The following is a 54,840-nucleotide window of genomic DNA, read 5'->3' on the forward strand; positions in this document are numbered from 1 at the left end:
CGCGTACACGAAAGGAAGTCCGTGATCGGCATCATCCTTCTTTGTCAACGCCTACGTCACGCTACCACTTCAACGTGCAAAGCTGAGTGATAAAGATATTTGCAGTAACATTTAAATATAGATTGGTTGACAGCATAGTTGTAGCTTAGATAATGTTCAGAAACAATCAGGATGGTTCGATTTCCGAGCGGCGTAGCTTCTTGAAAACGGTCGGTGCCGCTGGCCTCGCATGTCTCGCTGGCTGTAGTGGAGACGGCGGTAACGGCGCTGGTGGTGACGGGAATAGTGGCGGCGACGACAGTGGTGGAGACAGCGGTGGCAGCGACGGCAGTGGCAGCAGTACAAATTGGACAATTGGAACGTCGGGGCCGGAGACGGCGACTCACGCGTCAGGGGTGGCGATGGCACAGCTAATCTCCGAAAAGTCCGACAGCATCAGCATGAGCGCCCAGACAACCGGTGGGACCGCCGCAAATCCTCGGTTGATAGCGCAGGGGGACATCGACATCGCCCAGAGCACCGACTGGGCAGTCGCGCGCTCGAACAGCGGGGGAGACCCGTACGGGGAACCGGTCGGGAAGACGATGACGCAGGTGTTACCGTTCATGACCCTGGAGTACTACCTCGTCAGGCGGACCGGCGACGCACTCGAAGGCATCGAGTCGGTATCAGACATTCCCCAGGACGGGTCGGTCTCGATGGCGTTCGGTCAGCGCGGCGGGACGAACTACTTCGCGGGCCTCGACGGGTTCCGACTATCCGGCATCGACAACGTCGAGGACAAGTACGACCTCCAGTCGATGAGTTGGGGAGATCAGGGGGCGCAGTTCGCTGACGGCCGTCTCGATATGATGATGGTCTACGGAGTCAGCCGCGAGGTACTGACCGGGTGGGCGCAGGAGGCCGGCGCACAGGCCGACGTCGCAGTCGTCAACTGGGAGTTCGACGAGTCAGATTTAGCCAACTCCGATCTGCCCTACACGTACATCGAAACGCCGGCCAGCCTATGGGACGGTCAGGATATTCGAATGGACTCCATTCCCGCAGTCGGTGTCGGCTACGAGACTATCTTCCCGGCCGAGGTATCTGAGGAGTTGGGCTATGAGTTCGTCCGTACCGTCATGGAGGACATCGACGCGGTCCGTGAGGCGAGTTCAGTGCTCTCGCGCGCCGGTCCGGACTTCGCACAGGAATTCTTACTCCCCTCGCCGAACGCACCCGTCCATCCCGGCGCTGAGAAGTATTACAAGGAGCAGGACCTTTGGAAGGACGGACTGACCACACTTGAGGAGTATGAGGGGTAACGCGAGCGACCCGTCTCTCGGCCGGCCACCACATCAACGGCAGCCATGACGGGGGAACACACAACCGGGAGCTGGGTCGACCCGTCCCGGGTACGCATGGCCAAGTACGGGTTCCTGATAGCCTTGGGAGTCGCCTCGACGGTCTATCACCTCTGGTTCACCCAGCTGTTCCCGTTCGAACAGGACCAACACAAGATCGCCCACCTCGGATTCATGCTCGTCGGGGCGGCTGTCCTCGCGTATACCCCCGAACCCGAGACACGCCGGGAGCGGTTCGGAAACTACGCGACGTTACTCGAGGCCGCTCTCTCGGCTGTCGTCGCCGTCTACCTCTTTACGGCCTTCAACCGCATCGTCTACGAGCAACTCGGGATATACACCGACCTCGACTTGTTCATGGGGCTGTTGATCATCCTGCTGTTGTTGGATGTCTGCCGGCGGGTTTACGGTCCGATGCTATCGCTGGTCGGCGTAGCTGGCCTTGTCTATGCGCTGTATGGCCCGTATTTCCCGGGTATTTTGAACCACAATGGAGTTCAGGCCGAACGACTGGTGCAGGGTCTGACAGTTGAGTTCGGCAGCGGCGTCTTCGGCGTCATTGTCGAGGTTTCGGGGACGTTTATTATTATCTTCATGATTCTCGCAGGGCTGTTGGAAGCGTACGGCGCGCTGGAGTATTTCGTCCAGGTCGGAACGCTGATCGGCAAACGGGTCCGGTCCGGATTGGCGCAGATGACGACGGTCGCGAGCATGGGTATGGGGTCGGTCAACGGCAGCGCGGCCGCCAACGCGGCGACGACGGGCGCGTTTACGATCCCGTTGCTCAAGCGTCACGGGCTCGATAGAGATACCGCAGCGGCCTACGAGGCGGTGGCCTCCAGCGGCGGCCAGATTATGCCACCGATCATGGGTGCAGCGGCATTCATAATGGCCGAGATCACCGGGACGAGCTACCTGAAAATCATCGTCGTCGGGTTCCTGCCGGCACTCCTGTTCTACGGAACGGTCGCTATCGGTGTTCATCTGACGACCGTCAAAGAAGGGCTCACGAGCGAGATTGACGAGGAAGAACTGACCGACGTAGAGACGGTCGACAGGGATCGGAAAAACGCACTCGATAGGATCTTCGGCCGAACGACAACCGCTGTTTCCTTCGGTCAGATATCGGTTCGTAACCTGATCGTCGAGGGGCTCGCGCTGTGGGTCCCGCTGGCCGTTCTCCTGTACGCACTGGTCGTTCTCCTGTACGATCCGCTGTACGCAGGGTTCCTCTCGATAATGTCCGCGTTCCCGGCCGCGTTCGTCCAGGGGATCTTTTTTCGCGATGGCTACGGAATCCGCGACTTCCTCGTGGACACTATGGACGGCCTGGGCCGCGGGATGGAAAACGCAGCCCCGATCGCGGTGTCGCTGGGCGTGATGAACATCTTCGTCGGTGTGTTGAACCTCACCGGGTTCACGCAGGTGTTCGCCTCCAGCCTCGTTGAACTCTCGGGAGGCGTGCTCGCGCTGTTGCTCATGTTCGCGATGATCGCGGCGCTTCTCTTTGGTCTCGGGATGCCGACCGTCGCGGCCTACATCACGGCCGTGCTGCTGATCGCACCGGCACTGACCGAGGCCGGTGTCGACCTGCTCGCCGCGCACTTCTTCGTGTTCTACTTCGCGATTCTCTCGGCGCTGACGCCGCCGGTTGCCATCGCCTGCCTCGTCACAGCCAGGGTCGCAGGCGGGAATTTCTGGCGGACCGCCGGAAAGTCGCTCGTGCTCGGGGCACCGCTGTTTGTTCTTCCGTACATCTTCGTCGTCAACGATAGCCTGTTGTTCTGGTCAGTTCCGGCGACACCGATTACGTTCGTCGTCGTGGGAATCGGTCTCGTCGCTACCGCGACAGCGATGGTCAACTATTTCTCTGGCCAACTTCGAATCCCGAATCGCGCTGGATTACTGGTGGCTGCGGCAGCAGCGATGTTCGCTCCGCTGGTGCCGATGACCGTTGCCGTCCAGACCGTTGCAACACTCTCTATCCTAGCATTGCTGTACATAGCGGTGAAATACGACTCCGGAGCGGAAACCGGACAGTCCGAGCAGGCCTCAATCGACGACTGACCTACCCGGCATATCGGGTCTTCCGCTAGGCCCGACACAGTATCAGTCCCAGATGTCAGGGCTTTAGCGGCCACTGGATCTGTCCGTCGCGTCGGCTCAGTTCGTACTTGAGCCAGCGAGTGAGTAGTTCGACGAAGGCCTGTTCGTCCTGTCTGAACTGGCCCGACCGGGAGTCACGAGCAACGAAACAGACCGTCCCGAACAGTTCACCGTCGACTTCGATTTTCGCACCGAGGTAACAGCCGATACCGTACCGCTGGTATGCGGGGTCGTCACCCAGACCCTGCTGCTCGGCGTTGTAGACCGAGAGCAGACCGTCGGATTCGACAGTCCGTCGGCAGTAGGTCTCGGAAAGCGATGTGATGTCGCCGGGGGCAGTGAGAGACGGTTCGCCGCTGGTAGCGATGATTTCATGCGTTCCTGCCTTGGGATCGATTGCGACGAGATGGCCCTGATCGACGGCAAGATACTCGACACCGAGTTCCAGTACGTCGACTAACCGCTGTTCGAACCGTCGGTCTGTATCGTTCGTGACCTCGTAGAGTTTCTCTCGGTAGCGTTCGGCCGTCGCCTGTAGCCGCTCCCGTTCGATCTCCTCCGTGATGTCCTTGACCACTTTCGCAAAGCCACGGGAGTCGCCGTTTTCCCGGAGTTCAGTGATGGTCACATCTGCCCAGAACGTGCTCCCGTCTTTCCGAACCCGGAGCCCGCGGTCGGTGGCCTTGCCGCAGTCCCCGGCTTCTCGCAGCAGTTGCTCGGGAATGCCGTCGGCCACCTGTTTCTCTGTGTGAAACGTCGAGAAATGCTCACCGAGGATATCAGATTCCTCGTACTGCGTGATCTGTTTCGCACCGGCGTTCCACGACTGGATGAGGCCGTCGGGGCCGAGCAGAAACAGCGCATAATTCTCGACCGCATCGACGAGTAGCCGGAACCGCTCGCGCTCGTGTCGCAGTTGCTTGTCGAGTTCTTCGCGGTCAGTTCGGTCACGGACCACGCAGACGGAGCCGTCATTTTCGATACTCGCGACGGTGTGTTCGCCGATGAACTGTGTCCCGTCGGCGCGTTCGAGCAGTGTCTCACCCGTCCACGTCCCGTTCTCGTTGACAGCCGGGAGGATTTCATCATCGACCGTTTTGAGGCTCTCTGCCGAGTGGATTTTCTGCCAGTGTTCGCCCAGAAGCTCGTCGCGCTCGTAGCCGAACGTGGCCGCGTAGGCGTCGTTCAAATAGGTGAACCGACCCTCGTCGTCGAGGGTGCTGATGCCGTCCCAGGCCGCGTTCATTGCGCGGTGACCACGCGTGACTTGCAGTTCGTCTCTGCGGGCTTCGACCGCGTTTTGCACCCTGTTCGCTAGCACCGTGTACTGGGACGTTCCCGGTTCCTTCTGGATATAGTCCGTGACTCCTGCGGAGATTGCTTCGGCCGCGATCTCTTCGCTGCCCTTCCCAGTGTAGAGGATGAACGGAAGCTTCGGTGCGTCCTCGCGAATCCGTTCGAGGAACTCCAGCCCGTTCATGCCAGGCATATCGTAGTCGCTGATAATACAGTCATACGTGTCCTGCGGGCGGTCCGTAATGACCTCGTCGGCCCGCATCGCGGTGTCGACGCTGAATGAATCCATGGCCCGCTCGAGATATACCGCAGTTAGATCGGCAAAGTCCGGTTCGTCATCGATATGTAAGACGCGCACTGAACCAACCATCTGTTTGAATGTTGTGCAAAAACGCTAATAAGACGTTTGTCATTTCAAAGTAATATAACCGATTTAGGTTCTGCTACTGGGTAAAAAGGCGAGGTACGTGGTAAAGTGGTCGTTCGTATATAGCGCCACTGTAAGCCCCCGTTTGAACTGTTTTAGGTTTCACACGATCATCAAGAATACCAGCTCCCTTGCGTGTGCAAGCCAGGCAACTAATCACATGATTTACAAACGTGCTATAGTACGGGCCTGCTGGGGCAGGGGCCGGTCAGAACCCGCTGTTACTGAGGACGCCCGCGGCGGACGAGAGTTCACCACTGAATTTCACGGTGACGTAGAGGCCAGTAAACAGCGTGGCGTTGTACGCGCCGTGGATGAGTGACGGAACGACGATGTTGTCCGTGTACTCGTAGGTTGCACCGAGGATGAGCGACGGAATGAGGAGGGCACACACCCCGACAAGTTTGCCCGTGACCGACCCGCCGCTGAGGGCGGGGTAATGAATGCCGGCGAAGATGACGCTCGCGATGGCGACGCCCGAAATCGGGCCAAAGTAGTCCCGAATGCGGCCCTGGACGACCCCACGGAACAGCAGTTCCTCGCCAGGGCCGATGAGGAGGAACGAGGCGGGAATCAACAGGAGGAGGACATCGGGGTTCTCCATGCCGATCTCCGCGGCCTGATTGGTTGCCGTTTCGATTCCGAACATCGAGACGAGCGTCGTGATGATGACGGCTACTACCACGAGTCCGACCATCGCGCTGGCGTAGCCCAGCACGACGATGGCGGCCTCGCGGAAACTCGGTACAGAAACACCGATAGTGAACGTCCCGGTGTCTGGCGGATACGAGATGAGTTCGCGGAGCTTCGACCTGATTACCGGCCTGAGCTTGATGTATGCGTACGCAATAGCCGGGAAGGCGATGCCCTGAATCGTTACCAGTCCAAGGACCAGCCTCTGTACTTGCGTTATCTGAACACCTGTGCCGAGTGACAGCGAAAAAGCGATGGTGAGGAGCAGGACCGAGCCGAACACAAGTCCTGTCCCACCCAGCCAGAGCGCCGACAAAAGCGTAAACCCGTACTGGAAGGCCTTCAGGGCCATTTGAAAGACTGGATCTTCCCGGGAATCCGTTGCCATACACTGCTTTGGTCGTGGCGATGTGTAAACAATTCGTTTGGTGTTGGTGTCGTGACTGCCGGCAGAGACGCCTCAGTCGATCCGCTCCCCGGCCGTCACCGCAGTGTCGAGCCAGTTCGACTCCGGCGGGAGCGGACAGGAGAAGGTGTCGCTATAGGCACAGAACGGCGAGTACGCGAGGTTGAAATCCAGCGTAATCTCGTCGCCGTCGCTCAGGTCGCGGTCGGGTTCCAGTTCCATGTATCGGCCGCCGTCGTAGCTCTGCTGTCCGGTGGTCTTGTCCCGGAACGGAACAAAGAGCGTCCGGGACTCGTCGGCGGCCTGCCGGAACGCGTGGAGTTCGCGGGACTCGCCGTCGAGGTCGAACGACAGCGTCGCGACGTGGAGATAGCGCACCGTTCGGTCGTCGCTCGTCTCCAGATCGACTGACTCCGGCGTCTCGTGGACCGTAACCGTCGCCTCGACCCGATAGTCGTGGTCCGGGTCGAAGTAGCTGAGTCCGTCGAAGTCGTCGCGGTCTTCCGGCGGAATCGGGGATTGGCGGTGCTCCGCGAAGAACCGGTCTTTCTCGTCCCGATTCGCTTGCAACTGTGTCTCCCAGTCTTTGGTGTCTTCGTCCATACAGAGACGGTGGCGGCCACGCAGTTTCAGTCCGGCGACTCGGCGACAGACGAGCGATATCGCAGCGTGAGGGAGTGGGTACCTTATTATACGCCTAGTCCAACTGGATAAATACACAGGGGTGTGTATGGAAGCGACGTTCTACGGTATTCTGGGGGTGGACCCAGATGCCACCGAGGAGACGATAGTCCGCGCCTACCGGGAACAGACGAAAGCGCATCACCCGGACGTGAGTGACGACCCCGCCGCGGGAGAACGGTTCAAGCGACTCACGCAGGCGAAGAACGTGCTCACGGACGAGGCCGAGCGGGAGCGATACGACCGGCTCGGTCACGACGCATACGTCAACAGGCACGTCGACAGCGGCGCGGACGGCGGAACAGCCACGGGCGGTGTCAGTGACATCGCACAGCAGTACGTCGACCAGCGGGCCGACACAGGGACGACGGGCGGGGCAACGGCGAAAGCGACACAGCGGCCCACCCAGACTCGTGGCGGAAGCACGGGCTACGGGACTGCCGCAGAGTACTACAAGCCCGGCCAGCGAGTCCGGCCGACACAGTCGTCGGGAGTCGAGACGCTGCTCGGTTCACTCCGCCGTGTCGGACCGTGGCTGTTCGTCCATCTGGCACTACTGGTCTGTACTATCATTGCCGCTGTACTGCTCGCAGTCGGTGGCCTCACCGGGGACCTCTCGCCGGTTGTCGCCGGCGTCATGGCCGTCTCGATGGTGACGATATCGCTGGTCGTCTCAACGACCCACATGCTCACACACATTTCAGGCTGACCGAGGAGGTGTGGTTCGAGCGATGGTAGTTTCGGATCGCCGTTTCGGATCGTCGCGAGGCGAGCGACTTGCAGAACAGCCACACTCACGCTAGCGGTCGGAACCAGACAGCAGTGACGAGGACGGCCAACAGGAGATACGACCCGCGAATTAGCAGCATCGTTGCGGTTTCGGGATCGCCTCGCTGGGCGATAGCCGCAACCGTCCCGAAGACGAGCGCAGCCGCCGCGGCGCTCGGCGGAACCCCGGGCAATGCCACGGACAGCCCGACAATTCCGAGGAGGCCCGCGCCGAACAGGCCGAACGCGAGCCGCCGAGCGCGTTGGTGGCCCAGGACGACGGCGACGGTCCGTTTCTGTATCGACCGGTCGTAGTCGTAGTCCTGCTCGTCGTCGATGATCTTGATGCCGGTCAGCAGCAGGAGGAACACGGCCGCGAGACCGAGTGCTCGCGGTGTCAGCGTCGTTACCTGAGCGTAGTAGCCGCCTAGCAACGCCAGCGCGATGCCCGACGGATAGCCCATCGTCGCGCCGACGGGGTTCATATCCAACTGCGGCGCGTGGGTGTAGCCGATGACCCAGGTCGGAAGCGTCAGCAGCGCTGCGCCGGCACCGACCAGCAGCCAGATGGCCGCCGTACAGAGCGCGAAGCCGACGCCGGCACCGACCAGCGCCATGCGACAGCCCGAAGCAGTGAGCGGATGGTCGTCGTCCTCGCCGCGGACGTGGAAATCGACGTAGCCGTCCTTGACGTGAGCCGTATAGACGGCGAAGAACATCGCACCCGCGTGGAGCGCTGCTACCGGTGGCCAGAATCCGCCGGAGAGCAACCCCCCGAACAGCGAGGTCGCAAGCGGTGGCAGCATGAACACCGGGTGAACCTGCGAGGCCAGGGCACTCACGGTCGCGAACGGACCGCTCTCGTGTCGGGCGACTGCCATACGAACTCAAGGCACGGCTGTGGGAAAAATCCCCATCCGCGTTGTTTCGGTACTACCGCCAGTTCGACCGGTCCAGCACGAACCCCGAGATGTGCGAGGCCAGTTCTCTGGCGGCCTGTTCCGTGTCCGCGTGGAGTTCGCCGGACACCGGGCCGGCCTCGCCGCCGACGCCCTCAGTCTCCGATATCGGGTCCGTGGTCGTCGGATACGGTCGACGGGACCGGACACGGTCACGAAGCGCCTGCACGGTGGTGTCCGAGAGTTCGTAGGACAGGTGCTGGAGGTCGTACCGGACGATGAACCCCCGCGTCGCGTCCCTGACGGCGAGGACTGGCTGTCCCCGGTCCCGGCACCGCTCCCAGATCTCGCGCTGGTGTTCCCGCGTGGCGTACACCGGCACGTTCGACGGTGCGAGGTGTTCCATTGCCCGTTCATACGGGCTGGAGGTGTATTATCTTTCGGCAGTGCCCGACTAGCCGGTCTACCCGCGGTAGCCCGGTGCCACGCTGGTGAGTCACTGCGTTTCGCGCCCGCAGGCAGAAATGCCACCAGGAAATGTTTAGGGGAAGGGCTGTGTCCACAGGAGTGCTATGGCAGATATCGAAGTCGAGAGCACATGCGAGGAAGGATACACAGTAGAGAGCATCATCAACGGCGAATGGGAGCTCATCGTCGACGCGCTGAGCGAGAACGGACCGTCGCCGAACGAGGTGCTTGCCGCCGACTACGCCTCTTGTTACATCCCGGCGCTGCGCGTCGCCGCAGACAAGTACGGCCACGAGGACATCGGCAGCGTCGACGTCGAAGTCGCGGCGGGTCTCGACGAGGACGACGACCTGGAGTACATCGACTTCCACGTCGAAGTCGAGGAATCGCTTGCCGACGAAGAGCAGGACATCGTCGAACTCGCCGAGGACATCTGTCACGTCCACTCGGCGCTGCAGGACGATCTGCACGCCGAAATCACCATCGAGTCCGGCGTCTGAGCAGGCAGGAACAGGGGGATAACGTTTATTTTTCGCTGATAGTAGGCTTGTCGTCGTCACTCCGGGAACAGCAGTATGACCGAGGACGTGTTGTGATAGCCAGTGTAATCCTCATCGGCCGAACAGACTTCGCCATAGGTCTCGAAGCCGGCGAAGGGCGCGTCGATAGCGCTGTGAATCGTGTCGACGGCGTCGTCGAAGTCGTCGCCGAGTATCATCGCACGGCAGGCGCAGTCGTACACGAACCCGCCCGCGACGCTTCCCCCGCCGAGTTCGTTTGCGGCGTTGGTCGCGGCGTTCCGGACGGCATACACCTGATCGGATTTATTGCTGTGAGTTACCCGCACTTCCGTCCCCTCGGAGACGGTGACAGCGAAATCCAGCGGCCCCTCGGTGTCGGTTGTATGGCCCGGCCACCGGATGTTGTACCCTTTCGTCGAGATGAGCTTGCTCTCGATGAAGGTCTTGATCCGAGAGGCGAGTCCGTCCGCATCCGCGTCCGGTTCAGACTCGATACCGAGTTCATAGCGGCCGAGCAGCATGACGAGGTCCTCGGACCCTGCTTCCAACTCGTCGACATCGATATCGTACGTCTCCATCGCATCCTCTCGGATCGCGTCCCGCCAGGCCTCGAACGCAGGTCTGCCGTCGAGTTCGTACACGGTGCTGCCCTCTGCTCGGGTCACCGTCATCGCTTCGGAGATCGGTTCGTGGCCGTGGTTGACTGTCACCGGGAGCGGGTCCTCTGAAGCAATGAGCGCGAGGACGACGGCGTCCGTCTCGACCTGGTCGTTCCGGAAGACGTGGGTCTGCTGTAACTGGAGGTCGTCGCCCGCAGACCCCCCGACGACAGGCGTCTCCTCGTCGTCGAGGTACTGCTCGGTGAGTCGGGTGACTTTGTTTCCGATTCCGGCCATGCCGTCGTGAAGGTTGATAAGCGTCCGGTGCGGGTACCCATCGACAGCAGGGTCCTCGCTCGCGGGGAGGTCGTGAACGGCTTCGAACAGACAGCGCTCGGGATCTGCGCTGAGTTCGGTCGAGAGGCTGGAGAAGAACTGCATCGAGTCCGACGAAACGACGCCGACTGTGACAGTTCCGTTCCCAGAACCGGCTTCAGTGAACTCCCCGGAGGACGAACAGCCCACGATTTCGGTATCTGAACCGACAACACTCCGAGCGCCCCACAGCACCGCCTCGTAATCGTATGTCGGGGAGCAGAAAATCTGACAGAAGTCCGGTTCGCTGGCCGAGATGGCGTCCATGGCTTCCCGTATGGCGTCCATAGCTGCGGCATCGCCAGAGTCCCCCGTCGCCTGCCCTGTCCCAAACTCAGTAGTCATTGAGATGCAAGTATATCGTGAGCTAACTTAACATATTGGAACCGTTTTGAAGACAATAAGACGTGGCAGTGGGTCGGCCGGAGACGTAACAGTCTGCCCAGAAACGGTGCTTTTTACCGTAGAACACCGCACGGAGCGGGAAACGCTCATACCGCCGGCCCGCAAACACCAGTCCATGAGCGATTCAAACTGGACCGACCGCATCGCCGGCGAACGGATGGCGGTCGACCAGCGGTTCAACGAACAGGTCAAAGCGTCGTCGTTCTCCAGCCAGCAGTGGGGGCTCGTGATGACTGCAGTCGAGTTCGAGATCGAGAACCCGGGCGACCCTGACGCCGCTCGGATCGTCGCCGATACCTCGAAGCTCTCTAGCGTCATGCCCGAGATGGAGCGGGTCGCCAACCAGGGTCCGATGGGCGGACCGGGCGGTGACCAGTCCGGGAGTTCGGGGGGCGGCCTCCTCTCGGGCGTCAAAGACGCGCTCGGACTGGGTGGGTCCGGCGGCGGCAACAAACAACAGGAGGAAGAAGCAGCACGCCTCGCACAGGCGTACGCTGAGCAGTTGCAGGAGAAACTGGAGTCGAACGGGCGCTGGAAGTCCGTCTGCGAGCAGGCCCAGGGTTAGTACTCGTCGCCGCCGTGGAACAGCGTTAGCTCCTCGGCCTCGTAGATGTTGATGAGTTCCGTCACGATGTCGTCGTACGATTCGTCCTCGACGCGGAGATCGTCGAGGCGGTCCACTGTCTCGGCGTCCAGTTCCACGGATGGCATACCCGAACCTTTCACTGGAACACACTTAATTCCCGCCCTCGCTCAAAAACGAACGCGAACAGTAGTAACAAATCAGAACCGAAAACTGTTAATGGTCGTTCTCGGTAGAAACACGACACATGCGACCACTGGGTGACTCACCGCTCGTACGGAACGACAAGACGCTCGTGCTGGCCCACGACCACGGGCTGGAACACGGTCCCAAGCAGTTCAGCGGCGTCGAGGAGCGCCTCGACCCGCGTGAGGTGTTCGAGATGGCGACCCACGACGCCGTGACGGCGCTGGCCGTCGGCAAGGGCCTCGCCGAGACGTACTACCCGAGCTACGAGGACGACGTGAACCTGCTGGCGAAGCTCAACGGCGGGTCGGACCTCTGGATGGGCGACCCGTACTCGCCACAGAACTGGTCGGTCGACTACGCCGCCGAACTCGGTGCCGACGCCATCGGGTACACCGTCTATCCGGGCGTCAACCGCGAGACCGACATGTTCGAGGACTTCCGCCCGGTCCAGGAGAACGCCCGCGACCACGACCTGCCGATCGCGATGTGGTCGTACCCGCGCGGACAGGCCATCAAGGAGCACCGGAGCCCCTCGACCATCGCCTACGCGGCCCGCATCGGCCTCGAACTCGGCGCGGACTTCACGAAGGTCAAGTATCCGCGTGACAAGGAGGCGATGGCCCACGCCGTCCGCTCGGCGGCTGACAACCGCGTCCTGCTCTCCGGTGGCTCGAAGACCTCCGACCGGGACTTCCTCGAACTCGTCGAGGACTGCATGGACGTCGGCGTCTCCGGCCTCGCCGTCGGCCGCAACGTCTGGCAGCGCGATGACCCCTACGACATCCTGGACAAGCTCGAAGGCGTCATCTTCGAGGACGCGACAGCCGACGACGTCCTGTAGGCCATGGACGAGGAGACGCGCCGAGCCGTCGCCGCGGCGGACGAAGCGTTGCCCGATAGCGACGCGCTTCCCGGTGCTATCGACGCCGGCCGGGTCGTCTTCGGTTTCGACGGCTACCTCGACCGCGTCCGGGAGGTCGTCGCGGACCGCATCGACCCAGAGAGCCACGAGCGCCTCGCCACGCTGGAGGGCTTTGGCGACCGCATCGACCGCTCCGTCGCCGCCGACAGCTCCCTCTCCTTCGAGTGGCTCCAGCAGGGCAGCCGGACCGGCGGCCACACCAGCCACCTCGCGCGGGCCTTCGGCGGCTGGTCGTTCGACCCCGTGATGGTCGGGATGTACGGTGACCCGGTCCACGACGCCTTCAAGGGGGAGTTCGGCGAGTACGACCTCCACTCGCTGGGCGAGCCCGGTGTCACCGACGCCGTCGAGTTCGACGACGGGAAGCTCATGCTCACGGAAATCGGCGACACGATGTCGCTGGACTGGGCCGAACTCGACGCAGCCTTCGGCCACGACCGACTGGCCGGGAAGCTCGACGGCGCAAGCCTGTTAGGGACTGGCTACTGGTCCGAGACGCCGGACCTGCCGACCATCTTCGACGGCCTCCGTGACCTGTGGGGCGACATCGACGACCCGCCCGAAACTGTTCTGGTCGACCCCGGCGACGTGCGAAAGCTCGACGGCGACCGCCTGCGCGCCGGCCGGGAGGCCATCGGTCGGCTAGACGAGGTAACGGACGTGGTGGTCACCTCAAACCGTGCCGAAACGGGGGTCCTCGCGAACGCCTACGCCGGCGAGGCTGAGCGGTCGTTCACCGAGGACGCCGAAGCAGTATTTGCGGCCCTGGAGCCGACCTGGTTCGTCGGCCACGGTGTGGAGCGCTCTGTCGTCGTCTCCCCGGACGGCACCGAGAGCGTCGCCGTTCCCGCCGTTTCAAACCCGGAGCTAACGACCAGCTCAGGCGACCACTTCAACGCCGGGCTGGGGCTCGCACTCATTGCCGGACTCCCGCCGGCGGCCGCCGTCGTCGTCGGCAACGCCGTCGCCGGCTACTTCGTCCGGACCGCGGACCAGCCGTCGCTGACCGACGTGCGCGCGTTCGTCGACGACTACCTCGAAAAGTTCTGAGTTGCAGTCTCCGCTTTCTACGACGCTTTTTCTGCCCGCTACAGTCGTCGAACCGTCACGCCGTCCCGGAGCGAGTCGATGTCGTTCAGGTCGGGAACGGCCGTGCCGGCCCGCTTGACGACCTGCGAGGAGACGGCCACGCCGGTCCGGAGCGCCGTCTCGTCGTCCGCGCCGGCTTCCCAGGCGCTCAGCACGCCCGAGAGGAGCGCGTCGCCAGCCCCGACGGTGTCGACGACGTCGATGTCGAGGGCTTCGGCGTACAGCCGGCCTTCGTCGCCGACGAGGACCGCGCCGTCTGCGCCGAGGGAGGCCAGCACGCGGTCGAAACCCCGCTCCCGGAACGTGTCCGCCGCGTCCGCACACCCCTCGACGGTTGAGACATCGGCCCCAGTCGCATCGCCGAGTTCCGTTCGGTTCGGCTTACAGAGTCCGTACTGGGCATCGAGCTCCCGGAGGACGTCGCCGCCGGTGTCGACGATTGTCTCCCAGTCGCCGCCGCCCGCGATGCGGTCGATGGCATCGGGGGACAGCCCCGGCGGCAGGCTCCCACCGACGAGCACGCGGTCGGGGGACTGCGCTCGCACCCGTTCGAGCAGCGAGTCGACGACCGACTCGCCGACAGTCGGCCCGGCCTGGTTCAGTTTGTACTCCTCCGCGGCCGCGATGGCGGTGGTGTTGAGACGCGTCGTTCCGTCCACGTCGACGAAGGCCGTCTCGACGCCGTCGCCCTGCAGGGTCTCTCTGATGAACGACCCGGTGAACCCGCCCAGCAGTCCCGTCGCGACGCAGGGGCGGTCCATGGCCGTGAGCAACTGCGCGGCGTTGATGCCCTTCCCGCCCGCGTCGAACTGCGCCTCGTCGGCCCGCATCACACGGTCGGGAGCCATCTGCTCGTCGAACTGAATCGTCTGGTCGACGGCGGGGTTGTAGGTGACGGTGACGATCATGTGCTGACCTCCTCGACGGTCACGTCGGCGTCCGCGAGTGCCGTGGCGAGCGCCCCTGACGGGCTGGCGTCAGTGACCAGCAGGTCGACCTGGTCCAGATCGGCGAAGCTGACGAAGCTCCGGTCGCCGAACTTCGACGCGTCGGCGACCAGCACGACCCGGCGGGCGCGCTCGACCATGACTTCCTTGACGGCCGCCTCGTCTTCATTTGGCGTCGACAGCCCGGCGGCGCTGTCGAGGGCGTTCGTCCCCAGAAACAACAGGTCGAAGTTCATTCGCTCGATGGCTCGCTCGGCCATCGGGCCGACGAGCGCCCGGGTCCGCGGTCGGAGACTCCCACCGGTGAGCTTCGCATCGACGTCTCGCTCCGCCACATCAGTGGCGAGTTCCGGCATATTCGTCGCCGCGACGTAGTCGGTGTCCGGAATCGCGCGAGCGACTTCCATCGTCGTCGAGCCCGCATCGAAACAGACCACATGGCCCTCACGGACCTCCTGTGCCGCTCGCTCGCCGATGGCCTGTTTCTCCGCGTAGTGGTCAACCTCGCGCTGGCCGTACGGCCGCTCGGTCCCGGCGGAGGACGCCGGTACTGCGCCGCCGTGGGACCGCTTGATGCGGCCTTGCGACTCCAGGTCCCGGAGGTCACGGCGGATCGTCGCCTTCGAAAACTCGAGTTCCGCGGCCAGTTCCGACACTGAACAGCCGTCTCGCTCTGTCACCAACTGGACGATAGTGCGCTTTCGCTCGGCCGGGAGCATTCTCTCTGCTGTGATTGTTTCGCTTCGGTTTTACCTCTTTCTATCGGACTGTGCTTGTTTCTGCCCAGATAGAGTGCGAGAAAACTGCCTACAGCTCGTCGATAACCGCGGCGGTCACGTCCTCAGTGGATGCGTCGCCGCCCAGATCCGGCGTTCGGGGACCCGAGTCGAGCACGGACTCGACGGCCGACCGGACAGCATCGCCCTGCTCGTCGTATCCGAGGTGGTCGAGCAACATCGCGGCGGAGAGAATCATCGCCGAGGGGTTGGCAACGCCCTCGCCGGCGATGTCAGGCGCGGAGCCGTGGACCGGTTCGAATAGCGCGTTTTCCTCGCCGATGTTGGCCGACGGCAGCAGACCGAGGCCGCCGACGAGGCCGGCGGCGAGGTCCGACAGCATGTCGCCGGCGAGGTTCGGACAGATGACCACGCCGTAGTCCTGCGGGTTCATCACGAGGTGCATCGCGAGCGCGTCCATGAGCGCGGTGTCGTATGACGCGTCCCGGTCCTCGCCGACCGCCGAGGCCGTATCGAGGAACAGGCCGTCCGTGGTGCGCATGACGTTGGCTTTGTGGGCAATCGTCACGTCGTCGTACCCGTTCCCCTTCGCGTAGCTGAAGCCGTACTCGGCGATTTTCTCGGAAGCGTCCTCGGTGATGACCCGGGTGCAGGTGGTGACGCCCTCAGAGATTTCGCTCTCGATGCCCTTGTAGACGCCCTCGGTGTTCTCCCGGATGAACACGATATCGGTGTCGGGCTGGACGGCGTCAAGGCCGGGGTAGGACCGGGCCGGGCGGACGTTGGCAAAGGAGCCGACGACCTGCCGGAGCGGCAGGATAACGTCGGCCGCAGTCTCGCCGGCCGCGCCGAAAAGCGTCGCATCGGCGTCGGCCGCCAGATCGCGGGTCGCCTGCGGGAGCGCCTCGCCGGTTTCAGCCTTCACTGCGTCGCCGGCCGCACCTTCGACGAAGTCGAAGTCGACGGCGTCGATGGCCTCAAGCACTTCGACCGCGGCGGGTGTGACCTCCTGTCCGATCCCGTCGCCGGGAATAACGGCTATCTCGTGTGTCATAGCAGGAGGCACGTAGTCGGCCGGTGAAAGTGGTTCGGTTCGCTGTCTCACACGCAGCGCTCGGGCGGTGGCAGCGTCAGTCGAGCGGGAGTTTCCGGAGCGGATCCGAAGCGGTTGACTCCGGGGTCCGCCATACTCGTGGAACGCGTCAGCGGTGGACCGTCTCGACACGGCGAGCCAGAGGGTGACTCTGGGTCGAGACAGGGATGGCAGCGCGGTGGCACGGCTCCCCAGCGAGCGCATCGAACTGGTGGAGGGCCGAAGCGACGGGAACAGCGCGTCGCCAGGGACCGTGCGCACCCGAGTATTGTGGTGGTTAATATGTATTTACTACCACAATACTATGGAAACTACTGACACCATAGATACTACAGATACAAAAAATACAATCAATACTATCGGTCCAGCAGGGACCACTGCTGTCGAAGCAACGATACCAAGCGCCGGTCACGGCAGAGGGTGGCTTAGCTCAGAGTTTGTGTCGGAAGGCGTGGAGGACGTTCTGCCCGGTTTCGGTCAGTTCGACCTGTTTCGTCCGGCCGACATCGCTGACCGCGATGTACCCGTCTTCGACCAGCGGGTCGACGATGTTGGCGTTCAACAGCGCGAACTTCGCCTTCTCGTTTGCCGGGTCCGCGTCGTCGATGAACGAAAGCCCGGCGTCCTCGGCGAACCCGATGAGGTCTGACTTCTTGGCGGTGTAGGTGTCCGTGTTCGTCCGCTTGAGATAGTCCAGTACTGCGACCTGATCGCGGGAGATGGCTTCGATGGGGTACGACGGGAGGACCTCCGCGCGCTCCATCCCGCGAGTGAGTGGCTCCGCTGAAATCGGCGGGACGTGTTCCTCGGGATGGACGTAGTAGGCCGTCGCCGCCGTCGCCATACACGCGATGGCGCTTCCGATGGCCGCTACTTTCGGCCCGCTGGAGACGTTGACGCGCACGATATCTTCCGGATGGTCGGCGGTCAGCGTCGTCACGACCGCCAGCACGTCGTAGAGGTCATGTAGATCCGCGCAGTGCAGGTCGACACTCACGCCGTTGGCGTCCAGTTCTTCGACGAGCGCCTGCTGGTACGGCGTCAGCCGTGACGGCTCCGTCGTCGCTGTGAGAAGGTACACGTCGTCAGCGTTGTGCTGGTGAATCGGTTCGGCAATCCGGTCGCGTTCGTGCCCCAGCGGCGCGATGTGTATCTCCCGAATCTGGTCCATGCGAGAATGACGCGCCCCGCACAGCTATTGGTCTTGCCATCTCCGGGACAGACCTCTCCTGTGGCACGACCGTCGGATTACCGACCTGGCCGTGAACGGAAAATGATCGCGCTGCGCTCACGGCGCTGCCGTTCGCGCATACCGAGGTCGCGGGGCGACCTCGCGTTAATCGTCCGCTTCTGTGAACCGGACGCTCGCGCCGAGAACACGCAGAGCGGTCCGCTGGCGCTCACGGCTATGCCGTTCGCGCATACCGAGGTCGCGGGGCGACCTCGCGTTAATCGTCCGCTTCGATATCCGACCGCGTCTGATCCAGGTACGGCAACTGCGAGGCCGTCTCCTCGATAGCGTTCTGGTTGGCCTTCATCAGCGCCGTCGTGTCCCAGTTGCCCTCGACGAGGGCCTCACGCTGGGCGCGGTCGACGCTGACGTTGACCTCGTTGTCACCGTAGGTGACCGTCTCCGCCCGCACGTCGACTTCGATTTCGCCGTCGGGGTTGTCGTCAACCCACTGCTGGAGTGCGTTGATCGTCTCGTGGTCGGCGGTGACCGTCGGGATGCCGAGCGCGAGACAGTTCCCGGCGAAGATCTCGGCGAAGGACTCGCCGATGATGGCGTCGATGCCCCAGCGCATGAGCGCCTGCGGCGCGTGTTCGCGGGAGGAGCCACAGCCGAAGTTGTTGTTGACGACCATCACGTTCGAGTCCTGGAACCGCTCCTCGTTGAACGGGTGGTTCTTCTCGTTGTCCTCGTCGTCGAACCGCAGGTCGAAGAAGGCGAACTCGCCCAGACCGTCGAAGGTGACGACCTTCATGAACCGCGCGGGGATGATCTGGTCCGTGTCGATGTCGTTCCCGCGGATCGGGATGCCAGTGCCTTCGACGTAGTCGACCGACGGGATATCCTCGGTGGGGTCGGTCACGCCAGATTCACCTCCTTCAGGTCGCGCACGTCAGAGACCTCGCCAGTGATAGCCGCGGCGGCCACCATCCGTGGGTTCATCAGGACGGTCCGGCCGTCCTTGCTGCCCTGCCGACCGACGAAGTTCCGGTTGGAGGAGGAGGCACAGGCCTCGTCGCCTTCCAGCTGGTCCTCGTTCATGCCCAGACACATCGAACAGCCGGCGTTGCGCCACTCGAAGCCGGCTTCCTCGAAGATGTCTTTCAGGCCTTCTTTTCTGGCTGCCTCCTGAACCCGCTGGCTGCCGGGGACGACGAACGCTCGCACGTCGTCGGCGACTTCGCGGCCCTTGACGATACGGGCCGCGCGGCGCAGGTCAGGCAGTCGAGCGTTGGTACAGGAACCCAGGAAGGCCACGTCGATATCGTACCCTTCCATCGTCTCGCCGGGCTCGACGCGCATGTGGTCCTGAGCGCGGCGAGCGGTGTCGACCTTGTCGTCGGCCAGGTCCTCGGGCTCTGGAATCGGGTCGTCGATGCCGATGCCCTGGCCGGGCGTGGTGCCCCATGTCACGACCGGGTCCAGTTCGCTGGCGTCGATTTCGACGACGTCGTCGTATTCGGCGTCGTCGTCCGAGCGGATGGACTCCCAGTACGGCTTGAGTTCCTCGAACTTCTCGGGGTGCTCCTGGAAGTAGTCCGTCTCTTCGAGCCACTCGTAGGTGGTCTCGTCGGGGTTGACGTAGCCCGCGCGAGCGCCGCCCTCGATGGACATATTACAGATGGACATCCGGCCTTCCATGTCGAGGTTCTCGATGGTCTCGCCGGCGTACTCGTACACGTAGCCGACGCCGCCCTCGGTTCCGAGCCGGCGGATGATTTCGAGGATGATGTCCTTGGCCTCGACGCCCTCGTCGAGTTCGCCGTTGACCTCGATTTTGCGGACCTTCTGTTTCTCCATCGCGATGGTCTGGGTCGCCAGCACGTCCCGAATCTGGCTGGTCCCGATACCGAACGCGAGCGCACCGAACGCACCGTGGGTGGAGGTGTGGCTGTCGCCACAGACGATGGTCTTGCCGGGCTGGGTGATGCCCTGCTCCGGGCCGATGACGTGGACGATCCCCTGATCGCCCGTCGTCGGGTCGGAGAACTGGATGCCGGCGTCGCGGACGTTCTCTTCGAGTTCGGCCATCATCGTCTCGGCCGCGTCGTCGCTGTAGGGCCGGTCCTGGTTCGCGGTCGGCACGATGTGGTCGACCGTCGCGTGGGTCAGGTCCGGGCGCGCGACTTCGAGACCGCGCTCTTTGAGCATCCCGAAGGCCTGCGGGCTGGTGACCTCGTGGATGAGGTGCAGGCCGACGAACAGCTGGTCCTGGCCGTTCGGCAGGGTCGTGACTTTGTGCTGGTCCCATACCTTGTCGTACAGCGTTCCCTGGCTCATACTGTCTCGTCCCGCCCTTCAGTTCCGCGTTCGTACGCGCGAGTGACACCCTCATCGGGTGCTTCGTGGTCGATGTCTTCCATCGTCTCGTCAGTCTCCTCCTCCGCGTCGCGTTCGCCGCCGTCGGCGGCCACGACCGGGCCGCGGCGGAACACCGCGCCGAAGGTCCCGTTCGTCTCGGGGTGGGTGTGCTCGATGCTGCCCATCGTTGTGCGCGATTCGCTCTGCTCGTCGTCCGTCGTATCCGTGTGTTCGTTAGTCATCTGCTGGGGCTTCTGTCTTCTCGGCGTCGGCGTCCTCACCCCACGCGAACAGGTCGCGCAGGTTCTCGCCGACGGCTTCGATCTGGTGGTTCTGTTCTGCGTCGCGGTACTGCTTGTAGGCGGGCCGGTTAGCCTGGTTCTCGTTGATCCACTCGCGGGCGAACTCGCCGTTCTGGACCTCTTCGAGAATCTGCTCCATGCCCTCGCGGTCGATGACCTCTTCACCGCGGGTGAGACCGCCGTACTCGGCGGTATCGGAGACGGAGTTCCACATGCCCATGTGGCCGCCCTCGTACATCAGGTCGACAATGAGCTTCAGCTCGTTCAGACACTCGAAGTAGGCCATCTCCGGCGCGTAGCCGGCGTCGACCAGCGTCTCGAAGCCGGCCTTGACCATCTCGGTGACGCCGCCACAGAGGACAGCCTGCTCGCCGAAGAGGTCCGTCTCGACCTCTTCCTGGAAGGAGGTCTCGATGACGCCGGCGCGGGTGCAGCCGATGCCCTTCGCGTAGGCCAGCGACTCTTGCTTGGCGTTGCCGGTCGCGTCCTGATAGACCGCGATGAGACCGGGCGTCCCCTCGCCGCGCTCGTAGGTCCGGCGCACGAGGTGGCCCGGCGATTTGGGCGCGACCATCGTCACGTCGACGTCTTCCGGCGGTTCGATCTGGCCGTAGTGGATGTTGAAGCCGTGCGCGAACTGGAGCGTGTCGCCGGCGTCCAGTTCGTCCTCGATGGCCTCGTAGACGGCCGGCTGAATCGTGTCAGGCACGAGCATCACGACGCGGTCCGCCTCGCCGGCGGCCACGTCGGGCGTCTCGACGCGGAGGCCAGCGTCCTCGGCGTCGGCCCACGACGACGAGTCCTCGCGGAGGCCGACAATCACGTCGACGCCGGACTCGTGGAGGTTCAGCGCGTGGGCGTGTCCCTGTGAGCCGTAGCCCAGCACGGCTACGGTTTCGTCGTCGATAGTCGATACGTCAGCGTCCTCGTCGTAGTAGACTGTTGTGGTAAGTTCGTCAGACATCTTTCTCTAGTGTTTTCGGGCCGCGTTCCAGTGCGGCGGCCCCGGTTCGCACGATCTCCTGCACATCGAACTGCTTGAACGCCTCGATGGCGGCGTCGATTTTCTGCTTGCTGCCCGTGATTTCGACGGTGACCGAATCGGTCGACGCGTCGACGGCCTGGCCGTCGTACATGTCGGCAACGGCGTTGACGTCGTCTGGCTTCTCGCCGCTGACTTTCACCAGTGCGAGCTCTCGCCGGACGGCCTCGCCTTCGAGTTCCCTGACCGAGATGACGGGCACGAGCTTCCGCAGTTGCTTTTTCGCCTGGTCGATTCCCGGTTCCGGTTCCTCGATGAGAATCGTCATCCGGGCTGTGTCGTCGTCGACCGTTGGCCCGACGGTGAGGCTTTCGATGTTGAACTGGCGTCGGCTGAACAGCGCCGACACCTCCGAAAGCACGCCCGGTCGGTGCTTGACCAGCGCTGACAGCACCGCCTGTCGCGGCTCGTGAGTCACTTCGGCCTCGGGGTCGACGCGGATGCCCTGCATGTTGCGTCGGCCCTTCGGGCGCATCCGTTCGTCCGGCGCGGGGCCTGGCATTCCTCCAGTCATTGTTAGATCATGTCCAGCTGGTCTTCGTTGAGCGCGAACTGGCCGTTGTCACCGCCGCTTGGCACCATCGGGAAGACGTTCTCCCCGGGGTCGATGTGGGCGTCGATGACGCTCGGGCCGTCGTAGTCGCGTGCTTCCTGTATCGTTTCCTCGACGTTCTCGTAGGATTCGAGCGTGAACCCGCGCGCGCCGAAGGCCTCGGCGAGCTTGTCGAACTGCGGAATCCACGGGTACTCGGAGGCCATCCGGCGACCCTCGTAGAAGCCGTCCTGCCACTGGCGGACCATCCCGACCGCCTCGTTGTTCAGGACGACGTAGGTGATGTCCAGTTGCTCCCGAACGGCGACCGAGAGACCCTGGACGGTCATCAGGAACGAGCCGTCGCCGTCGAAGCAGACGACTTCCTGGTCCGGCGCGGCGAGTTTCGCACCGATAGCGGCGGGCACGCCGTAGCCCATCGTCCCGAGGCCGTGGGAGGAGACCCACGTCCGGGGCTCGGTGTACTCCCAGAACTGGGAGGCCCACATCTGGTGCTGGCCGACGCCGGTACAGACGATGGTGTCGTCCGGCGTCATCTCCGAGAACTGCTCGACGACGTACTGGGGCTTCAGCGGCTCGTCGTCGGGCGTATCGTAGTCCATCGGGTACTCGTCTTTCCAGGTCTGGCACTGGTCGCGCCACTCGTCAGCGTCCGGCGCGCGCGGCATCGCGTCGAACAGTTGCCGGAGCACTTCCCGGGCGTCGCCGATGAGCGGGTAGTCGGCGTAGACGTTCTTGCTGATTTCCGCGGGGTCGATGTCGACGTGGATGACCTCCGCGTCGGGCGCGAAGGAGTCGACGCCGCCGGTCAGGCGGTCGTCGAAGCGCGTCCCGATAGCCAGCATGCAGTCGGTGTTGCTAATCGCCATGTTGGCGTAGCCGGTGCCGTGCATCCCGGCCCACTCCAGCGAGAGTTCGTGGTCCTCTGGGAAGGAGCCGATGCCGGGCATCGTCGTGATGACCGGGATATCGTACTCCATGGCGAACTCCCGGAGCGCGTTCGAGGCGTTCGCCTTGATGACGCCGCCGCCAGAGAGTATGACGGGGCGGTCGGCCTCGGCCAGCGCCTCGGCGGCCTCCTGGACGTTCCCGTCGTCGGCCTCCTCTGGCACCTCGTAGGTCTCCGGTGTCTCCGGCCTGCCGGGTTCGACCTCGGTCTCGCCCTGGGTCACGTCCTTCGGCAGGTCGACCAGCGTCGGCCCCTGCCGACCGGCGTCGGCGAGCGCGAACGCTTCGCTGACGTCGTCGCCGACGGTGTCGGAGTCGGCGGCGAAGTAGCTCTCCTTCGTGATCGGCTGGGTGATGCCGACGGTGTCGGTCTCCTGGAAGGCGTCGTTGCCGACGAACTCCGTCGGGACCTGGCCGGTCAGCGCGATGACCGGGTCCGAGTCCATGTTGGCGTCGGCGATGCCGGTCACGAGGTTCGTCGCACCGGGGCCGGACGTCGCGAAACAGACGCCGGGGTCGCCGGTGACGACGCCGTACGCGTCCGCCGCGTGTGAAGCCCCCTGTTCGTGGGCCATCGTGACGTGGTTGATGTCGGAGTCGTACAGCGCGTCGTAGACGGGCATGATTGCGCCGCCCTGAACGCCGAAGACGTAGTCTGTCCCGGCGTTTTCAAGCGCACGGATGACCGATTGTGCGCCCGTTGTGACTGGTTCCTGTTCGGTCTCCGACTCTGTTTCTTCCGCTTCCTTGGGGACGGATGCGCGTTCGCTCATCGTGTCAGCCCTCCGTCTGTTCGTGTTCGGGGTCGATACCGCGGTGATGTGTATGCTGCGTGCATGACTGGTGACTCTGTGGTGTTCAGGCGAATCGATTCGGCCGGGGGTGAAAATGTGAAATGAGGGGCTATAGTGCCCCTACAATACGCACGCCGAGAATAGCGGTCGCGGTGCTGGCGGGTGGTCGAACCTGACGCCCAGCAGCCGCGGTCATCACATCCAAATGCAGTTCGTCCCGAATAATAAACGTTCTGTGATAGCCGTTGGCGGACAGCCGCTCGGAACCGGGTACTCACCGGTAGCTGCTCACTCGTAGTGACGGCCGGAAGCGAGGTCATCGACCTACGCCCGGACCTCCTCGCTTTCCTCGGTCACGCCGATCTCCTCGGCGAACCGTTCGAGCACCGACATGGTGACCTGTTCCTCCGCGCCGTACTCCTTGACGCGGCGGGTCACTTCTCGGACCTCCGCCTCGGTCGGGTCGTAGCCCGCGTCGACGAGCCGCTCCCGAACCGAATGGGCTCCGGTGTGCTTGCCGAGCACGAGTTCGCGCGTGGCCCCGACCATCTCGGGGGTCATGACGCCCGGCTCGAACGTGTCGGAGTTCTCGATGACGCCGGCGGCGTGGATACCGCTCTCGTGGGAGAAGGCGTTGCGCCCGACGACGGGCTTGTTCGCCGGCACCCCGATGTCGGACTTCTCCTCGACGATCCGCGACAGCTCCGTGATGCGGGTGGTGTCGATTCCGGTGTCGACGTCGTACAGCGACTCCAGCGCCATCACGACCTCTTCGTAGGCCGCGTTGCCGGCGCGTTCGCCGATGCCGTTGACCGACACCTGCGCCTGACTGGCTCCGGCCTCGAAGCCGGAGATGGCGTTGGCTGACGCCAGTCCGAAGTCGTCGTGCGTGTGCACGTCGATGTAGGCGTCGGTGCAGTCGTCGACGATCTCGATAAGGTCGTAGAACCGCCGCGGCGTGGCGACCCCACAAGTGTCCGGAATGTTGATCCAGTCCGCCCCCGCCGCGGACGTAGCCTCGATGACTTCGACGAGGAAGTCCTCGTCAGTCCGAGTCGCGTCCATCGGCGAGAACATGCACTCGACGCCCGCGTCTTTGATCATCTCGACACAGTCGACGGCGGTGTCGAGCGCCTCCTGCCGGGTCGCGTGCATGGAATCCTGCAACTGTACGTCCGACGTCGAGACGAAGGTGTGGACCATGTCCACACCTGAATCCAAGGCCGCCTCGATGTCTTTCTCGACCACACGCGCCAGTCCGCAGGTCGTCACTCGCGTGGACTCGGCGATGTCCCGAACTGCCTCGAACTCCGCGTCGGAGTTGACGGGGAACCCGGCCTCGATGACGTGGGTGCCCATCTCGTCGAGCAGCGCGGCTATCTCGCGTTTGTCCTCGTAGTTGAACGACGTACGTGGTGACTGCTCACCATCGCGCAGCGTGGTGTCGAAAATCCGTGCGTCTGTTATCTCAGACGTGGAATCCAGTGTGCCCTGGAAGAACTCGATCCGCCGGAGATTCCGACGTGCCCTCGTTGTTGGACATAAGCACCTGTATCTGGAGGCTTCCACTATTTATACTTGTTCATAAGGCGGGGAGACGTGCACACGGCACACGGTTGCGACCGCGGCCAGAGCGACTGCCGCGCGTCAGACGGTTTGGGGAGGATTTTTGCTCTGTCCGCGCATGGATGTGGCTATGAGCGATTTCGAGGGCCTGGACCTGCAGGCCGTGGAGGACCAGATGGACGAGGACCGGGACGGGGCCGGCAGCAACCGCGTCGTGCTGGGCGTCCTCGACGGGTCGGAACCGCCCGAGCAGTGGGTCAACACCATCGAAAACGGGTCAGTCCTGGTTCTCAACGTCGAAGGCGACCTGAACGAACTCGCCGCCGGGTTCGCCCGGCCGGTCCGGGAGGCCGGCGGCGAACTGATGCACTTCCGCGGCTTTCTGGTTGTGACGCCGCCGGGCGTCAGTATCGACTCCGAGCGGCTGGATTGACTGGCAATACAGACGGTGTCCTTCGTGCAGTCCTGCTGTAGACGACATGGTTCTAGGGCGAGCGTATCGAGCACAGCGGGGTTCGGCGTCTCAGGCACCGGGCAGTAGGTGCCACGATCGTTCAAGGAGAGAGAAATCGCTGCAGCAGTCCGTGCCACACGCGGATACCCCGGTCCCACGCTTGCCAGTAGGTGTCGAAGAACCGGGGCGAACCCCTGTCAGTGTGGCTCGGTCGGGTCGTGATCTGGGCGTGGCAGTCCGGACAGCGGTAGTGCGTGCCGCAGTGGCGCTCGACCACCATCCAGTCGCCGTCGTACCTGCTCTGGTGCCCACAGTCCGGACAGAACAGCGTTGCCTTCGGCGGAACGTCCTGCTCGGTCCGGGAGTCAGTCGGGGACATCCTCGGGTGAAACGTGGCCGCCGACACGAAAAGAACCTGCCTATGAGGAGTCTATACAGCTACTAATACGGGGGTAGTCATTATATTCGCTTCCAGCGGATTCAACCCCGGTACCACTGGCCCGCTACGCCAGCATCGGTGGCCCGCTACGCCGACACCGGCGGGTGCCTACGCCGACACCAGCGTCAGATAGTGACCGTCTCGGTCCCTGATTCGGACGCCGTCCTCGACCGAGGTGACCGAAAGCGCGTCGTCAGCGACTTCCCTGGCCGTCGATTTCGGATCTTCGGCGACGACGCCGAAGTCGACGTGAACCCCGCCGCGGGCGTCGGCGATGCCGAGCCGCGGTGACCACAGTTCCAGATCGAGATCGCCGGTCGAGAGCCGAACGCGGCCTTCGTCGCGGCCGTCGTCGACCATGTCGAACCCCAGCGAGGTGTAGAACGCCACGGCCGAGGACAGGTCCTCGACTTCGAGGACGAGTTCGAACAGGCCGGTGACGCCATCGCCGTCGACCGCCCGCTCGCCGAGTTCCACGCAGTTGCCCTGCGGGTCGTAGAAGTACAGCGAGCGCGCGTCCCCGAAGGTGTGTTCGACCAGGTCGAAGCGCTCGTCCAGCCGGCCGTACCAGTCGTCGTACTCCCGCTCGGGAATGGTCAGTGCGTAGTGGGTGTGGAGCCCGCCGCGCGGAACCGTCCCCGGCGCGCGGAGCCTGAGTTCGGTGTCGCCGGCCGCGAGCACGGCCTCGTCGGGAGCCTCTGAGAGTACGTCGAGTTCCAGAAAGGCCTCGTAGAACGCCGTTGCACGGTCCGGATACTTCACCTCCAGTGTGAGCCAGGCGGGCGATGAGAGCATATCGGCGCTTCGAACGCCACCGACAAAGCCCCTGTGGACGCCGTTTCGGAGGCGAAACAACCCCAGCACGCGAGTTTCCCGTTCTCGACCATTTATTCACGTCAGGCCCGTACTGAGGCGTATGCCAACCAACACTCAGGACGAAACGGCAGCGTGGCTGGAGACGAACCGCTGGGAGCGCGGCGTGAGCTACATTCCGTATCCCGACGAAATGATGGTCCGGGCGAGTCACGTCCTCGGGACGGATGCCGGCGTGTTCGTCGTCGACCCGATAGACGTCGACGGTATCGACGACCTGTTCGCCGAGTTCGGCGACGTGGCCGGCGTCGTCATCCTGTTAGACCGGCACAAACGCGACAGCGCCGCCGTTGCGAACCGACACGACGTGTCAGTGTACATCCCCGAGTGGATGTCGGGTGTCGAGGAAGACATCGACGCGCCGGTCGAACGCATGCACCGACAGCTGCCAGGCACGGACTACGGCGTCCACAAGATTATCAAGAACACGTTCTGGCAAGAGGCCGCGCTGTATGGCGACGAGGACGATACGCTGGTCGTCCCCGAGGCAGTCGGGGCGGCGGACTACTTCCTCGCCGGTGACGAGCGACTCGGTGTCCACCCAATGTTGCGCCTGTTCCCGCCGAAGAAGCTCTCTCGGCTGGACCCCGAGCGGGTCCTGGTCGGACACGGGGAGGGCGTGATGGAAGGTGCCGCCGAGGACATCGCGTACGCGCTCCGCGGGTCGCGCGGCCGGACGCCGGGCCTGTACGCGAAGAACCTCAAGTCGCTCGTGCTCGGCTAAACCGACGGAAGCGACGCCGTTTTACCCGGCCCGTGCGAAGGAGTGGCGTGGTCTACGTCACACGCGGACTCGTCGAGACGCTGTTACGGCTCGCCAGCGAAGCCGAACCTGACGACGTGACGATTTCGCTGGCCGTCACGCCGGCCGGGGAGCTCCCGGATGCTGATTTGCCGGACGAGACGCCGGTTTTCACTGATTTCTATCTCCCCTCAGCCGGGGCCTCGGTGAAGGCGGTGTTCGGCGTCGACCTTGGAACGCCGGCCGGCCAGACACAGGGCCGGTTCGTTTCCCACCCCGACGGGTACATGGGCGTCAGCAAGACCGACGACCTGCACGAGGTCATCTTCGTCGGCATCCCGCCGTGGGATATCGACGCCTTCGGGGCCTTCGACAGAGCCGGGCAGGAACAGGAGGTCACGGTTCTCGACGTCGAGCCTCCGGAAAAGTATCCGCAGTAGCGTTCCGTCTCCGGAGCGGTTACTCCAAGTAGCCCAGGTCCCGCAACTGGTCGGTGATATCCTGGAACTGCGCTTCGGTCAGTTCGCCTTCCCGCTGGTGCTGGACGACGATACTCCTGAGCAGGAACCGAACGAGGTCGGAGGTGCTGGAGAAACTCGTCCCTTCGATCGTCTCTTCGACGCGCTCCGCGAGGTCCTTCGGAATCGATACTGTGGTGTAATCGGACATATCGGCACGGAGGCATGCCGGCGGGATATGCGTTGTGTCCCAGCTTACCGCGGGTCCGTGGCCTCAGTGTCGAACTGGCCCATCGTGGCGTGATTGGTCGGCGAGAACATCTTCGGCGCACGGCGGGACTTGCTCTCCGCGTCGTCGAAGGGCAGCGTGGTTGTCGGGTACGAGTCGTCGTTTCGGGGGGTCGTGATTCGTGTTGTCATCCTGGGGGTCGTGTCGGCCGTCGTCGGTAGTTCGTGGGCGGTGCAGTGTCGGGTCGGCGCGAAAGGCGTACGTCGGATACAAGCATTGGGTACCCCCACCTTTCGACCCATTCATAATAAATGTTCATGATGGAGTTGCGGGAAATATAGGTGCATGGTAACAACCATCTTGGCAAAAGATGCTACATATTGAGACGGTGACCAGATGGAACGGCGCTGAAACGACCGGCTCAGACGACCAGCCGGACCTCGTAGTCGGTCAGGTTCTCGTACCCGTCGGCAGTGACGACGGCGATGTCCTCGATTCTGACGCCGCCCACGTCGGGGTCGTAGAGGCCCGGCTCGATAGTGACGATGTGCCCCGGTTCGAGGTCCCCACCGTTCGGTGACAGCTGTGGGAGCTCGTGGACGTCCAGCCCGACGCCGTGGCCCGTGCTGTGGATGAACCCCGTCTCCGTTCGTTCGTCGTCGCGCAGCGTCGGTTCGCCGGCGTCCTCGTACACGTCACAGACAGCGTCGTGTACGTCTTTGCCGGTCGCACCGGGTTCCAGCGCGTCGAACGCCGCTTCCATCGCCCGCTCAGTGAGGTCGTACCACTCGCGCACCGCGTCGCTCGGCTTGCCTTTGACGAACGTCCGCGTCATGTCGGCGTGGTACTTCGTCGTCTTGTCCTGCGGGAAGATGTCGATGATGACGGGCTCGTGAGCGACGAGCGGCCCGCTCCCGCGGTCATGGGGGTCCGCGGCGTCCGCGCCGCAGGCGACGATAGTCTCGTCCAGTGAACAGCCGTGTCGGAGCAGCGTCACCTCGATTTCCTCCTTCACGCGCTCGCTCGTCAACGTCTCGCCGTCAACTTCGAGCGTGTCGTCGGCAGCGATTTCCGCCGCTTCGAGCAGCGATTCGGCCGCCTGCATCGCCGCTTCGTTGGCCCGTTGTGCCGTCCGGATGTGGTCGATTTCGGTCTGGGTCTTCGTCGCGCGGATTTCCGTGACGATGCCGTCGGTGTCGGCCGCTACATTGACACCACGTTCCCGCAAGCCGTCCGCCGTCCGGAGCGGGAACCGCGGCGGCACGGCCACGCTGTCCACGTCGTAGGCCGCGAGGAAATCCGCGAGGACGTGTGAGACTGCCTCGTCGGGGCCGTACTCCTCGACCTTCCCCTGGTGGTCGAAGTCGACGTACCGCTCGACGGTCTCGGCCCGCGACTCGCGCTTCGCCCGGCCGAACTCTAGACTCCGCGGGAAGAGCAGATGCGTGTCGCCGTCGTACAGTGTGATGAACGGGTCCGGGGCGTCGAAACCGGAGAGGTAGTACTGGTCTGACGCCTCGGAATCCGCGTCGATGAGGTAGCCGTCGACGCCGGCGTCGTCGAGATACGCGTCCAGTGCGGAGAGGTCTGGTTCCATACGTGCCAGTCTGGCCCCCATCCCCATATACGTCTCCCACTGCGCCGCTCCGTATCCCGAGATGTGCCGACGAATACCATACCGATGCAGTTTGGCCGCCCATTTATTGACGCTCCAGCCCCTCAATACTAGTAATGAGTGACTTGTCCGGTGAAGACGTGACCGTCGTTGGCGGCGGCATCGGCGGCCTCTCCGCTGCGTGCTACCTGGCGGACGCAGGCGCGGAGGTCTCGCTGCTGGAGAAAAACGAGCAGCTCGGTGGGCGCGCCTCCCGACTTGAGGTGGACGGGTTCCGGTTCGACATGGGTCCGTCGTGGTACCTGATGCCCGACGTGTTCGAGCGGTTCTTCGCGTACTTCGGCAAGGAGCCGCGGGATTACTACGACCTCCAGCGGCTCGACCCCCACTACCGCATCTTCTTCAAAGACGGCGACCAAATTGACGTGACTGGCGACAACGACCAGATGGCCCGGAAGTTCGAAGAGTACGAGCCCGGCGCGGGCGAGGCCTTCCGGGACTACCTCGCAACGAGCGAACGGCACTACGAGACGGCGATGAACAAGTTCGTCTACGAGGACCGCTCGGAGCTGCGCGACTGGATTGACCTCGACGTGATGACCGCCGCTCCGGTCGGGCTCCAGCTCATCGGCTCGATGCAGGGCCACGTCGAGGACTACTTCGAGCACCCGAAGCTCCAGCAGATCATGCAGTACACGCTGGTCTTTTTGGGTGGATCGCCCCGGACGACGCCAGCCCTCTATAATATGATGAGCCACGTCGATTTCAACCTCGGCGTCTACTACCCCGACGGCGGCGTCGGTGCGGTCGTCGACGGTCTGGTCGAACTCGGCGAAGAACTCGGCGTCACCTACGAGACCGACGCCGAGGTCGACGAAATTTCCCGGCGCAAAGAGGGGTTCCTCGTCGAGACGGTTCACGGCGACACCACCCATCCCGACGAAGTGGTCGTCAACGCCGACTACGCCCACGCCGAGCAGGAGCTCCTGCCAGAACACGAGCGCCAGTACGACGACGACTACTGGGACGACAAGACCTACGCGCCGTCTGCCTTCCTCATGTACATGGGCGTCGAGGGCGACGTGGAGCCGCTGAAACACCACACGCTCGTCCTGCCGACGGACTGGGACCCCCACTTCGACGATATCTTCGAGGAGCCGGCCTGGCCCGACGACCCGGCCTATTACCTCTGTGTCCCTTCGAAGACCGACGACAGCGTCGCCCCCGACGGCCATTCGAACCTGTTCGTCCTGGTTCCAATTGCGCCGGGGCTGCACGACGGCGACGAGATCCGCCAGGAGTACCGCGAGAAGATTCTGGCCGATATCGCCGACAACACCGGCGTCGACCTGCGCGACCGAATCGTCTACGAGAAGCAGTTCGCCGTCTCCGACTTCGGCGAGCGGTACAACGCCACCGAGGGCACGGCACTCGGTCTGGCACACACGCTCCGCCAGACGGCCCTCTTGCGGCCCAACAACCGCTCGTCGGCCGTCGACGGCCTCTACTTCACGGGGTCGTTCACGACGCCCGGCATCGGCGTGCCGATGTGTCTCATAAGCGGGGAGCACACCGCGGAGGCGCTCATCGAGGACATCGCCTGAGTAATGCCAGAACTCCCGACCGACCGCATCGAAGCCGTCATTCCGCCGGAGGAGACGCTGGTGGGGTACCTGTTGCGCCTCTCCCGACCGCGCTTCTGGCTCTACCTCGGCGGCCCGGTCATCGTCGGCGTCAGCTACGCGGCCGACGGCCCGAACGAGCTGTTCTCGCCGCTGGCTGTCGCGCTGTTTCTGTACTTCACCATCCCCGGGAACGTGTTTCTCTACGGCGTCAACGACATCTTCGACGCCGACATCGACGAGCACAATCCCAAGAAAGACGACGGCCGGGAGGTCAGCTATCGCGGGGACAGCGCCGTCACAGCCATCGTCGTCGCCAGCGGCGCGCTCGCGTTGCTGTTCGTCCTTGGGCTGCCGATGCTCGGTGTCGTCGCCCTGCTCGCGTGGGTGGTGCTCTCGGTGGAGTACTCGGCCCCGCCGCTGCGGTTCAAGACGACGCCGTTTCTGGACTCCATCTCGAACGGCCTGTACATCCTGCCCGGTGTCATCGGCTACGCCGCTATCGAAGGCGTTGCCCCGCCAGCGACGGCGGTCACCGGGGCGTGGCTGTGGGCGATGGGGATGCACACCTTCTCCGCGATTCCCGACATCGAACCCGACCGCGAGGCCGGTATCCAGACGACGGCGACGTTTCTGGGCGAGTCAAACACCTACTACTACTGCGTGATGTGCTGGCTCACGGCCGCGTTCGTGTTCACGTACACGCACTGGGTGTTCGGCCTGCTGCTGCTCGTCTACCCCGGCCTCGTCTTCGGGATTCTCGGTATCGGCGTCGACATCGACGAGGCGTACTGGTGGTATCCCGCGATCAACACCGTCGTCGGCATGGGTTTCACACTCATCGCCCTGTGGGTGATGCTGTATGGCTAGCGGCGAAGACCGGACCATAGCGGGCTGGACACTCCCGGAGACGAGGACCGACGCGACCGCGCAGTTCGACCAGTTCGTCACTGAGAACCGCTTTACCATCGCCGTCGTCTTCCCGCTCGTCGGCGCGGTGACCTTACTCGCAAGCGCCGAGGGACTCTTACCCGACCCGCTCGCGTTCAACCCCTACTTCGTCCTCTTTGGGACGTTCGTGATGCGATTACCCCTCGTGGCCGGCGTGTTCCCGCTCGTGGACCGCCGGGCCGGGCTGGCGCTGGTCGCGCTGACACTCTATTCCTACGGCATCGAACTCGTCGGCGTGCGGACCGGCTGGCCCTACGGCGAGTTTACGTATGGCGTCGACCTCGGTCCGATGCTTCTGGGTGAGGTGCCGTTCGGGCTCCCGGTGTTTTTCTTCCCGCTGGTCCTGAACGCCTACCTGCTCGTCCTGCTGTTGCTCGGCAACAGAGCGGCGTCAGCCGCGGTGCGGCTGCTGGCGACACTGGCGACGGTGATGCTCGTCGACCTGGTGCTCGACCCTGGCGCTGTGGCAATCGGCTTCTGGATTTACGAGACGCCCCAGTTCTACGGCGTCCCATGGCAGAACTACGCCGGCTGGCTCCTGTCGGGGTCGGTCGCCGTCCTGCTGTTCGACCTCGGGTTCGACCGCGCGGGGCTCCGACGGCGGCTCCGGGACTGCCCGTTCATGCTCGACGACCTGGTGAGCTTCGTCCTGCTGTGGGGCGGTATCAACCTCTTTTACGCGAACTGGGTGCCGGTCGGCCTGGCCGCGCTGCTGGGGGCCGGCCTCCTCTGGACGGACCGCTTCGACTTCGACCTCTCGGAGACGCGACTCGGCCGTGCCGTCTGGCGGTGAGTCCTGTTGGCACGCCGTCGCTCCGCCGACCACGACCGAGGAGACAGGCCAAGCGTTTAAGCGAACGCGTAGGTAGGAGGACGTATGGAGCGAATCCCGTTCGGAATCCGGCAGCTCGACTCCATCATCAACGGTGGAGCGCCCGCCGGGAGCGTCGTCCTGCTCTCCGGCGAGGCCGGCGCTGGCTCCCGGGAGTTCATGCATACGAGCGCACTCATCAACGGGCTCGAACAGGTGGACGGGGAGCTACACGACCTCTACTACGGCGACCGCTCGGCCGACGCTGTTGCCCCCGAAGAAGTCCACTACATCTCTTTTACCGCAGGCGAGGCGCAGCTGGTCAGCGAGATGCGGCTAGCGATGGACGACGACGTGGTCGACAAGGGGAGCCAGGCGGTCGAGTTCCACGACCTCTCGGAGCGGTACTTCCACATCAGTCCGGTGCCGCGGGACTGGTACGCCAGCGAAACCGCGTCAATCACCGACCTCCGGGCGCGCCACGAGCGGGAGGACCTGCTCGGCACGCTCGGCATGGTCCTGAACGAGGTGGCGACGGGGAACCTCGTCGTCATCGACTCGCTATCCGACCTCGTCAGCGCGACGGACGAGGAAGTCAGCTGGTCGGACATCAGCTCGCTCGTCCAGGGAATCCAGAAGGCGGCCCACCAGTGGGGAGGCCTCATCCTCTTACACGTCAATCCGGAGACGCTGTCGTCGGTGCAACACGGGCAGCTCGTCGACGCATCTCACGGCACGATGGAGTTCGCGTGGGAGTCCGGCGGTTCCACCCGGGCCCGGACCCTCGTCGTCCAGCAGTTCCGCGGCGTCCTCTCGCAGATAGAGGACGAGGACATCGTACAGTTCGAGACCGAACTGGGCGATGCCGGCTTCGATATCAGCGACGTTCGTAAGATTCGATAACGATAGTCAGCGAACCACCCTCTGTAACTGTCGACAGAAAACAACGAGCGGCGTGCTGACGGTTCGCTCCCGCTCTCGGTATCTGAAATCGGCGGTAAACCCTTATCAGTCTTGTTCGTCAAGGGTGTCGTAATGTCCTCCGAGTCGACTGATGACGGAGGAGTGTACGTCGAGCTATCTGCAGATCTAGACGAGTGGCTGACCGAGCAGGCCGAGACGCTCGGCGTGCCTCGCGACGCCGTCATGGAGCAACTGCTGGCCGCATACATGACAGCGGCCGATTCGGACGATGGGATTGACGACCTCATTCAGCCATCGGCGGACGAGTTGGATGCCGTCGTCGCCGCGACCGTGGACGAGAAGCTGAACGGCTCAGTCGAAGCGGCGACCGAGAGCGCTGTCAGTTCACAGCTCCCCGACATCGTCGACACGGTGGAACGCCAACTCACCGAGCGGTTCGACGCGCTCGAAGCGGACTTTCAGACGAAAATCGAAGACGTTCGCGAGCGCGTCGTGCAGGTCAAACGGGAGGCCGACGCGAAAGCGCCGGCCGACCACGGCCACGAGGAGTTCGACCGTATCGATGCACTCACACAAGAGATCGAAGATATCGAGGCGGAACTCGCCGCGCTTCGGGGCGACGTGACCGAGTCGCTCGAAACAGAGAACGAGCGAGTCGCTGACATCGACAGCCGACTCGACGATGTCGAAGACAAACTCACCCGCGTCGCCTGGGTCGTCAGCGACCTCCGCGACGACCAGGGCGGCCGGGACCAGAATCAGAAAGCGGTCGACCGGCTGAAACGCGCCGCGGCCCAGGAGAACATCTCGACGGCACGCTGTTCGAACTGTGACGAGCAGGTCGAGATCGGACTGTTGACCGAACCCCAGTGTCCACACTGCAACACGACGGTGTCGGACGTCCGGCCCGAGGGCGGCATTATCCGCTCGAAGGCGCGGCTGGTGGCCGCAGCACAGCTTGAACCGGGCGAGACCAATGAGTGACGACGAGCAAGACCCCTTCGAGGAGCTTGACCCGGGCGACGACCGCGAGGGCGACCCGTTCGAGCGTCTCGGTTCGGAGCCTGACGACGCGGACGGCTCGACAGACGCACGCCAGCCACCCGACGACGGGTGGCCGGGCAGCGAACCGAGCGACGAACCGGCCGACGGTGCGTCCGAGGCGGAACCCGATGCAACCGATGCTGACGACCTGCTCTCGGCCGTCGACACGGAAGAGTTCCGTTCGGATTCGGCAACTGAATCAGACAATCCCCTTTCCGGGTCATCACCCGACCCGGACGACCCCTTTTCGGAAATGGACAGCCGCGGCGACGACCCCTTTGGAAGCGGTGAGAGCGTATTCGAGCGGGTCGACGTCGATCACATCGACGCGGACAAGGTGTGGGCGGAAATCGCTGCGGACGACGATAGCGAGACCACGCCGGAGAGCCGGTATGCGGAGGTGTCGAAACACCGCTACTGCGAGCAGTGTGAACACTTCTCCGCACCGCCGAACGCACACTGCACGAACGAGGGGACCGAGATCATGGAGTTCCTCGACATGGAGACGGTCCGGCTGCTTGACTGTCCGGTCGTCGCCGAGCAACACGAGATCGAGGACGAGCAGTAACGGCTTTTTGCCTCGATATCCGACGAGCGTGTATGCAGTTTTGCGACGACTGTGGCTCGATGATGCACGGCGACGGTGACGAGATGGTCTGTCAGTCCTGTGGCGCGCGGGTCGCGAAAGACGAGGACCGCGCGGCCGAGTTCGTCAGCACGGACGAACAGAGCGGCGACGAACTGATAGAGACCGAGGAGGGTTCGAACTTCGAGGGCAAGCCGACGGCTGACGACGTGACCTGTGAGGAATGCGGACACGGGAAAGCGTGGTACACGATCAAACAGACCGGGTCAGCCGACGAACCGCCGACGCGCTTTTTCAAGTGCCAAGAGTGTGGCCACCGATGGCGTGAGTACAACTAGAGCAACGAATCCAGAATCCGGAGCTCTTCCTCCTCGGATATCTTGTCGGAGTCCATACACGCGTGGACGACCTTGTGGACGAGTTCGGGGTCCTGAAACGGCTGTGGCGAGCCGCCGCCGTCGGTGACGGTTTCGACCTGGCCTTCGAGTTCGGCCAGTTGCTCGGAGAGGTCCTCGACGGTCGACTGGAACGTAGTCAGCGTGGTGTTCACTTCGCCGGCCGCTGTCTCGACTTCCGTTGGCGAGCGGTCGCCGTCGTCGGACGCAGTATCAGGGCCTGACGCTTGACTGTTGGCTCCGTCGGGGTTGTCTGTTGACTCCGGCGATTGGGTATCGGGTGCCTGGGTTGCTGAATCGTCCGATATCGTCGCTGGTTCGGCTTCTCCGTCGCTGAACACAGCGTTTGCGAACGCTTCTCGGTTCGCCCAGTCGAACCCGTCGATTCCGTTGACGCGGTTGCTCACCGTCGAAGCGGTGACGCCGAGCTTCTCCGCGAGGTCTCGCTGGGATGCGGTGGGGTGTTTCTGGATTGCTCGGATCGTCTCACGTTCTGTCGATGAGAGGTCCGCAGGGGCGGGGTACGACTGCGACTCGGCTGACGGTTCACTCTGTGACTGGTCGGCCGTTTCCGTCTCGTCGGCCTCAGCCGGGTCGCCGTGTTCCTCAAGAACTCGCTCGACCAGTTCCGCTGTCGCACTCGGTACTTCGGCCGCAAGCTCTGCGATGGATGCCTCGGGGTTCTCAGCCGCTACATCGAGTATTTGCTTGTGACGCATCGATTTAGGGGCCGTTCGGCCATTCGTTGATTTGCTCATTGATATCACCACGTAGGGATGGTACCGCCACCCGATCCCCCAACCTGATACACATTTGACTGAAACCAATGGAATTGTCAAAAGCTTTTGGTTAGTCACAAACATTAATTAAGATGTTATTTAATCTGACATCGCCTGCCTCATCAGCGACACAGACGACCCAGATCAAGGAGACAGGTCTATTCCGGGCCGAACTGGAAACAGTCGGTCAAAACTGAACCCGTGCCTTCTGAAAGCATTTATCGGGGGCAGGGCAACGCAGAGCCATGTACCGCCGTCGTGTTCTGGCACTCTGCGGACTGGCTATCACCGGTGCAGGATGTCAGGGTGAAACCGAGGACACCGGGTCAGTGACGCCGGTGCCGTCACCGGCCGTCAGCGAACCCGATACTGGGTCGCCGCCCGGTGTGGCTGTCACGGACGCCGTGGTGGCGCCGGGCGTCGTGATTCCCCGCACTGACTCTATCAGCGTTGAACCGACAGCCGGCCAGTTTCTCGTCCTCACGACGACCGTCGAGGGCTCGGGAGTGGACCGGGGCGCGTTCTCGCTCAGATTCGACGGGTCGACGTACAGCCCCGAGACGTTCAGGAACGGTCTGTATCGCGACGGCGAGTGGGGCCGACAGTTCACCGAGGCCGGCGGGCCGCTGGTCTTTGACCTGCCCGAAACCGGTTCAGCCAGCGACACCCGACTGTCCTGGCCCGGCGGGGAGTGGACGCCGCCGAAGACAGTTCAGAACAGACTCGAAGCACCGTTGCCGTCGTTCGACGTTACTCTCGACGGACCGGAGCGCGTCACTGAGCCAGCCATGCCGACGCTTGAGATAACAGTCACGAACGCGGGCGACACTGCGGGTCGGTACGTCCTCGCACTCAACCGAACCGGCCCGCGAGTCGCCTACGCGCCTGTCGGCCGGTTTGATAGGGTACTGGAGCCAGGAGAAACAGCGGGCATCACGCACGACGCTAAGACACCGTACGTCGACGATACGGAGCCGCGTGAAGTCACGTATCATCTGCGGGCCCCGGACGATAACAACGACGTGACACACCGGATCAAGCCGGTCGACGAGGAAACCGCGACAGAGTCGTAGCGACTCATCGGTTCGAAAGCCGTCTTTCCGTCGCAGAAAGTCACCGGGCAGCCGTGTGTTGGCGCAGGAGCGCCGCCTCAGACCCCTTCGAGGTCGGACCGATACTCGTTGATCTGGTCGTCGGCGTCGTCGATGGCTTCGGTCACGTCTTCCGCGTCGCCACTGCTGAGGTCGTTGAGCGCCGACTGGATGCGGGCGAGTCGGCCGTGGTCCGGGCCGCGTTCGTCGGTCGCAAGGGAGTCAAGCTGGGCAGCGAGTTCGGCGAGGCGCTCGCTCGCCTCGTCGCTGTCAGTGTCTTCGGCCGCCGATTCGAGCAGTTCACTCGCGGACGCGAGTTCGTCGCGTGTCATACGTGGGGATTTACAGATGGGGACTAAAACGGTTCGGCTTACGGAAGTGGGTTTATTTAAATAGATCAGTGGGCATCGAGCAGCCGGGTATGACTGGCCGGTTCGCTGCCATCGCGATGTCAATGACCTGCGGTCGACAGGACGGGAAACGTTTACCCCGCACCCGCCCGCAGACGCGCCATGGCAAATTTCCTCTTTTGTTCGTTGGACGCGGCGCTCATCGGCGACGTCGCCTGGCAGGTCAGCCGAGAAGGGCACGACGTCCGGTACTACATCGAAGCCGACAGCGATCAGGAGATTGCCGACGGATTCGTACCGAAAACCGACGACTGGCGGAGGGACCTCGACTGGGCCGACGTCGTCGTCTTCGACGACATCTGGGTCGGTGGCGACATCGGTACCGGCGAACTCGCCCGGGAACTCCGGGCTGAAGGCCACGCCGTCGTTGGCGGGACACCCAACACAGATGCGCTCGAAGAGGACCGCGGCTACGCCATGGAGGTCCTCGAAGACCACGGTGTCAACACTATCGAGCATCACGTCTTCGAGGACTTCGACGCCGGCATCAAGCACGTCCAGGAGAACCCTGCGCCGTACGTCATCAAACCGCTGGGCGAAGTCCAGAACGTCAAACGACTGCTCTACGTCGGCAACGAGGACGACGGCAGCGACATCGTGGACGTACTGGAGGCGTACAAGAAGGCGTGGGGCCATCGGATGAAGGGTTTCCAGCTCCAGCGGAAGGTCGAGGGCGTCGAAATCGCCGTCTGTGGTTTCTTCAACGGCGAGTCGTTCGTCGAACCGATCAACTTCAACTTCGAGCACAAGAAGCTGTTTCCGGGCAACATCGGTCCCTCGACCGGCGAGATGGGGACTTCGATGTTTTGGGCCGGCCGGAACGAACTGTTTGCGGAGACACTCGGCAAGGTGGAAGGCTGGCTCGCCGACGAGGGCTACGTCGGCAGCATCGATATCAACTGCATCGTCAACGAGGACGGCATCTATCCGCTGGAGTTCACGCCGCGGTTCGGGTACCCCACAATCACGCTGCAAGTGGAGTCGTTTGAGTCAGGGACGGGGCAGTTCTTCCTCGACCTGGCGAACGGGCGCGACCCCGGTCTAGAGGTACACCGTGGATATCAGGTCGCGGTTCGGGTCGTCCTCCCGCCGTTCCCGTTCGACGACCAGAAGACGTACGACGAGAACTCCCGCAACGCCGCGGTCGTCTTCGGATCCGACAGCCGCGAGGGCATCCACATCGAGGACGCGAAGCGCGTGTCTGTTGCGGGCACGGACCGCGCGACCGGCGAGAGAAGCGAGCCGGGAGCGGCGGTCGACGGGCAGTGGCGGGTCGCCGGCGAAAGTGGGATGCCGCTAGTCGTCACAGGCAAGGGCGAAACGATGCAGGCGGCGCGAGAACAGGCGTACGAACGCGTCGACGACATTCTCATCCCGAACTGCTACTACCGCGACGACATCGGCGAGCGGTGGATCGACGGCGACGGCGACCGCCTGCAAGCATGGGGCTATCTCGGCCCCGCTGTGTAGCGACGTACAGGATAGCGTTCCTGTCTGGCCGAGCTTTGGCACGCGCCGAACGTGGACCTTTATGTGTGTAACACATACCCATGATTGACGAATGGACGCACAAACTGAACGGTCGCCGCTACACGTCTCGCACACCGACCACGACGACGGCTGGACGGTCGCCGTCGACCTCGACTCGCTTCAGGTCAGCGACGACCATGTGACAGTCGATATCATCGGGACGGAAGCCATCGTTGCTGTCGACGCCCCGCACCTCCAGACCGAGTTCGATGTCGACCTGCCGGCAGCCGGCGCAGTCCAGACACTCAGGAACGGCGTGCTCACGCTATCGAAGCGGAGCTAGCGCTGTCGCGGGCCACTTGTTCAGCCGCAGTCTCGCAGTTGTGACAGCAGCATAATACGATGTAACTCCACAAGGGATTTGAGCGTGATGCTGGAAGCGTTCAGTGATGACCACCCCTCCCGACCGGGACCCGCCGACGGTTCTGGGCTCGGTGCCACCGCTTCGTGCGTGGATTCGAACGTTTCTCATCGGCCTCTGTATGGGCAGTGCGGACGGCGTCCCCGGCGTCTCCGGGGGCACAATCGCGCTTATCGCCGGGGTCTACGAGCGACTCATCGCCGCGATTACCGCCGTTACGCCGGGCCGCATAGTACGATTCGTCCGCGCGCTCACACCGCTAGACGGCGGTGTTGATGTACGCGGTGCGTTCTCGGAACTCCTCGAACTCGACATCTGGTTCCTCCTCGCGCTGGTCGCCGGCGTCGGCACCGCCGTCGTCATCGTGACACACATCGTCACCGTCGCCAGCCAGGAGACGCCGGCGTTGCTTTTCGGCTTCTTCTTCGGCCTCATCGCCGCCTCCGCGCTCGTCCTGCTACGCGGTCTCTCAATCGAGACGCCGCTCCAAGCCGCGGCGGGCGTCGTCGGGTTCCTCGTCGCCTTCCTAGTATCGGGTATCTCGGCTGGGGGCGACGGCACCGGCGGGAGCCTGCTCCTCGTCTTCGTCGCCGGGATGATCGGCGTCAGCGCAATGATCCTCCCTGGCATCTCCGGGTCGCTGCTGCTCGTCATCCTCGGTCAGTACACCCGGATGACGAGGGCGCTTAGCGAGTTCATCGACGCGCTCATCGGCCTCGCGACCGGCGGCTCGGTCGACGACGTGACCGCGACGGCCGTCCCCGTCGTGACCTTCATCGTCGGCGGACTGGTCGGCCTGTTCACCATCGCACGGGTCGTCCGCCGCGCGCTGGACTACAACCGTCGGGCAACGCTTGCCTTCCTCGTCGCGCTCGTCGTCGGCGCGTTACGCGCCCCGGTCGTTGAAGTACAGGATAAAGTCGGCTTCTCGACGGACGTTCTCATTGCGTTCGTTGCCGCCGCCGCCGTCGGCGCGGCCTTCCTGCTCGTGCTCGACTGGTACGCCGTGGACCTCGATCTCGACAAGATCTAAGGCCCTTAGAAGCCCCAGGCACGACGGTACTGCGGCGGCCCCTCGATTTCGTCGGTCGCGTCGAGTTCCCTCGCTGCGGTCATCGTGAAGTACGGGTCCCGGAGGTGTTCGCGGCCGACGATGGCCATGTCTGCCCGGTCGTTGGCGACGACGGCTTCGGCCTGTTCGGGCGTCGTGATGCCGCCGACAGCGCCGACGGCGATGTCGGACTCCGTTTCCTCTCGAATCCGCTCGGCGTACCGGAGCTGGTAGTTCGGGCCGGCGTAGTCGGGGCGGGACTCGGGGTGGATGCCGCCGCCGCTCACGTCGATGAGGTCCACGCCGATGTCGGCGAGTCGGTCCGACAGTCGCACGGAGTCCTCGACGGTCCAGGAATCGCGGTCGGGAAGCCAGTCCGTCGCCGAGATTCGGACGAACACCGGCTTGTCGTCGGGCCAGACCTCGCGGACGGCGGTCGTGATTTCGCGGACCAGTCGCGTGCGCCCCTCGAAGTCGCCGCCGTAGTCGTCCTCGCGCTGGTTCGTCACCGGCGAGAGGAACTGATGCAAGAGGTAGCCGTGGGCGGCGTGGACCTCTGCGACTTCGAATCCGGCGTCGAGCGCGCGCTCGGCGGCGGCGCGGAACGAGTCGATGACCGCCTCGATGCCGTCCTGATCGAGCGCTGTTGTCGGCGGTGCCTCGCCGTCTTCGTACGGCCAGGGGTCGTCACTCGGTCCGACGACTTCCCAGCCGCCGTCGTCGGACTGGAGCGGGTCGTGGCCGTCCCACGGTCGTTCGATAGAGGCTTTCCGCCCGGCGTGGGCCAGCTGGATAGCCGGTACGCTGCCCTGTTCAGCGATGAACTCCGTAATCGGTTCCAGCGCTGCCGCGTGCTCGTCGCTCCAGATACCCAGGTCCTCCGGGGAGATACGGCCGCGGGCTTCGACAGTGGTCGCCTCAGTCATGACCAGGCCCGCGCCGCCAACGGCGCGTGAACCGAGGTGTGTGCGGTGCCAGTCGGTGGCGAGGCCGTCGCGGGCCCCACAGGAGTACTGGCACATCGGAGACACCATGACGCGATTCGGGACAGTCGTCTCGCGGAGTTCCAGCGGTGAGAACAGTGCAGTCATCGACGGGGGTTTGCTGCCGAGACGGATAACCGCACTGGCGGCTGCAAGAGTCGTCGTTAGTGCCGGTAGCTCGTACTGAAAAGCCACACAGCCCGGCTTCTATTCAGTCAGTGAGGCACCGGTGTTCCGGGGCGCGACGACGCGAGCCGTTCCCTCGACGCCGGCCGCATCGAGTGCCAGTGCGCCCGCTTCGCGAGCCTCCGACTCGTAGTCTGCCGTCGTCAGGCCCCAGACGGTCGGTCCCCAAGAGCTCTGGCCGGCTCCGGAGATGACCGGGGCGCTCGACAGCGACTCGACGAGTGCGCCGGCGGGCGGGCGGTAGACGCCGCCCTGTTCGTCGGCGTACCACGCGCCGTTGAGCCGGCCCAGCCGCGCCGCGGCGTGGCCGAAGTCGCCGTGGTCTCTGGTGGCAATCGCGGGGAGCAGCCGCCGGGTCAACAGCGTCGAGATCTCGTCGGCGATGCCGGGGTCGGCGCGCTCGACGGCCTGCCGCATACTCTGGTCCTCCGCGCTGCCGCTCTGGCCGGGGTCGGTGTCCGGGACGACGATGACAAAGCGCCAGTGTGCGGGGATGTCGTGATGGGCCAGCACCGGCGGCACGTCCCAGTCACCTTCGGCTGGCGGTTCGGCAGTGAAGCGCTCCGTCGGGTGCCCGCCGTCGATGACAAACCCACCCGATTCAAACGCGGCCACGCCGACGCCGCTCCGGCCGCCCCGGCCCAGTTGCGGCGCGTAGGTCCGGGCGTCGGCGGTCCGGTCGTAGGCCCGAACGACGGCGATGAGCGTCGCCAGCGAGAGCTGCGTACCGCTCCCGAGGCCGACGTGTCGCGGGAACCGCTCCTCGACAGAGACAGCAGCGCCGGGTACGTCCAGCGCGTCGACCACGCGCCGGACGTACGGTTCGGCCGCCGCGTCGTCACACTGGACCGTGTCGGCCCGTGTCGCCTCGACGGTCAGCCGCGGCTCGTCGAGAGCGAGCCCAACGCCTCCGTAAAGGCGCTCGTGAGCGAGCGAGAGGTTCTGAAACCCGAAGTGGAGTCGCGCGGCGGTCGTGACCGTCGGCATACGCCGGCGGAAGTCCCCGACGGAAAAGAAGCTGCTGTCACCGGTGGGTTTCGCCGCGCTCTTGTGTGGGACGTTACCGCGAGTACAAGTTATTTAAGGTTGCTCACGGCGACGCTCACATATGAGCAAGCAGGAACGGCAAGAACGGCCGGAGAAGGACCCGGATCTCCGGAGTACCGAAGTGACAGAGGGCTACGAGAAGGCCCCTCATCGCGCGATGTTCCGCGCGATGGGCTACGACGACGAGGACCTGTCCTCGCCGATGATCGGCATCGCGAACCCCGCCGCCGACATCACGCCGTGTAACGTCCATCTGGACGACGTGGCTGACGCTGCCTACGACGGCATCGACGACACTGAAGGGATGCCAATCGAGTTCGGGACGATCACCATCTCCGACGCCATCTCGATGGGGACCGAGGGGATGAAGGCGTCGCTCATCTCCCGCGAAATCATCGCCGACTCTGTCGAACTTGTCACCTTCGGCGAGCGCATGGACGGCATCGTCACCATCGGTGGCTGTGACAAGAACATGCCCGGGATGATGATGGCCGCTATCCGGACGGACCTGCCAAGCGTCTTCCTCTACGGCGGCTCCATCATGCCCGGCGAGCACGACGGCCGCGAGGTCACCATCCAGAACGTCTTCGAAGGCGTGGGCGCGGTCGCCGACGGCGAGATGAGCGAGGGCGAACTCGACGAGATGGAACGCCACGCCTGCCCCGGTGCGGGCTCCTGTGGCGGGATGTTCACCGCCAACACCATGGCCTCCATCTCCGAAGCGCTCGGCTTCGCGCCGCTCGGGTCGGCCTCCCCGCCGGCCGAACACGAGTCCCGCTACGAGGAGGCCCGCCGGGCCGGCGAACTCGCCGTCGAGGTGGTGCAGGAACGCCGCAGTCCCTCCGACTTCCTCACCCGCGAGTCCTTCGAGAACGCCATCGCCCTGCAAGTCGCGGTCGGCGGGTCGACCAACGCCGTCCTCCACCTGCTCGCGCTCGCGGCGGAGGCCGGCATCGACCTCGACATCGAGACGTTCAACGAAATCAGCGCCCGGACGCCCAAGATCGCCGACCTCCAGCCCGGCGGCGAGAAGGTCATGAACGACCTCCACGAGGTCGGCGGCGTCCCGGTCGTCTTGCAGGCGCTGAACGACGCCGGCCTGCTCCACGGCGACGAACTCACGGTCACGGGCAACACGATCGAAGAGGAACTCGAACGCATCGACCCGCCCGCGATCGAGGACCTCGACGTGGACTACCTCCACACCGTCGAGGACCCGATCCACGAGCGCGGTGCGATCCGTATCCTCTCGGGCAACCTCGCGCCCGACGGCTCGGTCATCAAGATCACGGGCGAGGACCACCTCCATCACGAGGGTCCGGTCCGCGTGTTCGAACAGGAAGAGGGTGCTATGGAGTACGTGCAGGAAGGCCACGTCGAGTCCGGCGACGTGATCTGTATCCGCAACGAGGGGCCACAGGGCGGTCCCGGTATGCGTGAGATGCTGGGCGTGACCTCAGCCGTCGCCGGCCAGGGTCACGCCGAAGACGTGGCGCTGTTCACCGACGGCCGCTTCTCCGGCGCGACTCGGGGCTTCTCTATCGGCCACGTCGCCCCCGAGGCGTTCGTCGGCGGCCCCATCGCCGCGCTGGAGGACGGCGACACCGTCACCATCGACATCGACGACCACGAACTGTCGGTCGACCTCACCGACGAGGAGATCGAGCAGCGCCTCGAAGACTACGACCCTGAACCGACGTACGACAGCGGCGTGCTGGCGAAGTACCACAGCGACTTCGGCTCCGCGGCGAACGGCGCGGTGACGAACCCCGGCGCGAAGTGGGACTGAGACTGTACCGAATTTCGCTACCGCGAATATCTTGAGCTAGCCACAGCCAACAGTGTGGGAAACCGACGACAGTGGCATCGGGTAGCGGGTCGACCGACGAACGCCGCCGGAGCAGGTCACCGGCAGAACTAGGCGCCGTCAGAACCGAACGGAGTCGTCAGCGTGGCGGCACAGACTTATGTCCGTGTGACCGTGATGAGCCCCTCTTTGAGCGCCGCTTCGAACCGCTCGTCCAGTGTCATCTGGTCCCAGCCGTCCGGCCGGTCCTCTGTGGCGATCTCAGAAAGTGACTCGACCAGCGACCTGTGGAGGAACCGACCGTTCTCGCCGCACTCGCTGCAGGTCCTGATGATCGACCGAACCTCGAAGTTCCGCTCGACGGCGTCCTGGCATCGGGCGCACACGTACGTTTCGGACACACCTGACTATACGCCGCCCGGATACTCGGATGTTGTGACTCCTTTCATCTATATATCATGATCGCCTGTCGACTACACCGACGACGGCCCGTTCTATCGAATATCACCGTACAGTTCTCTTGTCGGGAGATAACCATCGTGACATGAGATGCGCCTATAGCGAGCATTTCAGTTCACTTAATGGTGCAATCCAGAAGGCGGCTGGTCGCTTCTGGCAGCGGTGTCCAGTATCGGCTGGAGGGGGTCGTTCCGCTGTTGTATCCTGTTTTATTTTCATCATGACTGCTAAACCTATTTACAATCCCGGGACAAATCGTGGGCGTGTTGATGTCCCCGCCGACCGTCCTCCTCATCGCTGCCGAGACTGCTGCCGGAGAGCAGTTACAGGCGGCACTTGAACAGGCAGCAATCGACGCAACGGTCGAGACGACAGAGCCCGAATGCGTCGATACGACACTGCTACGTACCGCGGTTGACTGCCTCGTCGTCCCGGTGACGTGTGGAGGGATGGCGGGCGGTCATCTGGCGGAGGCAGCCACCGGGCTCTACCCGAACCTCCCGGTGATCATGTACGGCAGTGAGGCGGACCGTGGAGATCACATTCGGACGGTCGACGACGATCTCGGGTCGCCGGAACTGGCAGCCGCAGTCGATGCAGCACTCGAAGACAGCGAGACGATGGCCGCCCGACCGGCTTCCCGGCCGGAGACGATTCTCGCCACGATGTTCGAACGGTACTCCGAGCACCTGTACGTGAAAGACGATGACAGGCACTATCTGTTGCTCAACGATTCGTCGTACGCCCCGCCGGAACTGCTCGGCCGGCGAGACGAAGACGGGCTCCCCGCCGGGGCGACGTATCTGGATGCAGCACGCGGTGACGACCTACAGGTCATCAACGACGGGGCCGACGTCCTGGACATCCACGAGTTCTCGCCGTCGATGGGGAAACACCTCCAAACGTCGAAGATACCCTGGTACGACGAGACCGGCGAGCTAATCGGCCTCATCGGTATCACGCAGGATATCACCGACCAGAAAGAGCGCGAACGTCTCCTCAGACAACAGAACGAACGTCTCCGGAAGGTGGCGCTGCTGGCCGCACACGAACTCCGAAACGAACTCCAGGTGTCGACCGGCCATCTCTCGCAGGTCGAGGCCGACGACGAACACATCGACGCTGTGGAGCGTTCTATCGACCAGCTCTCCGGTATCGTCGACAAGGTCGTCTCGCTGGCGTCGAGCGACTCGCCAGCGTTCGAGCCCGAACAACAGTGGCTCTCGACAGTCGTCTGGGACGTGTGGAGTTCGCTATCGCTCGAAGCCGCATCGCTCGAAGTGACATCGGACAGGAGACTGCTGGCGGACGCGGAGTCGATGCGCCTGTTTCTCGAGATTCTGCTCTCGAACGCCGTCGAACACGGCGGCCCCGACGTCGCGATTCGCGTCGGTGCCACGTCCTCGGGATTCTTTGTCGCGGACGACGGGCCTGGCGTCGACGTCTCGCCACCGGAGCGGGTGCTCGAAGCGGGGTACGCATCAGAGAAACAAAACAGCGGGTTCGGGCTCTACATCGCCAACCGGATCGCGAAAGAACACGGCTGGTCGCTGTCCGTCGATGACAGCGAGGCGGGCGGCGCGCGGTTTACCGTGACCGACGTGGAACGACCGGATTAAAGCTCGAAGCTCTCGTCGCCGTCGAGGACGTGGACCTCGGCGTCGCTGCCGGTGCCTTTGACCTCGTTCACGAAGTCTTGCGTTTCGATTTCGATTGGTGGGAACGTGTCGTAGTGCATCGGGAACGCGTGGTCGACGTCCAGCCAGTCGACGGCGACGGCGGCCTGCATCGGCCCCATCGTGAAGTGGTCGCCGACCGGCACCGCCGCGGCGTCCGGTTCGAGGAACGGGCCGATGACGTCGCGCATCTCCGTCATGAGACCGGTGTCGCCGGCGTGGTAGAACGTCGTCGACTCCGCGTCGCTGACCTGTGTGGGCTTCGTGTCCGAGATGATGAAGCCACCCGGCATCCCGCCGCTCGTGCCGTAGCTGGTGTCCATGCCGTTCGTGTGGTCGGCGCGGTGCATCGTGACGAACGCGTCGCCGATTTCGACGGTGCCGCCGAGGTTCATCCCCATGCCACCGACGGCGTCGAAGTCACCGAAGTTGTCTTCGCAGTACTCGACGATTTCCGGCGTAGCCACGAGCCCACAGCCCTCGTAGCGGTCCACGTCGCCGATGTGGTCGGCGTGGCCGTGGGTCAGCAACACGTAGTCCGGGTCCAGTTCCTCGGGGTCCGTGTCCGTCTTGGGGTTATCGAAGAACGGGTCGATGAGCAATTCGGTGTCGTCGACTGTTACGTGCCACGTCGAATGGCCGTACCATGTGAGCTCCATGTCGGATGCACGCTACTCCCGGCGTCCACTTAATACCACAGTTGCCCGGGGCGGACGATCATTCCTGACTACGCCCCGTCACCGTTCTCCGGCCGGACCCGCGAGAGCCGCATCGCGTTCCCGGTCACGGCCGTCGTCATGCCTGCGTCGCCCGCGAGCACGGCGACCCAGATAGGGACGAGGCCGAACGGGACAGCGACCGCCAGGCCGGCCTTGACCGCGAGACTGGCCCAGATGTTCTGCCGGATGACGCCGTTTGCGTCGTTGGCCAGTTCGTACAGGTACGGGAGCTTCGAGAGGTCGTCGCTCATGAGGGCGATATCGGCAGTTTCGAGGGCGGTATCTGTACCGGCGGCCCCCATCGCGACGCCGACGGTCGCGCTCGCCAGCGCCGGCGCGTCGTTGATACCGTCCCCGACCATCGCGACACCGTCGTATTCTTGGACGAGGTCGTCGATAGCGGCGACTTTCTCGTCGGGCAGGAGCTCGGCCTGGTAGTCGTCGACACCCACTTCTCGGGCGATAGCTCCCGCAGTGCGTTCGTTGTCGCCGGTGAGCATCACCGTCCGCTCGACGCCCAGCTCGCGGAGCCGTGAGACGGCGGCTTTCGCTTCCGGGCGCACCTCGTCGGCGACGGCGATAACACCCTCTATCTCGTCTTCTGTCCCGACGATGACGACCGTTTTACCTTCGGCCTGGAGTTCCGGAACCGTGTCCGCCAGCAGGTCCAGGCAGTTGTGGCGCTGACAGAGTTGCTGTGCCGTTTTCGTGACGACGCCGCCGTCGGTGGTCGCGTGGACGTGCGAGAGGTCGAACCCGAGGTCGTCGAACAGCCCCGGCTTGCCGGCGTAGTGAGGCGTCCCGTCGAGGTCCGCCCGGACGCCCTTCCCGGTGATGCTCTCGAAGTCATCGACTTCGGTACTTTCGACGCCAGCAGTGCCCGCCTCGGCGACGATGGCCTCGCCGATGGGGTGTTCGCTCCGCTGTTCGAGGCCGCGGGCGCACTGCAGGACCTCCTCCTCGGTGTTCCCGTTGAGCGGAATCACGTCGGTGACAGTCAGTTCGCCCTTCGTGAGCGTGCCCGTCTTGTCGAACGCGACCACGTCGACCGCGCCCATCGCTTCGAGGTGGTTGCCGCCCTTGATGAGCACGCCGTTCTTCGCAGCGCTGGTGATGCCCGAGACGACCGAGACTGGCGTCGAGATGACGAACGCGCAAGGACAGGCCAGCACCAGCAGGGTCAGGCCGTACACGACGGCGGTCGACCACGCCACCTCGAACACGGTGGGGGACGCCAGTGTCACAAGGACGGCGAACGCGACGACGACCGGCGTGTAGTACGCCGAGAAGCGCTCGACGAACTGCTCGCGCTCGGTCTTGTTCGACTGGGCGTCCTCGACCATCTGGACGATGCGCGAGAGCGTGTTGTCGCTGGCCGCCGCCGTGACCTGTACTTCCAGATACCCCTCCTCGTTGATTGTCCCGGCGTACACCTCGTCGCCCTCGGTCTTGTCGACCGGGACGCTCTCGCCGGTGATCGGTGCCTGATTGACCGCGCTGGTCCCCTCGATGACCGCCCCGTCCATCGGTATCTTCTCACCGGGCCTGATGACGACGACATCACCGACCTGCACGTCTCCGACGGCCATCACCTGCTCGGTGCCATCCCGCTTGACCGTCGCTTCGTCGGGCGAGAGGTCCATCAGTTCCGCCAGAGAGTTCCGCGCGCGGTCCATCGAGTAGCGCTCCAGTAGTTCCGCGACGCTGAACAGGAACGCAAGCGTGGCGGCCTCGAAGTACAGCGCCTCGCCGAAGGCCAGACTGGCTGTGAGCGCGCCCAGAATGGCGATGGACATCAGCAGGTCGATGTCCAGGTTCCGGTTTTTCAGGGAGTAGTAGCCGCCACGCAGGATTTCCTGGCCGCCCGTCGCGACCGCGATGAGAAACAGAATGTCGGCGGCGTGCAGCGGCGACCCGAAGACGCTCCCGACCTGCGCGTTCACGCCGGCCAGCAGGAACTCGAAGAGGAGGCCGAACGCGACGAACACGCCGCTGACCCACGTCTTCAGCGCCCGCGAGCTGGTCCAGAGCGAGCCGTTCTCGTCCGTCTGCCCGGTCGCCGTGTCGTCCTCGCCTGTCGTCTCCGTGACCTCGTACCCGGCGCTCTCGATTGCCGCCACGAGGTCGCCCTCCGTCGTCGCGTTCCGGTCGTATGTGACGACGGCCGTCCCGGTAGTCGGGTGCGTCTCGACGACTCTGAGACCGTCAACCCTCCCCAGCGCGCTCTCGACCTTGCCGGCGCAGGAGGCACAGTCCATATCCGGGACCCCGAACCGCAGCGTCTCGCCGCCGTCGTCTGCGACGGTGTAGCCCGCCGCTTCGACGCGCGCCGCTATCGCGTCCACGTCCGTTTCGGCCTCGTCGTACTCGACGGTGAGCCGGCCCGTCGCTACCTGCGCGTCGACGCCCTCGATGCCCGTCAGTTCGCGGACGCTCGATTCTACCTTTCCAGCACAGGAGGGACAGTCCATTTCGGGGACAGACAGCTGCGCGACGCGGGCCCCATCGTGTGAGCCCGTCGCTGTCGGGTGACTATCGGCATTCGAGCAGCCACATCCATCGCCATCCGAACAGCCGTCGGACTCCGTCATTACCGGTGCTAGGCTACCCGCTCTTATTAATTCAACTGCTAAAATCGGCGCTCTAAGTGGGATTAGTTAATAAATAAACTCGGTTTTATTATTAATCTGGCCGGCATCGACCGCACTGTTGGCTGTGCTGGCTGAGACATTTCCCTCAGTCGAACGGCGTCGTCCGGGTCGGCTTTCCCTGTGCGTAGCGGATCCAGCGTCGCATATGTCGGCCGACCGCCCAGAACAGTACCACAGTCATCGCCAGTAGGGCCGACAGGAAGACGATTCCCAGCCGTATCGGCTCCTCGGTCGGGAGGCCGATGAGCAGTACGATTGTCCCGACGAGTGCCATCTCGACACCACATCGCAGACCGGGCAACACGAACCCCGGTGTCGGCATTTTTGTTCCCGATGAATCCTCTGCCATGCCCCCCCGTATGCTATCGGGACGATTGTAGTTTATGCCCGTCTTCGAGGGCGAACTGAAAGTCACGACACACCGCAATCGAGCACTCGGGTGCGGTAGAGAGACCTGACCGTGCCTTTTTCGCAGCCCAGGCCTACGCCCCAGTATGAAACAGTCTTTCACGCGCCGAGCGATGTTAGGGGCCCTCGGGACGGCCGTCGCGGCCACGGCTGGCTGTCAGAGCCCCGGGACCAGCAGCGATTCGGACGGTAACGCCGCCGACCAGTCGGGGTCGGCCGACGCGGTCGCGCAGTCCGACAGCGTCTACGCCGACGTCTATCAAGAGGTCGCCGATGCCGTCGTCTCGATCAGGGTGTACGCCGAAGACTCGCGTGGTGGGCAGGGGAGCGGCTTCCTCGTCGACGACGAACACATCGTCACGAACGAACACGTCGTCGCGGGCGGGGACGAGTACTACGTCCGCTTTGCCGACACCGGCTGGCGTTCCGCTCCCGTCGTCGGCGCGGACGTGTACAGCGACCTGGCGGTCCTCCGCATCGGCGCGACACCGGACGTGACACCTCTCTCGTTTGTGGAGACCGAGACGACAGTCGGGACCGAAGTCGTCGCTATCGGGAACCCGTTTGGCCTCTCCGGCTCGGTGTCCGCGGGCATCGTCAGCGGCGTCGACCGCACGCTCCAGAGCGCGAACAACTTCTCCATCGCGGACGCGGTCCAGACCGACGCACCGGTCAACCCGGGGAACAGCGGCGGGCCGCTGGTCACGCTTGAGGGCGACGTGGTCGGTGTCATCAACTCCGGCGGCGGCGACAACGTCGCCTTTGCCATCTCGGCCCCGCTCGCCCAGCGTGTCGTGCCGTCGCTCATCCAGACCGGCGACTACGACCATCCGTACATGGGTGTTGGCCTCCAGAGCGTGTCGCCGCGGATCGCCGAGGCGAACAACTTAGACCCCGGGTCCGGGGTGTACATCACCCGTGTCGTCAGTGGTGGGCCAGCGGCGGGCGTCCTACAGGGAAGCGACGGGGCGACGACGATTTCGGGGACGGAGATTCCCACTGGCGGTGACGTGGTCAGACAGATGGACGACACGCCGACGCCGACGCGGCAGGCGCTTGGGAGCTTCCTCGCGCTGGAGACTAGCCCCGACGAGACGGTCGACGTACTGGTCGAGCGCGACGGGACACAGGAGACAGTCGAACTCACGCTCGGCTCGCGCCCGGAGCCGTAACGAGCGTCGGCGGCCGAATCTGCTGCTCCGACCGTGGTTACCGCGTCCGGAGCCCGCCCTGTTCGTTACGGCTGCCGCCGGTCAGTACGTAGCTGACGGCGGCAGCGAGGGGCAGTGTCACCGGGAGCCCCGCGACGAGCAGGCTGATACCGAGGCCCCTATTGCCGAACACGTAGAGCGCAACGCCGGCCGCAGTGACCACGACGAAGTCCGCGATGGTCGCCAACGCGGCCAGTCGGAGGCGGGCCGCGCGGTCGGAGAGTTCGCCCGCCGCCGCTCGGTCGCGGTGCCACAGCAGGACGTAGCCGGCGAGCAGTCCGGTCAGGCCGGCCGAGACGCCCACTGGCAGGCCGATAAGCAGCGAGAACTCTATCTGTGGTTCGAAGCCGGCGGTCACCGAGACGGTCGTGACGGCAAACGCAAGTACGCCGAGGAGCAGCGCGACGACGATGCGGACGTGCGTGTTCATACGTCTCAACTGCACGACTGTCCACAAATAGTCCACCGCTGTCACAGAACAGAATGTCGGGCGGTACTTCGCACAGCGGCCTGTTCCAGCCCGTCGCGTCGGCTTATTCTAACGGTTCGGCGGCGTCCTGTTCGACCAGCGGGTCGGCGTTGTCGGCCGGCAGCGTCACCACGTCGTCCGTCGAGAGGTCGTACTCGCGCTGGTCGACGCCGAATATCTCGCCCACGTCGTCCGTGATGCGGACCGTCCGTCGGTCCACGTCAGCGGCTCCAGCGGTATCTGAACTGGCTGGTGACTGCGGTCCGCCGTCGGCGTGCGTCGGGTCCGCCGCTGGTCCGGAATTGGACTCAGCGCCGGGTTCGGCCGGTGGGACCGGTACGTCGTCACCGGCGGCCGGCACGTCTGCCGGATCGGACTGACTGTCGACAGTGGGATTGCTGCCCGTATCCAGGTCCGGCGGCGTCGGTGTGTCGGGTTCCTCCGCTGGCTCCGACTGGTCCCCGCCGCTGCCCATCATGTCGGCCGCGTCGACACCCGTGTCCGGCGTCGATGGGGGCTCGGGCGGGTCGGCCGTGTCGGCTGCCGGTTCGTCCGCCGTCTGACGTGGCTCCGGATCGGGGGCCTGTCGCTCGTCCGAGTTCGGCTCGTCGCCGACCGCGCCGGTCGGGGCCTCCCCCGCGATGACGTCGAGGACGTGGCCCCGGTTGGACTCGATAGCCTCGACCATCGTCTCGAACAGGTCCCGCTCCTCGCGTGTGAGGCCGTCGTCCTCGGTCGGCATGTCCGCCGCGGCCAGCGACGCCATCTTGACGATCTTGCCGACGCGGCGTTCGTAGACGGCTTCGACGGTCTGCTCGGCGGTCTTGATATCGTCGGTCAGGCGGTTGACCTCGGGCGAGTCGAACGGGTCCTCGGCGCGCTCGGCCGCGCGGTCGCGCTCCGACCGGAGCTGTTGAATGAACTGGCCGGCGTCCTCGTAGAACGTTTCGCGCAGCTGCTGGAGCTGGTCGGTCTGGCGTTCCCGCGATTGGACGGACTGGAGTTCGTCTACGTTCATTCTTTCCCCTTCTCGGCGCGGCCACGGGCCATGAGAAACACGCCCACGTGCTCTGGTACAGTCTGATTACCCGCCTCCAGTGTAAAGCTATCGCCATCCAGCTCGACGAGGCCCCCGTCAGTCACCTCGACGGTGATGTCGTGGCCCCGGAACGTCTCCGGCACGGGGTCGACCAGCGGGTCGAACGCGTCGATGTCCTCGCGGTCGATGCGCTGGACTTCAAGCCCGCTGCCGCCGTGTAGCGACCCGGGCAGGCGGATGAGCCGGTTCGTGTCCGTCGTCACCGGTTCGTCTATCGGCGCGTTGTCCGCCGCGACGACCTCATGAAGGAGGATCTTCGCCAGCTGGTAGAACGCCGGATGCACGTCGATGTTGCCGGCCTCCAGTTGCTCGTAGTTCGACCGGGCCGCGTTCAGCGCCGCCGTCGCCTTCCCCTCGCCGATGCCGTCGTACTCCTGCAGTTGTTCGAGCGCGTCCGCCTCCTCCATCGCGAGGAGGTCGTCGACGACAGTGAGCATGTGGCGGTGCGCGCGGGCGCTCCAGCCGCCCTCCGTCGA

The 54,840-nt window shown here is 64.1% G+C and carries 58 protein-coding genes (1 of these 58 only partly in view); 24 read left to right on the plus strand and 34 right to left on the minus strand.

Going from position 1 to position 54,840, the window contains the following annotated elements; genetic code table 11:
* Positions 1-152: 152 nt before the first annotated feature.
* Positions 153-1,304: a TAXI family TRAP transporter solute-binding subunit gene (locus tag C442_RS09610; RefSeq protein WP_080504305.1), complete on the plus strand. Its 1,152-nt coding sequence runs from the start codon at positions 153-155 to the stop codon at positions 1,302-1,304.
* 45 nt (positions 1,305-1,349) lie between these two features.
* A complete protein-coding gene (locus tag C442_RS09615) occupies positions 1,350-3,410 on the plus strand; it encodes a TRAP transporter permease (RefSeq protein WP_008309938.1) in 2,061 nt (686 codons plus the stop codon).
* A gap of 55 nt (positions 3,411-3,465) precedes the next feature.
* Here the strand turns inward: C442_RS09615 and C442_RS09620 are convergent, their stop codons facing one another.
* The 3 genes from C442_RS09620 to C442_RS09630 form a co-directional block, all read right to left on the minus strand.
* A complete protein-coding gene (locus tag C442_RS09620) occupies positions 3,466-5,115 on the minus strand; it encodes a PAS domain S-box protein (protein WP_049942922.1) in 1,650 nt (549 codons plus the stop codon).
* 265 nt (positions 5,116-5,380) lie between these two features.
* Positions 5,381-6,253 carry a CPBP family intramembrane glutamic endopeptidase gene (locus C442_RS09625; protein ID WP_049942923.1) on the minus strand — a complete coding sequence of 291 codons (873 nt, stop codon included), beginning with the start codon at positions 6,251-6,253 and terminating at the stop codon, positions 5,381-5,383.
* Positions 6,254-6,325: 72 nt separating this feature from the next.
* Positions 6,326-6,874 (minus strand): DUF1684 domain-containing protein, encoded by a 549-nt coding sequence (locus tag C442_RS09630; protein ID WP_008309944.1) that lies wholly within the window; start codon positions 6,872-6,874, stop codon positions 6,326-6,328.
* A gap of 127 nt (positions 6,875-7,001) precedes the next feature.
* Between C442_RS09630 and C442_RS09635 the strand changes: the two genes are divergently transcribed.
* Entirely contained in the window at positions 7,002-7,661 is a 660-nt protein-coding gene (locus tag C442_RS09635; RefSeq protein WP_008309946.1) for a DnaJ domain-containing protein, read from the plus strand.
* A gap of 85 nt (positions 7,662-7,746) precedes the next feature.
* On the opposite strand, the gene C442_RS09640 is transcribed toward C442_RS09635, so the two are convergent.
* Together C442_RS09640 and C442_RS09645 are read right to left on the minus strand one after the other, a co-directional pair.
* On the minus strand, positions 7,747-8,601 hold the full coding sequence (locus C442_RS09640; protein ID WP_008309948.1) for a UbiA family prenyltransferase: 855 nt from the start codon (positions 8,599-8,601) through the stop codon (positions 7,747-7,749).
* A 52-nt stretch (positions 8,602-8,653) separates the two neighbouring features.
* On the minus strand, positions 8,654-9,025 hold the full coding sequence (locus tag C442_RS09645; protein ID WP_008309949.1) for a hypothetical protein: 372 nt from the start codon (positions 9,023-9,025) through the stop codon (positions 8,654-8,656).
* 166 nt (positions 9,026-9,191) lie between these two features.
* On the opposite strand from C442_RS09645, the gene C442_RS09650 reads away from it, so the two are divergent.
* Positions 9,192-9,587 carry an OsmC family protein gene (locus tag C442_RS09650; protein WP_008309950.1) on the plus strand — a complete coding sequence of 132 codons (396 nt, stop codon included), beginning with the start codon at positions 9,192-9,194 and terminating at the stop codon, positions 9,585-9,587.
* 56 nt (positions 9,588-9,643) lie between these two features.
* Here C442_RS09650 and C442_RS09655 read toward each other — a convergent pair whose 3' ends face one another.
* Positions 9,644-10,927, minus strand: a complete 1,284-nt coding sequence (locus C442_RS09655) for an FIST signal transduction protein (protein ID WP_049942924.1) — start codon at positions 10,925-10,927, stop codon at positions 9,644-9,646.
* A 175-nt stretch (positions 10,928-11,102) separates the two neighbouring features.
* Here C442_RS09655 and C442_RS09660 point away from each other — a divergent pair, with 175 nt between their 5' ends.
* A complete protein-coding gene (locus C442_RS09660) occupies positions 11,103-11,552 on the plus strand; it encodes a DUF5799 family protein (protein ID WP_008309952.1) in 450 nt (149 codons plus the stop codon).
* On the opposite strand, the gene C442_RS22115 is transcribed toward C442_RS09660, so the two are convergent.
* On the minus strand, positions 11,549-11,698 hold the full coding sequence (locus tag C442_RS22115; protein ID WP_008309953.1) for a DUF7557 family protein: 150 nt from the start codon (positions 11,696-11,698) through the stop codon (positions 11,549-11,551). The two genes, C442_RS09660 and C442_RS22115, sit on opposite strands and share 4 nt — an antisense overlap.
* 119 nt (positions 11,699-11,817) lie before the next feature.
* Between C442_RS22115 and C442_RS09665 the strand changes: the two genes are divergently transcribed.
* A complete protein-coding gene (locus C442_RS09665) occupies positions 11,818-12,600 on the plus strand; it encodes a class I fructose-bisphosphate aldolase (protein WP_008309955.1) in 783 nt (260 codons plus the stop codon).
* Positions 12,601-12,603: 3 nt separating this feature from the next.
* Positions 12,604-13,731 (plus strand): hypothetical protein, encoded by a 1,128-nt coding sequence (locus tag C442_RS09670; RefSeq protein ID WP_008309957.1) that lies wholly within the window; start codon positions 12,604-12,606, stop codon positions 13,729-13,731.
* A gap of 38 nt (positions 13,732-13,769) precedes the next feature.
* Here C442_RS09670 and pfkB read toward each other — a convergent pair whose 3' ends face one another.
* From pfkB to C442_RS09725, 11 genes are all read right to left on the minus strand, one after another.
* Positions 13,770-14,678 carry a 1-phosphofructokinase gene (gene pfkB, locus C442_RS09675; RefSeq protein WP_008309959.1) on the minus strand — a complete coding sequence of 303 codons (909 nt, stop codon included), beginning with the start codon at positions 14,676-14,678 and terminating at the stop codon, positions 13,770-13,772.
* Entirely contained in the window at positions 14,675-15,436 is a 762-nt protein-coding gene (gene glpR / locus C442_RS09680; protein ID WP_008309961.1) for an HTH-type transcriptional regulator GlpR, read from the minus strand. The genes pfkB and glpR overlap by 4 nt, the downstream gene beginning before the upstream one ends.
* An 88-nt stretch (positions 15,437-15,524) precedes the next feature.
* Positions 15,525-16,508: an isocitrate/isopropylmalate dehydrogenase family protein gene (locus tag C442_RS09685; protein ID WP_008309963.1), complete on the minus strand. Its 984-nt coding sequence runs from the start codon at positions 16,506-16,508 to the stop codon at positions 15,525-15,527.
* 469 nt (positions 16,509-16,977) lie between these two features.
* A complete protein-coding gene (locus C442_RS09690) occupies positions 16,978-17,718 on the minus strand; it encodes an HFX_2341 family transcriptional regulator domain-containing protein (RefSeq protein WP_008309964.1) in 741 nt (246 codons plus the stop codon).
* 277 nt (positions 17,719-17,995) lie between these two features.
* Positions 17,996-18,640, minus strand: a complete 645-nt coding sequence (gene leuD / locus C442_RS09695; RefSeq protein WP_008309966.1) for a 3-isopropylmalate dehydratase small subunit — start codon at positions 18,638-18,640, stop codon at positions 17,996-17,998.
* The gene (leuC, locus tag C442_RS09700) at positions 18,637-20,058 is read right to left on the minus strand and encodes a 3-isopropylmalate dehydratase large subunit (RefSeq protein WP_008309968.1); all 1,422 of its coding nucleotides are present in this window, start codon (positions 20,056-20,058) and stop codon (positions 18,637-18,639) included. Before leuC ends, leuD begins: the two co-directional genes overlap by 4 nt.
* Complete coding sequence (locus C442_RS09705; protein WP_008309970.1) at positions 20,055-20,321, minus strand: hypothetical protein; 267 nt, start codon at positions 20,319-20,321, stop codon at positions 20,055-20,057. Before C442_RS09705 ends, leuC begins: the two co-directional genes overlap by 4 nt.
* Positions 20,314-21,345, minus strand: a complete 1,032-nt coding sequence (gene ilvC, locus C442_RS09710) for a ketol-acid reductoisomerase (RefSeq protein WP_008309972.1) — start codon at positions 21,343-21,345, stop codon at positions 20,314-20,316. The genes C442_RS09705 and ilvC overlap by 8 nt, the downstream gene beginning before the upstream one ends.
* Complete coding sequence (ilvN, locus tag C442_RS09715; RefSeq protein ID WP_008309974.1) at positions 21,338-21,925, minus strand: acetolactate synthase small subunit; 588 nt, start codon at positions 21,923-21,925, stop codon at positions 21,338-21,340. Before ilvN ends, ilvC begins: the two co-directional genes overlap by 8 nt.
* Positions 21,926-21,939: 14 nt before the next feature.
* The gene (gene ilvB / locus C442_RS09720) at positions 21,940-23,697 is read right to left on the minus strand and encodes a biosynthetic-type acetolactate synthase large subunit (RefSeq protein WP_008309977.1); all 1,758 of its coding nucleotides are present in this window, start codon (positions 23,695-23,697) and stop codon (positions 21,940-21,942) included.
* Between the two features lie 345 nt (positions 23,698-24,042).
* Positions 24,043-25,287 carry a LeuA family protein gene (locus C442_RS09725; protein ID WP_008309980.1) on the minus strand — a complete coding sequence of 415 codons (1,245 nt, stop codon included), beginning with the start codon at positions 25,285-25,287 and terminating at the stop codon, positions 24,043-24,045.
* A gap of 127 nt (positions 25,288-25,414) precedes the next feature.
* Between C442_RS09725 and C442_RS09730 the strand changes: the two genes are divergently transcribed.
* On the plus strand, positions 25,415-25,717 hold the full coding sequence (locus C442_RS09730) for a DUF5779 family protein (RefSeq protein WP_008309982.1): 303 nt from the start codon (positions 25,415-25,417) through the stop codon (positions 25,715-25,717).
* A 121-nt stretch (positions 25,718-25,838) separates the two neighbouring features.
* Here the strand turns inward: C442_RS09730 and C442_RS09735 are convergent, their stop codons facing one another.
* Together C442_RS09735 and C442_RS09740 are read right to left on the minus strand one after the other, a co-directional pair.
* The gene (locus C442_RS09735; RefSeq protein WP_008309984.1) at positions 25,839-26,117 is read right to left on the minus strand and encodes a hypothetical protein; all 279 of its coding nucleotides are present in this window, start codon (positions 26,115-26,117) and stop codon (positions 25,839-25,841) included.
* A gap of 168 nt (positions 26,118-26,285) precedes the next feature.
* The gene (locus C442_RS09740; RefSeq protein WP_008309985.1) at positions 26,286-26,972 is read right to left on the minus strand and encodes a VOC family protein; all 687 of its coding nucleotides are present in this window, start codon (positions 26,970-26,972) and stop codon (positions 26,286-26,288) included.
* 121 nt (positions 26,973-27,093) lie between these two features.
* Between C442_RS09740 and C442_RS09745 the strand changes: the two genes are divergently transcribed.
* Together C442_RS09745 and C442_RS09750 are read left to right on the plus strand one after the other, a co-directional pair.
* A complete protein-coding gene (locus C442_RS09745) occupies positions 27,094-27,774 on the plus strand; it encodes a hypothetical protein (RefSeq protein ID WP_008309986.1) in 681 nt (226 codons plus the stop codon).
* Positions 27,775-27,821: 47 nt separating this feature from the next.
* Complete coding sequence (locus C442_RS09750) at positions 27,822-28,232, plus strand: hypothetical protein (RefSeq protein WP_008309987.1); 411 nt, start codon at positions 27,822-27,824, stop codon at positions 28,230-28,232.
* 19 nt (positions 28,233-28,251) lie between these two features.
* On the opposite strand, the gene C442_RS09755 is transcribed toward C442_RS09750, so the two are convergent.
* The 3 genes from C442_RS09755 to C442_RS09760 form a co-directional block, all read right to left on the minus strand.
* Complete coding sequence (locus C442_RS09755) at positions 28,252-28,461, minus strand: ribbon-helix-helix domain-containing protein (protein ID WP_008309988.1); 210 nt, start codon at positions 28,459-28,461, stop codon at positions 28,252-28,254.
* Positions 28,462-28,505: 44 nt separating this feature from the next.
* Positions 28,506-28,670, minus strand: a complete 165-nt coding sequence (locus tag C442_RS22120; protein ID WP_008309989.1) for a hypothetical protein — start codon at positions 28,668-28,670, stop codon at positions 28,506-28,508.
* A 230-nt stretch (positions 28,671-28,900) separates the two neighbouring features.
* Positions 28,901-30,076 carry a M24 family metallopeptidase gene (locus C442_RS09760; RefSeq protein ID WP_008309990.1) on the minus strand — a complete coding sequence of 392 codons (1,176 nt, stop codon included), beginning with the start codon at positions 30,074-30,076 and terminating at the stop codon, positions 28,901-28,903.
* Positions 30,077-30,210: 134 nt separating this feature from the next.
* On the opposite strand from C442_RS09760, the gene crtD reads away from it, so the two are divergent.
* The 7 genes from crtD (at position 30,211) to C442_RS09795 (ending at position 36,370) form a co-directional block, all read left to right on the plus strand.
* Positions 30,211-31,698 (plus strand): carotenoid 3,4-desaturase, encoded by a 1,488-nt coding sequence (crtD, locus tag C442_RS09765; RefSeq protein ID WP_008309991.1) that lies wholly within the window; start codon positions 30,211-30,213, stop codon positions 31,696-31,698.
* A 3-nt stretch (positions 31,699-31,701) separates the two neighbouring features.
* Positions 31,702-32,586, plus strand: coding sequence for a prenyltransferase (locus C442_RS09770; RefSeq protein ID WP_008309993.1), 885 nt, complete (start codon positions 31,702-31,704; stop codon positions 32,584-32,586).
* Entirely contained in the window at positions 32,579-33,460 is an 882-nt protein-coding gene (gene cruF, locus C442_RS09775; RefSeq protein WP_008309995.1) for a bisanhydrobacterioruberin hydratase, read from the plus strand. Before C442_RS09770 ends, cruF begins: the two co-directional genes overlap by 8 nt.
* A gap of 84 nt (positions 33,461-33,544) precedes the next feature.
* Positions 33,545-34,381 carry an RAD55 family ATPase gene (locus C442_RS09780; protein WP_008309997.1) on the plus strand — a complete coding sequence of 279 codons (837 nt, stop codon included), beginning with the start codon at positions 33,545-33,547 and terminating at the stop codon, positions 34,379-34,381.
* Positions 34,382-34,513: 132 nt separating this feature from the next.
* A complete protein-coding gene (locus C442_RS09785; protein ID WP_008309999.1) occupies positions 34,514-35,386 on the plus strand; it encodes a hypothetical protein in 873 nt (290 codons plus the stop codon).
* Positions 35,379-36,014, plus strand: coding sequence for a hypothetical protein (locus C442_RS09790; protein WP_008310002.1), 636 nt, complete (start codon positions 35,379-35,381; stop codon positions 36,012-36,014). Before C442_RS09785 ends, C442_RS09790 begins: the two co-directional genes overlap by 8 nt.
* A gap of 32 nt (positions 36,015-36,046) precedes the next feature.
* A complete protein-coding gene (locus C442_RS09795) occupies positions 36,047-36,370 on the plus strand; it encodes a transcription factor S (RefSeq protein ID WP_008310004.1) in 324 nt (107 codons plus the stop codon).
* Here the strand turns inward: C442_RS09795 and C442_RS09800 are convergent.
* Positions 36,367-37,146 (minus strand): winged helix-turn-helix domain-containing protein, encoded by a 780-nt coding sequence (locus tag C442_RS09800; protein ID WP_008310006.1) that lies wholly within the window; start codon positions 37,144-37,146, stop codon positions 36,367-36,369. The two genes, C442_RS09795 and C442_RS09800, sit on opposite strands and share 4 nt — an antisense overlap.
* Before the next feature lie 305 nt (positions 37,147-37,451).
* On the opposite strand from C442_RS09800, the gene C442_RS09805 reads away from it, so the two are divergent.
* Complete coding sequence (locus C442_RS09805; RefSeq protein WP_008310008.1) at positions 37,452-38,279, plus strand: hypothetical protein; 828 nt, start codon at positions 37,452-37,454, stop codon at positions 38,277-38,279.
* Between the two features lie 77 nt (positions 38,280-38,356).
* Here the strand turns inward: C442_RS09805 and C442_RS09810 are convergent, their stop codons facing one another.
* On the minus strand, positions 38,357-38,629 hold the full coding sequence (locus tag C442_RS09810) for a DUF7553 family protein (RefSeq protein ID WP_008310011.1): 273 nt from the start codon (positions 38,627-38,629) through the stop codon (positions 38,357-38,359).
* A gap of 180 nt (positions 38,630-38,809) precedes the next feature.
* Here C442_RS09810 and C442_RS09815 point away from each other — a divergent pair, with 180 nt between their 5' ends.
* From C442_RS09815 to C442_RS09825, 3 genes are all read left to right on the plus strand, one after another.
* Positions 38,810-40,177, plus strand: coding sequence for a phosphoribosylglycinamide synthetase C domain-containing protein (locus tag C442_RS09815; protein ID WP_008310014.1), 1,368 nt, complete (start codon positions 38,810-38,812; stop codon positions 40,175-40,177).
* Positions 40,178-40,268: 91 nt separating this feature from the next.
* Positions 40,269-40,520, plus strand: a complete 252-nt coding sequence (locus tag C442_RS09820; protein WP_008310015.1) for a DUF7127 family protein — start codon at positions 40,269-40,271, stop codon at positions 40,518-40,520.
* Between the two features lie 106 nt (positions 40,521-40,626).
* Positions 40,627-41,631 (plus strand): DUF368 domain-containing protein, encoded by a 1,005-nt coding sequence (locus C442_RS09825; RefSeq protein ID WP_008310016.1) that lies wholly within the window; start codon positions 40,627-40,629, stop codon positions 41,629-41,631.
* Positions 41,632-41,636: 5 nt separating this feature from the next.
* On the opposite strand, the gene C442_RS09830 is transcribed toward C442_RS09825, so the two are convergent.
* Both C442_RS09830 and C442_RS09835 read right to left on the minus strand, forming a co-directional pair.
* Positions 41,637-42,740 carry an NADH:flavin oxidoreductase/NADH oxidase gene (locus C442_RS09830; protein WP_008310017.1) on the minus strand — a complete coding sequence of 368 codons (1,104 nt, stop codon included), beginning with the start codon at positions 42,738-42,740 and terminating at the stop codon, positions 41,637-41,639.
* A gap of 99 nt (positions 42,741-42,839) precedes the next feature.
* Positions 42,840-43,805, minus strand: a complete 966-nt coding sequence (locus C442_RS09835) for a beta-ribofuranosylaminobenzene 5'-phosphate synthase family protein (RefSeq protein WP_008310018.1) — start codon at positions 43,803-43,805, stop codon at positions 42,840-42,842.
* 121 nt (positions 43,806-43,926) lie between these two features.
* Between C442_RS09835 and ilvD the strand changes: the two genes are divergently transcribed.
* The gene (gene ilvD, locus C442_RS09840; protein WP_008310019.1) at positions 43,927-45,654 is read left to right on the plus strand and encodes a dihydroxy-acid dehydratase; all 1,728 of its coding nucleotides are present in this window, start codon (positions 43,927-43,929) and stop codon (positions 45,652-45,654) included.
* Between the two features lie 176 nt (positions 45,655-45,830).
* Here the strand turns inward: ilvD and C442_RS09845 are convergent, their stop codons facing one another.
* Entirely contained in the window at positions 45,831-46,073 is a 243-nt protein-coding gene (locus C442_RS09845; RefSeq protein WP_008310020.1) for a hypothetical protein, read from the minus strand.
* A 327-nt stretch (positions 46,074-46,400) separates the two neighbouring features.
* On the opposite strand from C442_RS09845, the gene C442_RS09850 reads away from it, so the two are divergent.
* Positions 46,401-47,750, plus strand: a complete 1,350-nt coding sequence (locus tag C442_RS09850) for an ATP-binding protein (RefSeq protein WP_008310022.1) — start codon at positions 46,401-46,403, stop codon at positions 47,748-47,750.
* On the opposite strand, the gene C442_RS09855 is transcribed toward C442_RS09850, so the two are convergent.
* The 3 genes from C442_RS09855 to C442_RS09865 form a co-directional block, all read right to left on the minus strand.
* Positions 47,747-48,466: a metal-dependent hydrolase gene (locus C442_RS09855; protein WP_008310025.1), complete on the minus strand. Its 720-nt coding sequence runs from the start codon at positions 48,464-48,466 to the stop codon at positions 47,747-47,749. The genes C442_RS09850 and C442_RS09855 overlap by 4 nt on opposite strands.
* Before the next feature lie 68 nt (positions 48,467-48,534).
* Positions 48,535-51,117: a heavy metal translocating P-type ATPase gene (locus C442_RS09860; RefSeq protein WP_008310027.1), complete on the minus strand. Its 2,583-nt coding sequence runs from the start codon at positions 51,115-51,117 to the stop codon at positions 48,535-48,537.
* 145 nt (positions 51,118-51,262) lie between these two features.
* Complete coding sequence (locus C442_RS09865) at positions 51,263-51,526, minus strand: hypothetical protein (RefSeq protein WP_049942925.1); 264 nt, start codon at positions 51,524-51,526, stop codon at positions 51,263-51,265.
* Positions 51,527-51,671: 145 nt separating this feature from the next.
* Between C442_RS09865 and C442_RS09870 the strand changes: the two genes are divergently transcribed.
* Positions 51,672-52,757: a S1C family serine protease gene (locus C442_RS09870; protein ID WP_049942926.1), complete on the plus strand. Its 1,086-nt coding sequence runs from the start codon at positions 51,672-51,674 to the stop codon at positions 52,755-52,757.
* A gap of 37 nt (positions 52,758-52,794) precedes the next feature.
* Here C442_RS09870 and C442_RS09875 read toward each other — a convergent pair whose 3' ends face one another.
* The 3 genes from C442_RS09875 to priS all read right to left on the minus strand — a co-directional run.
* Positions 52,795-53,226 (minus strand): hypothetical protein, encoded by a 432-nt coding sequence (locus tag C442_RS09875; RefSeq protein WP_008310032.1) that lies wholly within the window; start codon positions 53,224-53,226, stop codon positions 52,795-52,797.
* Positions 53,227-53,329: 103 nt separating this feature from the next.
* Positions 53,330-54,283 carry a hypothetical protein gene (locus tag C442_RS09880; protein WP_008310034.1) on the minus strand — a complete coding sequence of 318 codons (954 nt, stop codon included), beginning with the start codon at positions 54,281-54,283 and terminating at the stop codon, positions 53,330-53,332.
* Positions 54,280-54,840 carry the end of a DNA primase small subunit PriS gene (gene priS / locus C442_RS09885; protein WP_008310036.1) on the minus strand. 618 nt of this gene lie beyond the right edge of the window, so the window shows 561 of its 1,179 coding nt (coding positions 619-1,179); the start codon falls outside the window, past its right edge — the gene reads right to left on this strand; its stop codon occupies positions 54,280-54,282. Before priS ends, C442_RS09880 begins: the two co-directional genes overlap by 4 nt.

The organism is Haloarcula amylolytica JCM 13557 (assembly GCF_000336615.1).
Lineage (GTDB): Archaea > Halobacteriota > Halobacteria > Halobacteriales > Haloarculaceae > Haloarcula > Haloarcula amylolytica.

What these genes read in the sequence shown, in the direction of transcription:
- C442_RS09770 (WP_008309993.1), top strand. Translation starts at nt 31,702, where the DNA reads ATGCCAGAACTCCCGACCGACCGCATCGAAGCCGTCATTCCGCCGGAG.
- C442_RS09615 (WP_008309938.1), top strand. Translation starts at nt 1,350, where the DNA reads ATGACGGGGGAACACACAACCGGGAGCTGGGTCGACCCGTCCCGGGTA.
- C442_RS09660 (WP_008309952.1), top strand. Translation starts at nt 11,103, where the DNA reads ATGAGCGATTCAAACTGGACCGACCGCATCGCCGGCGAACGGATGGCG.
- C442_RS09785 (WP_008309999.1), top strand. Translation starts at nt 34,514, where the DNA reads ATGTCCTCCGAGTCGACTGATGACGGAGGAGTGTACGTCGAGCTATCT.
- C442_RS09760 (WP_008309990.1), bottom strand. Translation starts at nt 30,076, where the DNA reads ATGGAACCAGACCTCTCCGCACTGGACGCGTATCTCGACGACGCCGGC.
- C442_RS09815 (WP_008310014.1), top strand. Translation starts at nt 38,810, where the DNA reads ATGGCAAATTTCCTCTTTTGTTCGTTGGACGCGGCGCTCATCGGCGAC.
- C442_RS09655 (WP_049942924.1), bottom strand. Translation starts at nt 10,927, where the DNA reads ATGACTACTGAGTTTGGGACAGGGCAGGCGACGGGGGACTCTGGCGAT.
- C442_RS09830 (WP_008310017.1), bottom strand. Translation starts at nt 42,740, where the DNA reads ATGACTGCACTGTTCTCACCGCTGGAACTCCGCGAGACGACTGTCCCG.
- ilvC (WP_008309972.1), bottom strand. Translation starts at nt 21,345, where the DNA reads ATGTCTGACGAACTTACCACAACAGTCTACTACGACGAGGACGCTGAC.
- C442_RS09745 (WP_008309986.1), top strand. Translation starts at nt 27,094, where the DNA reads ATGCCAACCAACACTCAGGACGAAACGGCAGCGTGGCTGGAGACGAAC.
- C442_RS09685 (WP_008309963.1), bottom strand. Translation starts at nt 16,508, where the DNA reads ATGACACACGAGATAGCCGTTATTCCCGGCGACGGGATCGGACAGGAG.
- C442_RS09820 (WP_008310015.1), top strand. Translation starts at nt 40,269, where the DNA reads ATGGACGCACAAACTGAACGGTCGCCGCTACACGTCTCGCACACCGAC.
- C442_RS22115 (WP_008309953.1), bottom strand. Translation starts at nt 11,698, where the DNA reads ATGCCATCCGTGGAACTGGACGCCGAGACAGTGGACCGCCTCGACGAT.
- C442_RS09620 (WP_049942922.1), bottom strand. Translation starts at nt 5,115, where the DNA reads ATGGTTGGTTCAGTGCGCGTCTTACATATCGATGACGAACCGGACTTT.
- C442_RS09635 (WP_008309946.1), top strand. Translation starts at nt 7,002, where the DNA reads ATGGAAGCGACGTTCTACGGTATTCTGGGGGTGGACCCAGATGCCACC.
- C442_RS09625 (WP_049942923.1), bottom strand. Translation starts at nt 6,253, where the DNA reads ATGGCAACGGATTCCCGGGAAGATCCAGTCTTTCAAATGGCCCTGAAG.
- ilvD (WP_008310019.1), top strand. Translation starts at nt 43,927, where the DNA reads ATGAGCAAGCAGGAACGGCAAGAACGGCCGGAGAAGGACCCGGATCTC.
- C442_RS09825 (WP_008310016.1), top strand. Translation starts at nt 40,627, where the DNA reads ATGACCACCCCTCCCGACCGGGACCCGCCGACGGTTCTGGGCTCGGTG.
- C442_RS09860 (WP_008310027.1), bottom strand. Translation starts at nt 51,117, where the DNA reads ATGACGGAGTCCGACGGCTGTTCGGATGGCGATGGATGTGGCTGCTCG.
- C442_RS09740 (WP_008309985.1), bottom strand. Translation starts at nt 26,972, where the DNA reads ATGCTCTCATCGCCCGCCTGGCTCACACTGGAGGTGAAGTATCCGGAC.
- C442_RS09705 (WP_008309970.1), bottom strand. Translation starts at nt 20,321, where the DNA reads ATGACTAACGAACACACGGATACGACGGACGACGAGCAGAGCGAATCG.
- leuC (WP_008309968.1), bottom strand. Translation starts at nt 20,058, where the DNA reads ATGAGCCAGGGAACGCTGTACGACAAGGTATGGGACCAGCACAAAGTC.
- pfkB (WP_008309959.1), bottom strand. Translation starts at nt 14,678, where the DNA reads ATGATCGTCACCGTCACCTACAACCCCGCCGTCGACCAGACGATTCAG.
- C442_RS09810 (WP_008310011.1), bottom strand. Translation starts at nt 38,629, where the DNA reads ATGACACGCGACGAACTCGCGTCCGCGAGTGAACTGCTCGAATCGGCG.
- C442_RS09865 (WP_049942925.1), bottom strand. Translation starts at nt 51,526, where the DNA reads ATGGCAGAGGATTCATCGGGAACAAAAATGCCGACACCGGGGTTCGTG.
- C442_RS09880 (WP_008310034.1), bottom strand. Translation starts at nt 54,283, where the DNA reads ATGAACGTAGACGAACTCCAGTCCGTCCAATCGCGGGAACGCCAGACC.
- C442_RS09670 (WP_008309957.1), top strand. Translation starts at nt 12,604, where the DNA reads ATGGACGAGGAGACGCGCCGAGCCGTCGCCGCGGCGGACGAAGCGTTG.
- C442_RS09690 (WP_008309964.1), bottom strand. Translation starts at nt 17,718, where the DNA reads ATGGACCAGATTCGGGAGATACACATCGCGCCGCTGGGGCACGAACGC.
- C442_RS09870 (WP_049942926.1), top strand. Translation starts at nt 51,672, where the DNA reads ATGAAACAGTCTTTCACGCGCCGAGCGATGTTAGGGGCCCTCGGGACG.
- C442_RS09850 (WP_008310022.1), top strand. Translation starts at nt 46,401, where the DNA reads ATGTCCCCGCCGACCGTCCTCCTCATCGCTGCCGAGACTGCTGCCGGA.
- C442_RS09735 (WP_008309984.1), bottom strand. Translation starts at nt 26,117, where the DNA reads ATGTCCCCGACTGACTCCCGGACCGAGCAGGACGTTCCGCCGAAGGCA.
- glpR (WP_008309961.1), bottom strand. Translation starts at nt 15,436, where the DNA reads ATGCTCCCGGCCGAGCGAAAGCGCACTATCGTCCAGTTGGTGACAGAG.
- C442_RS09665 (WP_008309955.1), top strand. Translation starts at nt 11,818, where the DNA reads ATGCGACCACTGGGTGACTCACCGCTCGTACGGAACGACAAGACGCTC.
- C442_RS09640 (WP_008309948.1), bottom strand. Translation starts at nt 8,601, where the DNA reads ATGGCAGTCGCCCGACACGAGAGCGGTCCGTTCGCGACCGTGAGTGCC.
- C442_RS09800 (WP_008310006.1), bottom strand. Translation starts at nt 37,146, where the DNA reads ATGCGTCACAAGCAAATACTCGATGTAGCGGCTGAGAACCCCGAGGCA.
- C442_RS09875 (WP_008310032.1), bottom strand. Translation starts at nt 53,226, where the DNA reads ATGAACACGCACGTCCGCATCGTCGTCGCGCTGCTCCTCGGCGTACTT.
- C442_RS09610 (WP_080504305.1), top strand. Translation starts at nt 153, where the DNA reads ATGTTCAGAAACAATCAGGATGGTTCGATTTCCGAGCGGCGTAGCTTC.
- C442_RS09805 (WP_008310008.1), top strand. Translation starts at nt 37,452, where the DNA reads ATGTACCGCCGTCGTGTTCTGGCACTCTGCGGACTGGCTATCACCGGT.
- C442_RS09730 (WP_008309982.1), top strand. Translation starts at nt 25,415, where the DNA reads ATGAGCGATTTCGAGGGCCTGGACCTGCAGGCCGTGGAGGACCAGATG.
- C442_RS09780 (WP_008309997.1), top strand. Translation starts at nt 33,545, where the DNA reads ATGGAGCGAATCCCGTTCGGAATCCGGCAGCTCGACTCCATCATCAAC.
- C442_RS09855 (WP_008310025.1), bottom strand. Translation starts at nt 48,466, where the DNA reads ATGGAGCTCACATGGTACGGCCATTCGACGTGGCACGTAACAGTCGAC.
- C442_RS09790 (WP_008310002.1), top strand. Translation starts at nt 35,379, where the DNA reads ATGAGTGACGACGAGCAAGACCCCTTCGAGGAGCTTGACCCGGGCGAC.
- C442_RS09650 (WP_008309950.1), top strand. Translation starts at nt 9,192, where the DNA reads ATGGCAGATATCGAAGTCGAGAGCACATGCGAGGAAGGATACACAGTA.
- C442_RS09795 (WP_008310004.1), top strand. Translation starts at nt 36,047, where the DNA reads ATGCAGTTTTGCGACGACTGTGGCTCGATGATGCACGGCGACGGTGAC.
- C442_RS09755 (WP_008309988.1), bottom strand. Translation starts at nt 28,461, where the DNA reads ATGTCCGATTACACCACAGTATCGATTCCGAAGGACCTCGCGGAGCGC.
- C442_RS09645 (WP_008309949.1), bottom strand. Translation starts at nt 9,025, where the DNA reads ATGGAACACCTCGCACCGTCGAACGTGCCGGTGTACGCCACGCGGGAA.
- cruF (WP_008309995.1), top strand. Translation starts at nt 32,579, where the DNA reads ATGGCTAGCGGCGAAGACCGGACCATAGCGGGCTGGACACTCCCGGAG.
- C442_RS09630 (WP_008309944.1), bottom strand. Translation starts at nt 6,874, where the DNA reads ATGGACGAAGACACCAAAGACTGGGAGACACAGTTGCAAGCGAATCGG.
- ilvB (WP_008309977.1), bottom strand. Translation starts at nt 23,697, where the DNA reads ATGAGCGAACGCGCATCCGTCCCCAAGGAAGCGGAAGAAACAGAGTCG.
- ilvN (WP_008309974.1), bottom strand. Translation starts at nt 21,925, where the DNA reads ATGCCAGGCCCCGCGCCGGACGAACGGATGCGCCCGAAGGGCCGACGC.
- C442_RS09835 (WP_008310018.1), bottom strand. Translation starts at nt 43,805, where the DNA reads ATGCCGACGGTCACGACCGCCGCGCGACTCCACTTCGGGTTTCAGAAC.
- crtD (WP_008309991.1), top strand. Translation starts at nt 30,211, where the DNA reads ATGAGTGACTTGTCCGGTGAAGACGTGACCGTCGTTGGCGGCGGCATC.
- C442_RS22120 (WP_008309989.1), bottom strand. Translation starts at nt 28,670, where the DNA reads ATGACAACACGAATCACGACCCCCCGAAACGACGACTCGTACCCGACA.